This window comes from Megasphaera paucivorans (genome assembly GCF_900103535.1).
GTDB classification, from domain to species: domain Bacteria; phylum Bacillota; class Negativicutes; order Veillonellales; family Megasphaeraceae; genus Megasphaera_A; species Megasphaera_A paucivorans.
Map to the genome: position 1 here is coordinate 1 of NZ_FNHQ01000004.1, position 57,671 is coordinate 57,671.

47 protein-coding genes, 1 pseudogene and 1 riboswitch (1 of these 49 running past the window's edge) are annotated in these 57,671 nt (G+C 40.9%); of the genes and pseudogenes, 4 read left to right on the forward strand and 44 right to left on the reverse strand.

The features are described from left to right. Positions 1-120 (forward strand): annotated as a pseudogene (locus tag BLR11_RS14810) (hypothetical protein); the annotation flags it as partial. Positions 121-340: 220 nt separating this feature from the next. On the opposite strand, the gene BLR11_RS02645 reads toward BLR11_RS14810, so the two are convergent. The 19 genes from BLR11_RS02645 to BLR11_RS02735 all read right to left on the reverse strand — a co-directional run bounded on the left by BLR11_RS02645 (position 341) and on the right by BLR11_RS02735 (position 22,480). Next, positions 341-1,699, reverse strand: coding sequence for a hypothetical protein (locus tag BLR11_RS02645; RefSeq protein ID WP_091647953.1), 1,359 nt, complete (start codon positions 1,697-1,699; stop codon positions 341-343). Between the two features lie 131 nt (positions 1,700-1,830). Beyond that, positions 1,831-2,316: a MarR family winged helix-turn-helix transcriptional regulator gene (locus BLR11_RS02650; protein WP_091647955.1), complete on the reverse strand. Its 486-nt coding sequence runs from the start codon at positions 2,314-2,316 to the stop codon at positions 1,831-1,833. 172 nt (positions 2,317-2,488) lie between these two features. Then, entirely contained in the window at positions 2,489-4,216 is a 1,728-nt protein-coding gene (locus BLR11_RS02655) for a proline--tRNA ligase (protein WP_091647956.1), read from the reverse strand. 5 nt (positions 4,217-4,221) lie between these two features. Then, positions 4,222-5,292 (reverse strand): flavodoxin-dependent (E)-4-hydroxy-3-methylbut-2-enyl-diphosphate synthase, encoded by a 1,071-nt coding sequence (gene ispG, locus BLR11_RS02660; RefSeq protein ID WP_176762848.1) that lies wholly within the window; start codon positions 5,290-5,292, stop codon positions 4,222-4,224. Positions 5,293-5,304: 12 nt separating this feature from the next. Beyond that, positions 5,305-6,327: an RIP metalloprotease RseP gene (gene rseP / locus BLR11_RS02665; RefSeq protein ID WP_091647958.1), complete on the reverse strand. Its 1,023-nt coding sequence runs from the start codon at positions 6,325-6,327 to the stop codon at positions 5,305-5,307. A gap of 14 nt (positions 6,328-6,341) precedes the next feature. Continuing rightward, positions 6,342-7,487: a 1-deoxy-D-xylulose-5-phosphate reductoisomerase gene (locus tag BLR11_RS02670; RefSeq protein WP_091647959.1), complete on the reverse strand. Its 1,146-nt coding sequence runs from the start codon at positions 7,485-7,487 to the stop codon at positions 6,342-6,344. Between the two features lie 29 nt (positions 7,488-7,516). Further along, positions 7,517-8,347, reverse strand: coding sequence for a phosphatidate cytidylyltransferase (locus BLR11_RS02675; RefSeq protein ID WP_091647961.1), 831 nt, complete (start codon positions 8,345-8,347; stop codon positions 7,517-7,519). Positions 8,348-8,362: 15 nt separating this feature from the next. Continuing rightward, positions 8,363-9,130 (reverse strand): undecaprenyl pyrophosphate synthase, encoded by a 768-nt coding sequence (locus tag BLR11_RS02680; protein WP_091647963.1) that lies wholly within the window; start codon positions 9,128-9,130, stop codon positions 8,363-8,365. Continuing rightward, complete coding sequence (locus BLR11_RS02685; protein WP_091647964.1) at positions 9,111-9,374, reverse strand: hypothetical protein; 264 nt, start codon at positions 9,372-9,374, stop codon at positions 9,111-9,113. The genes BLR11_RS02680 and BLR11_RS02685 overlap by 20 nt, the downstream gene beginning before the upstream one ends. Then, positions 9,371-9,931, reverse strand: a complete 561-nt coding sequence (gene frr, locus BLR11_RS02690) for a ribosome recycling factor (protein WP_091647966.1) — start codon at positions 9,929-9,931, stop codon at positions 9,371-9,373. The genes BLR11_RS02685 and frr overlap by 4 nt, the downstream gene beginning before the upstream one ends. Before the next feature lie 58 nt (positions 9,932-9,989). Then, entirely contained in the window at positions 9,990-10,715 is a 726-nt protein-coding gene (pyrH, locus tag BLR11_RS02695) for a UMP kinase (RefSeq protein ID WP_091647968.1), read from the reverse strand. Positions 10,716-10,824: 109 nt separating this feature from the next. Continuing rightward, positions 10,825-11,472, reverse strand: a complete 648-nt coding sequence (tsf, locus tag BLR11_RS02700; protein WP_091647970.1) for a translation elongation factor Ts — start codon at positions 11,470-11,472, stop codon at positions 10,825-10,827. A 112-nt stretch (positions 11,473-11,584) separates the two neighbouring features. After that, on the reverse strand, positions 11,585-12,328 hold the full coding sequence (rpsB, locus tag BLR11_RS02705; RefSeq protein WP_091647971.1) for a 30S ribosomal protein S2: 744 nt from the start codon (positions 12,326-12,328) through the stop codon (positions 11,585-11,587). A gap of 230 nt (positions 12,329-12,558) precedes the next feature. Beyond that, a complete protein-coding gene (locus tag BLR11_RS02710; protein ID WP_091647973.1) occupies positions 12,559-13,536 on the reverse strand; it encodes a resuscitation-promoting factor in 978 nt (325 codons plus the stop codon). Positions 13,537-13,967: 431 nt separating this feature from the next. After that, positions 13,968-15,515 (reverse strand): 4-hydroxyphenylacetate 3-hydroxylase N-terminal domain-containing protein, encoded by a 1,548-nt coding sequence (locus BLR11_RS02715; protein ID WP_091647974.1) that lies wholly within the window; start codon positions 15,513-15,515, stop codon positions 13,968-13,970. 27 nt (positions 15,516-15,542) lie between these two features. Beyond that, positions 15,543-16,844, reverse strand: a complete 1,302-nt coding sequence (locus BLR11_RS02720; RefSeq protein ID WP_091647975.1) for an acetyl-CoA hydrolase/transferase family protein — start codon at positions 16,842-16,844, stop codon at positions 15,543-15,545. Between the two features lie 239 nt (positions 16,845-17,083). Continuing rightward, a complete protein-coding gene (locus BLR11_RS02725; protein ID WP_091647977.1) occupies positions 17,084-18,787 on the reverse strand; it encodes a sigma-54 interaction domain-containing protein in 1,704 nt (567 codons plus the stop codon). Positions 18,788-18,868: 81 nt separating this feature from the next. Continuing rightward, a complete protein-coding gene (gene ppk1, locus BLR11_RS02730; protein ID WP_176762844.1) occupies positions 18,869-20,926 on the reverse strand; it encodes a polyphosphate kinase 1 in 2,058 nt (685 codons plus the stop codon). Positions 20,927-20,935: 9 nt separating this feature from the next. Further along, positions 20,936-22,480 (reverse strand): Ppx/GppA phosphatase family protein, encoded by a 1,545-nt coding sequence (locus BLR11_RS02735; protein WP_091647979.1) that lies wholly within the window; start codon positions 22,478-22,480, stop codon positions 20,936-20,938. A 135-nt stretch (positions 22,481-22,615) separates the two neighbouring features. Here BLR11_RS02735 and ppx point away from each other — a divergent pair, with 135 nt between their 5' ends. Further along, positions 22,616-24,145 carry an exopolyphosphatase gene (ppx, locus tag BLR11_RS02740; protein ID WP_091647981.1) on the forward strand — a complete coding sequence of 510 codons (1,530 nt, stop codon included), beginning with the start codon at positions 22,616-22,618 and terminating at the stop codon, positions 24,143-24,145. 61 nt (positions 24,146-24,206) lie between these two features. Here ppx and thiC read toward each other — a convergent pair whose 3' ends face one another. Continuing rightward, entirely contained in the window at positions 24,207-25,514 is a 1,308-nt protein-coding gene (thiC, locus tag BLR11_RS02745; RefSeq protein WP_091647982.1) for a phosphomethylpyrimidine synthase ThiC, read from the reverse strand. 67 nt (positions 25,515-25,581) lie between these two features. Continuing rightward, positions 25,582-25,684: riboswitch (TPP riboswitch) on the reverse strand. A gap of 107 nt (positions 25,685-25,791) precedes the next feature. Here thiC and BLR11_RS02750 point away from each other — a divergent pair. Beyond that, a complete protein-coding gene (locus tag BLR11_RS02750) occupies positions 25,792-26,517 on the forward strand; it encodes an SIMPL domain-containing protein (protein WP_091647984.1) in 726 nt (241 codons plus the stop codon). Between the two features lie 78 nt (positions 26,518-26,595). Here BLR11_RS02750 and BLR11_RS02755 read toward each other — a convergent pair whose 3' ends face one another. The 12 genes from BLR11_RS02755 to BLR11_RS02810 all read right to left on the reverse strand — a co-directional run bounded on the left by BLR11_RS02755 (position 26,596) and on the right by BLR11_RS02810 (position 41,753). After that, complete coding sequence (locus BLR11_RS02755; RefSeq protein WP_091647985.1) at positions 26,596-27,969, reverse strand: lipase family protein; 1,374 nt, start codon at positions 27,967-27,969, stop codon at positions 26,596-26,598. Positions 27,970-28,020: 51 nt separating this feature from the next. Then, the gene (locus BLR11_RS02760; RefSeq protein ID WP_091647987.1) at positions 28,021-29,460 is read right to left on the reverse strand and encodes an Rne/Rng family ribonuclease; all 1,440 of its coding nucleotides are present in this window, start codon (positions 29,458-29,460) and stop codon (positions 28,021-28,023) included. Between the two features lie 35 nt (positions 29,461-29,495). Continuing rightward, on the reverse strand, positions 29,496-30,209 hold the full coding sequence (locus tag BLR11_RS02765) for a TIGR03936 family radical SAM-associated protein (RefSeq protein WP_091647988.1): 714 nt from the start codon (positions 30,207-30,209) through the stop codon (positions 29,496-29,498). Continuing rightward, positions 30,184-32,073 carry a TIGR03960 family B12-binding radical SAM protein gene (locus tag BLR11_RS02770; RefSeq protein WP_091647991.1) on the reverse strand — a complete coding sequence of 630 codons (1,890 nt, stop codon included), beginning with the start codon at positions 32,071-32,073 and terminating at the stop codon, positions 30,184-30,186. Before BLR11_RS02770 ends, BLR11_RS02765 begins: the two co-directional genes overlap by 26 nt. 13 nt (positions 32,074-32,086) lie before the next feature. Continuing rightward, positions 32,087-33,199 (reverse strand): rod shape-determining protein RodA, encoded by a 1,113-nt coding sequence (gene rodA / locus BLR11_RS02775; protein WP_091647993.1) that lies wholly within the window; start codon positions 33,197-33,199, stop codon positions 32,087-32,089. A gap of 10 nt (positions 33,200-33,209) precedes the next feature. Next, a complete protein-coding gene (locus tag BLR11_RS02780) occupies positions 33,210-34,127 on the reverse strand; it encodes an AAA family ATPase (RefSeq protein ID WP_091647995.1) in 918 nt (305 codons plus the stop codon). Between the two features lie 21 nt (positions 34,128-34,148). Beyond that, positions 34,149-35,984 (reverse strand): penicillin-binding protein 2, encoded by a 1,836-nt coding sequence (mrdA, locus tag BLR11_RS02785; protein WP_091647997.1) that lies wholly within the window; start codon positions 35,982-35,984, stop codon positions 34,149-34,151. 26 nt (positions 35,985-36,010) lie between these two features. Continuing rightward, positions 36,011-36,514 carry a rod shape-determining protein MreD gene (gene mreD, locus BLR11_RS02790; RefSeq protein WP_091647998.1) on the reverse strand — a complete coding sequence of 168 codons (504 nt, stop codon included), beginning with the start codon at positions 36,512-36,514 and terminating at the stop codon, positions 36,011-36,013. Next, on the reverse strand, positions 36,511-37,431 hold the full coding sequence (mreC, locus tag BLR11_RS02795; protein ID WP_091648000.1) for a rod shape-determining protein MreC: 921 nt from the start codon (positions 37,429-37,431) through the stop codon (positions 36,511-36,513). The genes mreD and mreC overlap by 4 nt, the downstream gene beginning before the upstream one ends. Positions 37,432-37,433: 2 nt before the next feature. Next, positions 37,434-38,474, reverse strand: a complete 1,041-nt coding sequence (gene mreB, locus BLR11_RS02800) for a rod shape-determining protein (protein ID WP_091648001.1) — start codon at positions 38,472-38,474, stop codon at positions 37,434-37,436. Between the two features lie 209 nt (positions 38,475-38,683). Beyond that, the gene (locus BLR11_RS02805) at positions 38,684-39,997 is read right to left on the reverse strand and encodes an ABC transporter ATP-binding protein (protein WP_091648003.1); all 1,314 of its coding nucleotides are present in this window, start codon (positions 39,995-39,997) and stop codon (positions 38,684-38,686) included. A gap of 13 nt (positions 39,998-40,010) precedes the next feature. Continuing rightward, positions 40,011-41,753, reverse strand: coding sequence for an ABC transporter permease (locus tag BLR11_RS02810; protein WP_218118703.1), 1,743 nt, complete (start codon positions 41,751-41,753; stop codon positions 40,011-40,013). A 318-nt stretch (positions 41,754-42,071) separates the two neighbouring features. Between BLR11_RS02810 and BLR11_RS02815 the strand changes: the two genes are divergently transcribed. Continuing rightward, positions 42,072-43,928, forward strand: a complete 1,857-nt coding sequence (locus BLR11_RS02815) for an APC family permease (RefSeq protein WP_218118704.1) — start codon at positions 42,072-42,074, stop codon at positions 43,926-43,928. Between the two features lie 172 nt (positions 43,929-44,100). Here BLR11_RS02815 and BLR11_RS02820 read toward each other — a convergent pair whose 3' ends face one another. From BLR11_RS02820 to BLR11_RS02875, 12 genes are all read right to left on the reverse strand, one after another. Next, a complete protein-coding gene (locus BLR11_RS02820) occupies positions 44,101-47,142 on the reverse strand; it encodes an efflux RND transporter permease subunit (RefSeq protein WP_091648005.1) in 3,042 nt (1,013 codons plus the stop codon). Next, positions 47,139-48,230: an efflux RND transporter periplasmic adaptor subunit gene (locus BLR11_RS02825; protein ID WP_091648006.1), complete on the reverse strand. Its 1,092-nt coding sequence runs from the start codon at positions 48,228-48,230 to the stop codon at positions 47,139-47,141. The genes BLR11_RS02820 and BLR11_RS02825 overlap by 4 nt, the downstream gene beginning before the upstream one ends. Next, a complete protein-coding gene (locus BLR11_RS02830) occupies positions 48,227-48,682 on the reverse strand; it encodes a MarR family winged helix-turn-helix transcriptional regulator (protein WP_091648008.1) in 456 nt (151 codons plus the stop codon). Before BLR11_RS02830 ends, BLR11_RS02825 begins: the two co-directional genes overlap by 4 nt. Before the next feature lie 191 nt (positions 48,683-48,873). Beyond that, on the reverse strand, positions 48,874-49,869 hold the full coding sequence (locus BLR11_RS02835; RefSeq protein WP_176762845.1) for a 2-hydroxyacid dehydrogenase: 996 nt from the start codon (positions 49,867-49,869) through the stop codon (positions 48,874-48,876). A gap of 195 nt (positions 49,870-50,064) precedes the next feature. Further along, complete coding sequence (locus tag BLR11_RS02840) at positions 50,065-51,024, reverse strand: TIM barrel protein (RefSeq protein WP_091648012.1); 960 nt, start codon at positions 51,022-51,024, stop codon at positions 50,065-50,067. Continuing rightward, a complete protein-coding gene (locus BLR11_RS02845) occupies positions 51,025-52,914 on the reverse strand; it encodes a TonB-dependent receptor plug domain-containing protein (RefSeq protein WP_091648014.1) in 1,890 nt (629 codons plus the stop codon). Positions 52,915-52,943: 29 nt separating this feature from the next. Beyond that, positions 52,944-53,720 (reverse strand): energy transducer TonB, encoded by a 777-nt coding sequence (locus BLR11_RS02850; RefSeq protein WP_091648015.1) that lies wholly within the window; start codon positions 53,718-53,720, stop codon positions 52,944-52,946. Then, positions 53,717-54,130, reverse strand: coding sequence for an ExbD/TolR family protein (locus BLR11_RS02855; RefSeq protein WP_091648017.1), 414 nt, complete (start codon positions 54,128-54,130; stop codon positions 53,717-53,719). Before BLR11_RS02855 ends, BLR11_RS02850 begins: the two co-directional genes overlap by 4 nt. A 5-nt stretch (positions 54,131-54,135) precedes the next feature. After that, on the reverse strand, positions 54,136-54,753 hold the full coding sequence (locus BLR11_RS02860; RefSeq protein ID WP_091648018.1) for a MotA/TolQ/ExbB proton channel family protein: 618 nt from the start codon (positions 54,751-54,753) through the stop codon (positions 54,136-54,138). Between the two features lie 66 nt (positions 54,754-54,819). Continuing rightward, positions 54,820-55,830: a FecCD family ABC transporter permease gene (locus tag BLR11_RS02865; protein ID WP_091648020.1), complete on the reverse strand. Its 1,011-nt coding sequence runs from the start codon at positions 55,828-55,830 to the stop codon at positions 54,820-54,822. After that, positions 55,823-56,680, reverse strand: a complete 858-nt coding sequence (locus BLR11_RS02870) for an ABC transporter ATP-binding protein (RefSeq protein ID WP_091648021.1) — start codon at positions 56,678-56,680, stop codon at positions 55,823-55,825. The genes BLR11_RS02865 and BLR11_RS02870 overlap by 8 nt, the downstream gene beginning before the upstream one ends. A gap of 11 nt (positions 56,681-56,691) precedes the next feature. Then, positions 56,692-57,671, reverse strand: partial view of an ABC transporter substrate-binding protein gene (locus BLR11_RS02875; RefSeq protein WP_218118705.1) — the 3' portion only. The gene runs 16 nt beyond the window's last position; only the last 980 of its 996 coding nucleotides appear in the window; its start codon lies beyond the right edge, outside the window; its stop codon occupies positions 56,692-56,694.

The following is a 57,671-nucleotide window of genomic DNA, read 5'->3' on the forward strand; positions in this document are numbered from 1 at the left end:
ATGGCAGTGCCGTAAGGAAGGTGATGTATACCACCAATGCGATAGAGAGCGTGAATTCCAGCTTCCGAAAAGTCACCAAGAAGGGCTCGTTCTCCAGCGAGGAATCTGTCTTCAAGGTTCTCTATCTCAGGGTAAAGGAACTCTATGCCAAGTGGGAAGGGCATCATATCCAGAACTGGGCGATGGTCAGAAACCAGTTGGCTATGGATGATAAGCTGCAAGCTCGTATCCTGAAATACGAGAAATTTTAAAGCCAGCAATCACTGGTAACGCATCTTCTTTTATGATACCTAAAAAAACTTACACACTTAACTTGACAAACCCATTTGTTTTAATTATATCATTGCATTTGGAGTAATTCATTGAAATATTTACGCTGATAAGGTTTATATTTTTCTTCTATGTTGCAACTGTTTTTTTCAATCATAATATATACGATATCTAATAATTGATTAATTTTTCTGCTTACATTATTGTTTTTTTCTTTTATCATTTCGCTGCATTGTTCAAGTACGTTTTTGGCTTCTCCATATTCTTTTTTTAAAATTAACCAACGGGCTTGAAATAAAAAACGGTAAGAATCTTCAAAATTGGTAATATAATAATACTTATCCCAGGATTTACAGAAAGCGTCTTCCTGATGGCTTCGCAAGTATAGTTTGAATAATCCAAAATACATGTGCTTAAAACCAGAGATCATTTTTTGATTTTGCCGGCGGATACAATCTATTTCACAGGCAAGTGTATAATATTTTTCAGCTTTTTTATATAAAAGAGCCGGGTCGGAACATCGTGTATATTGTAATGAATAGTCATAAAATTTACCTATCATATAATAAACATCCCAAGATCTAGCAATGATTTGTTCGCGGTTGGCAAGAGTTTGTATATCTATGATATCGCCGGTATCTGCCGGAAGGCCCTCCTCCTGCAAAATGCGTGTTAAGCAATGGTTTATTTCGGAGAATTTTTTCATTTCAAAAGGGGTAATTCCTTGTTCTTTTGGTTGAAAATCAAAAAGCAATATTAATTCATTGAGCAGTGAAGATCGCTTGGCGATTAATCCCAGTCCGCAGCGGCAGACACCATAACAGGATTTGATGTAGATTCGTTGCAAACGCTTCTTTTCTTTTTCCGGCAAATGTTCATATTTTTCTACTGCTTGTAAGTATAAAATATAGGCTTTTTTTCTTTTTTCCATAATTTCACTGAAGGATTGGACAGAATGTATATTATTGGAAGCCATATATAATAGATGAGCATAGCGGTATAAATCCAATACATCGGGCTTATGCAATCTTATTTTTTCATATAAAATATCTGCATTCCGTTCACATTCATCTATACTAAGAGGCCAAGAGGATTTATTAGAGAAAAGCAATGAATTATAGCCGATATATTCACTATAGTATAAATATGCCATTCCTTTAATAGTATTGTGATTTTCTTCGTTTTTTGTTTTTTGAAGAGCTATTGTATAAGTTTGATGTGCTAATTTAATATATTTTGCATGCTGTTCCTCCGCGCGTGCAGCATGCATATAAATAAATGCTAACTTGTTTAATAATACCGGTGAATTTTTGTACTCATTAGGTATACTGTTTTCTGCTTGAAGCTGTTGTAAACAATATTGCCATTCTTTCATTTTCAGACCATGATCCATCATATCTAATATAAATTTTTCTCTGTTTTGTATCATTTCACTACTCCCGTCATTATAAATTTTACTGAGTTCCTTATTCATTATGACGGCAGAAGTTTGTATTTCAATTAAAGTTTGATTATAGGATATTTATAATTTCTCTAATATACATTAAAATTACATTAAAATTAAATGTCTGCAATTTTTGTCAATAAACGAATTAATTCATTTTGTTCCTCCTCTGTTAAGTTCTCCATGACTTTTGAAATTCGCAGATAATGCTCTGGAAGAATGGTATCCATTAATTGCCTTCCTTGCGGTGTCAGTGTAATTTTTTTTGAACGACCATCTGAAATATCATGGATCGAATTGATTAAATGGTCACGAATCATACGGCGGAGCATGACGCTGATAGTTGCCTTTGTTACACCGGCATGCCGGGCCAAAAACGAAGGAGCTGTACCTTCCGGATGTTGATGAAGGATAATCATAATGCGTAATTTTCCTTCTGATAATTGATATTTTTTTTCTAAAACATCCTGAATAGAGGATTTAATTTTTTCATAAGCCTGCATAATACTTAACATAGCTAATATGGAAGCTGGTTTTATTTCCGGTATAATCTCAGCATGCTGTTCCAATTCTTTTTTTGTTGGCATAACTTCTAATTTCATAACAACACCTCGGTATATCGTGAGTCAACGAATACTATAAAATAATGCAAATTGCAGCAAAGGAGAACAAATGTTTTTCGTGACACTGCTGCCTGTCATCGAACATTTGTTTCTTATGCGGAACAAAAAAGGCCGCATGATTACTATATGCGGCCTTTTCAATATTTAATATTTATTTATTGTTTTCCCGTAAGGAATTTATTATATCTCGAACGCGGCCTGCAGCTTGTTTAATAGATACGACTTCCACTTCATCCGTACGACGAAGTTTGATTTCCACGGTTTCTTCAGCAGCGGATTTTTTTCCTATGGTAATGCGAATAGGATATCCGATTAAATCAGCATCATTAAATTTAACACCCGCTCTTTCATTTCGGTCATCAAGAAGCGTTTCAATGCCGGCAGCTTGTAATTCAGCATATAATGTGCCGGCAATATCCATCATTGCGCAATCTTTAGTGCTGACAGGCAGTATAGCAACTTCATAGGGTGCTATATTTACCGGCCAAATAATTCCCTTTTCATCATGATATTGTTCTATGGCAGCTGCCATTGTGCGTGTTACACCTATGCCATAACAGCCCATAACATATGGTTTTGCTTTACCATTCTGATCTAAAAATGTTGCCTGCAAGGAGGTCGAATACTTCGTCCCCAATTCGAAAACCTGTCCGACTTCAATACCGTGAACCATATGAATAGGAGCTCCGCATACCGGACAAACATCGGACTCCATCATCAGACGTATTGTTGCTACTGTAATATTTTTAAAATCGCGGGAAGGCGTTACATTTTTATAGTGATACCCATGTTTATTAGCACCCGTTACGCCATTATATACATTCATTGCGGTGGGGTCTACGATAATAATAAAAGTATCGTCTGGATCTGCTGCATGAATAGGGCTCATATACCCGGCTTCTAACCCATGAGCTGCCAGCAGTTCTGGAGCGGCGGGTTCAATGGTATTGCCGCCTACAAAATTTTGAACAGCGACATCATTAACTTCATGATCTCCTCGAATCATGCAAAGAGCTAATTTCCCATCTACATCAAAAGCGACGGCTTTAATCGTTTTTTCTATAGGAATTTCCAGGAAATTGGTCAAATCATCAATAGTTGAACAGTCAGGAGTTTCAATAATTTCTAACTCTTTTAAAGATTCTTCCGGCATATCAAGTGTACAAGGAACTGCTTTTTCAACATTTGCGGCAAAATCACAAGCCGAGCAGGAAACGACATCAGCTTCACCTGCATCTGCTAATGCCATAAATTCATGTGTGCGGCTTCCGCCTATTTGACCGGAATCGGCTAAGACGGGCTTATAGTTTAAACCGCAGCGATCAAAAATTCTACTGTAGGCATCGTACATGACCTGATAACTCTGGTGCAAGCCTTCTTCATCCATGTCAAAGGAATAAGCATCCTTCATTACAAATTCCCGGCTCCGCATTAAACCAAACCGAGGACGAATTTCATCACGATACTTATTCTGCATTTGATATAAAGTTAAAGGCATTTGTTTATATGAACGAAGTTCATTGCGAACTAAGGTAGTAATAAGTTCTTCATGTGTTGGTCCTAAACAATAATCATTGCCATGTCTATCTTGTAATTTAAACATTTCTGCGCCATAAGCACTCCAGCGGCCGGATTCATGCCAAATTTCAGCAGGCTGCATAATTGGCATCATAATTTCCTGAGCGCCTGTCGCATCCATTTCTTCGCGGACGATGGCTTCAATTTTACGAACAACACGCCGGCCAAGAGGTAAAAAAGTATACACTCCCCCGGCATTTTTCCGAATCATACCTGCTTTTAACATATATTGATGACTTACTACTTCGGCTTCGGCCGGTATTTCCCGTAATGTCGGGCAATATAATTTAGATGCTAACATAAATCTCAAGACCCCTTCTGTATATATTTTCGTATTTCCTCAAGTAAACTTTCCACAAGTTTGTCTTCCGGTACCCGTTTTAAAATTTTCCCATGAGAAAAAATAATGCCGCTGTCTTTGCCGCCTGCGATACCAAAGTCAGCTTCACGTGCTTCACCTGGACCATTTACAACACAACCCATAACGGCAACTTTCAATGGTATTTTTAAAGGGGCAATAGCCTGCTGTACTTTTTCAGCTAACCCAATTAAATTGACCTGTGTACGTCCGCATGTGGGACAAGATATGAGAGTTGTACCAAACTGCCTGAGGCCCAGAGAACTTAATATGGTTTGGCCTGCTTTGATTTCTTCGGCAGGATCACCCGTTAAGGAAACACGAATGGTATCGCCTACTCCATGATATAACAACGTTCCAATTCCAATTGCCGATTTAATACTGCCTTCTCTTATCAAACCGGCTTCCGTTACACCTAGATGGAGTGCGTACGGAATGCGTTCGGCTAAATTCATATAGGCTTGTATCATCAAAAGGACATCGGATGATTTTAATGAAATAACCATATTTCTGTAATCCAAGCGTTCCAAAATCCGGATGTGGCGCAGTGCTCCTTCTACCATTCCATCCGCTGTAGGATGTCCGCCATGTTCGGCTAAGATATCTTCCGGCAAAGAACCTGAGTTAATACCGATACGAATCGGTATATTGGATGATCGGACTTTTTCAACGACACAGGCTACATTTTTATCAGGACCTATATTGCCGGGATTGATGCGTAATGCCGCGACCCCGCTTTCAACAGCTTGCAGGGCCAGCTTATAATCAAAGTGAATATCTGCCACAATAGGAACCGGAGATGCGTTTACCACTTCTCTGAGTCCCATGGCAGCTTTCATATCGGGAACTGCAAAACGAATAATTTCTGCACCATAAGCAGCAAGTCTCCGTGCATCAGCTGACGCTTTTTCGGTATCCGACGGCGTAATAGTTGACATGGTTTGCACTGAAATAGGTGCATTTCCGCCAATCATCAAGTCACCCGCCATAACAGCAATTGATTTTCTGCGTTTTATCATCATACCACCTCTTTAAAACCGGCTGATATCTTGCATCATTGCAAATATAAAAACCGCTGCTAGGATACACATCCCCACCATTTGCATGTAATATAACGCCCTTGCAGGTAAGCGGCGCCGAGTAACTCCTTCTAATATCAAAAGGATAATATATCCCCCATCAAGCATAGGAATAGGCAGTAAATTGATAATCCCTAAATTGATGCTTAAAAACGCCGTAAACATGAGTAAATTAACAAAACCTAAAGAGGCTACCTGTCCGGCTAATTGAGCAACGCCGATTGGGCCTGCAATATCAGCTTTTTCTGTTCCAGCCGCCATATGATATAATCCAACAATCATCATTTTGCAAATTTGACCGGTACGTTCTACCGACAATACGGCAGATTCAAAAAAACCATGATTTTGCGTTATAATAACAGGAACAACGCCAATTATCGGACGTTGTGTTTGAGCTTCCAATTTTGGAATCATCGTTAAATCTATATTTTCATTATTACGCTGTACGGTCACCGTCAGGACTTCCTGACTATGTTGGGCAACAGCTGCAGAAATATCACTCCATTTTTCAATCGAGATACCGCTGATGGCAATAATCCGATCACCTTTTTCAATATGAGCAGCTGAAGCAGCCGAATCAGTCATGACAGAGCCAACGATCGGTTCTGAAGAAATATCCTTGGTACCAATCGTAAACATCAAACCCCAAATAATAAAAATTGCCAGAATAAAGTTCATCGCCGCTCCGGCAGCAATGACAAAAAGACGAGAAGAGACACCTTTTGATAAAAAAGATGTAGCTGTTAATTCTTCTTCTTCCGACATACCGGAAATGCGGTTAAATCCACCTAAAGGAATAGCCCGTAAAGAATATAATGTAGGTCCGTACTGATAACTGTATATTTTAGGACCAAAACCGATAGCAAATTCATCAACTTGCATTCCGGTTGCCTTGGCCGTCATAAAATGACCTAATTCATGAACAAAAACAATAACACTAAAGACGAAAACCGTCGCGGCAATCGTTACCAACATATGCGGCCTCCCTCCTAAATAAGTGAAACAGCGCAACGTCTAGACCAAGAATCGGCACTGCTGATGGAATCCAAAGTGATATCGTGGCATACAGTGTGTTTTTCCATCACGGCACGTACGATTTCAAAAATACGGGTAAAAGAAATTTTCTTATGCAGAAATGCATATACGGCTACTTCATTCGCACCGTTCAGCACACAGGGCATAGTACCGCCAATCATACCAGCTTCATAAGCCAGAGGAATAGCCGGGAATTTTTCATTATCCGGTGCATAGAAATCCAAATGGGCTAATGTATTCCAATTGATTTTCTTTGCATTGCGGACAGGAAATCTGTCAGGATAGGTAAAAGCATATTGAATAGGCAATCTCATATCCGGCATGCCAAATTGTCCGATAACCGAGCCATCAATAAATTGAATCATAGAATGAATAATACTTTGTGGCTGCACAACGACTTCAATTCTATTAAAAGGCATATTAAACAGCCAGTGGGCTTCAATTACTTCCAGCCCTTTATTAAACATAGTGGCGGAGTCAATCGTTATTTTCCCCCCCATGTTCCAGGTGGGATGATTTAAACATTGTTCTACCGTAATATGGGGAAAGTCCTCTGCCGGAAGTCGAAAATGAGGACCGCCTGAGGCGGTTATCAAAAGTTTTTCCACTTCTTCGCTCTTTCGTCCATGGAGACATTGAAAGATAGCACCGTGTTCACTGTCAACCGGTAAAATACGAACTCCTCGGCGGGCAGCTTCCTCCATGACTAATTCACCTGCGGCAACCAATGTCTCTTTGTTGGCCAAGGCAATATCTATGCCGCGTTGAATTGCCGATAAGGTCGGCGCAATACCGGCAGCTCCGACAAGAGAAGTCAGAACCATATCGGCATCTGTTTCTTCAATAAGGTGCAGCAGGCCTTCTTGCCCCTGAAAAATGGTACATATATCCCCTACTTCCGAACGCAAATGTTCAGAAGCCGTCTTATCAATCATACAGGCAAAGGCAGGTTTATATTTCTTTATCTGACAGGCAGCAGTGTGCCAATTGGTATTTGCTGCTACAGCGGTTAAAGAAAATAAATCAGGATGTGCATCGATAACATCGACTGCTTGTGTGCCAATTGATCCTGTACTGCCTAATACTGCAATTTTTTTCATGATTCACTCCTAAGTAATTTTACATAGTACTACCGCCCAATAAGTAATAAATACACGTATACTGCAGGGCCCGCAAACAATAAGCTGTCGAAACGGTCTAATATCCCGCCGTGACCGGGAATAATATTTCCCGAATCTTTAACATCGCATACTCGTTTGAGGATTGACTCTATTAAATCTCCTAATGGAGCCATAATAGCAATAATTATACCTATGACTAAGCCATGAAGAAGAGAAAATTTAAAAATCAATGAAAAGACAACTGCGGTTATAATTGTCCCAAGAATACCGCCAAAAAAACCTTCTACGGTTTTACCCGGACTGACAGCTGGACAAAGCTTGTTTTTTCCTTTTAATTTACCAACGGCAAAAGCAAAAGTATCACTAGCCCAAGTAGAAAATACTAATAAGAAAACAACAAATTTTGAGGGTTCAATCATTGCCGTTTGAAAGTAATGATTAAGAGAATCACCAATCATCCCGTTGCGCAAAACCAACATAGATAAAAAACCGCCGGCAATGTAAATCAAGCCATATAAGGAGTAGGCACTATCCACGGGTTTTACAAATTCATGCCGTATGACGGTACGCAGTAAAATCCAAGACATCATAATCACACTGAGCAGCATGATTACTTTATTATTTGTAAACCAATAAGCAAAAAACAAACATACAATCCAAATATGACCCGTTATCACAGTCAAATTCGCATTCATCTTTTTCATGAGCCGGACATATTCTTGCCAGCCCAGCATAGCGAGAATCGTCATCATGGCAAAAAACAACCAATTTCCTTCATAAATAACAAAAATCGTAAAAGCTGCACCTATAACACCTGTCGTTATTCTTTTAAACAACATAACTACGTTACCACCTTACTTCAATCCGCCAAACCGGCGATCCCGGCTTTGAAAAGATAAAATAGCTTCCATTAATGTTTCTTTAGTAAAATCCGGCCAGCACAATTCTGTAAACCAAAACTCAGCATACGCCATTTGCCATAACAAGAAATTGCTTATTCTTTTATCAGCACCCGGACGAATAAGCAGATCTACATCATTATGGGGTGCCGTATACAAGTATTTTTCGACAAGTGATTCATTGATCTCGTCAATTGTTATTGTATGATCCAGTACGTCGGATGCGATATGCTGCATGGCTTCCGTAATTTCAAGACGCCCGCCGTAGTTAATTGCTAAATTCAATACTAATCCTGTGTTATTTACAGTATCTTTTTCAGCTTCACGAATGATTTGCTGTAATTTGCTATTCAGTCTACCGATATCTCCGATGAAATGCAGCGAAACATTATTTTCTTCAAGAGAACGAAGATTTTTACGTAAATACTCTTCAATTAAATTCATCAGATAAGAAACTTCGTCCTCCGGTCTCTTCCAATTCTCCGTTGAAAAAGCATAAACAGTTAATACTTTTACTCCTAAATCACTGGCATCCCGCACAATTTGTTTGAGCGTATCCGCACCCGCATGATGACCATAACTGCGAGGCATTCCCCGTCGTTTAGCCCAACGGCCATTGCCATCCATTATAATGGCAATATGATGGGGAATGTTATTTCTATCGAGCATATCTTCAGATATATGCGTATTATTTGACTCTTTTTTAAAAAATAAGTTCTTCATAGTCACCATTCCTGTCTCGCAAAATGTTGCGAACATCCTCACTGGCTTCTAAACTATAATTAACCAGCAGATGAATTTGCTCATTTGCATAAGTGGCCCGTATAACATAGATGGCCTGCTCATTACATTTAAAAAAATGACTGCGGGATTTTGTTTCTTCAACAGTAAAAGGAATCGCTTGCTCTTCTAAGACAGATTTGGCATACCGTAAGGGCATGCCAATAAAAATCCGTATATCCATCATACTTCCATTACTTCTTTTTCTTTCTTTGCCTTCATTTCATCAATTTCTTTAATTTTTTTATCTGTCAATTTTTGGATATTAGTCTGTGCTTCCTTGCTGTCATCCTCCGTAATATCCCGTTTCTTTTCTAATTTCTTAATAGATTCATTTGCATCACGTCGTATATTGCGGATGACTACACGAGCTTCTTCCGCATGTTTATTAACCTTTTTTGAGAGATCTTTGCGACGTTCTTCGGTGAGCTGAGGAATTTCCAATCGGATCATCGTTCCGTCATTATTGGGATTTAAACCAAGATCGGATTTTAATATCGCTTTTTCAATGGGGGCCAGCATATTTTTTTCCCAAGGAACAATGGTAATCAGGCGCGGTTCCGGCGCAGAAACATTAGCGACCTGTTTTATAGGCGTAGGTATACCGTAATATTCCACAGAAACACGGTCTAATAAAGTAGTACTTGCTCTGCCTGTACGAATAGATGCTAAATCTAATTTAAAGCTGGAAATGGCTTTGTTCATGCGTTCTTCTTCCTGTGTAAATAAACTCTGAATATCCATTTTAAATCACTTCCCTTTTCTATAATTATAAATATGATATATAACTATAATACAGCTATTACCCTTCTTTGTCGACTAAAGTTCCTATATCTTTTCCGCTTGCAGCAGCTACGATATTTCCCGGGATATCTATACTGAATACTAATATAGGGATATTATTGGTCATGCATAATGTCGTTGCTGTTGCATCCATGACGGCAAGCTGACGTTTAATAACTTCAATATAAGAAAGTTTTTTGAACTTTTTCGCAGCAGGATTTATTTTAGGATCGCTGTCATATACACCGTCCACGCACTTTTTAGCCATAAAGATACCATCTGCTTCGATTTCAGCTGCGCGCAATGCTGCCGTTGTATCTGTCGAAAAATAGGGATTTCCCGTACCAGCACCAAAAATCACGACACGGCCTTTTTCTAAATGGCGGATAGCTCTCCGGCGGATATAAGGTTCAGCAACTTGCTGCATATTGATTGCTGTCTGTACACGTGTTGCAATCCCTTTTTTTTCCAAAGCATCCTGTAATGCCAACGAATTCATTACCGTTGCCAGCATTCCCATATAGTCGGCTGAAACTCGATCCATTCCTTTTGCGCTGCCGGATAAGCCGCGCCATATATTACCGCCGCCTACTACGATAGCAACTTGAATACCCATTTTTGATATAGCGACTACATCATCTGCAATCTTATCTACTGTCTCAGGATCAATTCCATAGCCTACATTTCCGGCTAATGCTTCTCCGCTTAATTTTAAAACGATTCGTTTAAACTTTCTTGTATCCATATGGTGCCTCCTGTTGGGAAAGAAATTTTTCTGAAAAAACTCAGATACATGACAATACGCCACATTAGAAAATAAGAGAACACATGTGACGGTGTTCTCTTATTTGATCTTATTTAGCTTGTGCCATTACTTCCGAAACGAAGTCATCATTGCGCTTTTCCAACCCTTCGCCTAATTCGTAGCGCGTATAACGGCGGATATCAATTTTTTCACCAATCTTCGCAATATTCTCATTAATGACATGAGTAATGTCTTTGTCAGGATCTTTAATGAAAGGCTGTTCCATTAAACAATTTTCTTTATAAAATTTTTCAATTCGGCCAATTGTCATTTTTTCAACAATTTTTTCCGGTTTACCTTCATTCAATGCTTGAATACGAAGAACTTCTCTTTCATGATCAATAACAGATTCAGGAACTTCTTCTCTTTTTAAATATGTCGGTTTAGCTGCAGCAATCTGCATAGCGATGTCTTTACAAAGAGATTTAAAATTATCGGTTTGTGCAACAAAGTCGGTTTCACAATTTACTTCAACAAGGACGCCAATACGTCCATTGCCATGAATATAAGAGTAAACTAAGCCTTCAGCAGCAATACGACTTGCTTTTTTAGCTGCCGCAGCTAACCCTTTTTCACGTAAAAAATCAACAGCTTTGTCCATATCACCATCGGTAGCCGCCAGCGCTTTTTTACAGTCCATCATACCAGCACCGGTTTTTGTTCTTAAATCTTTTACCATGCTTGCAGTAATCATAATATTCCTCCTAAAATTATAATAATTATAATTCAGTTTAATAAAGGTAAGGAATCAAAATAACTCCTTACCTTTATATGATCAAAATCATTTAATTCTCAAAAAACGTCATATATTATTCTGCCGAATCTGTTACTTCGCCTTCCGCTCCAACAGTTTCGGATTCTTCGTTTTGTTCTCCCTGACGACCTTCAAGAATGGCATCTGCAATACGGCCAGTTAATAATTTAACTGCACGGATTGCATCATCGTTAGCCGGAATAGGATAATCAATTACATCGGGATCGCAATTAGTATCAACCGTAGCGATAATAGGAATATGCAGCTTACGTGCTTCAGCAACTGCAATTTCTTCTTTTTTAGGATCAATAATGAACAATGCACTTGGCAATACTTTCATTTCTTTGATACCGCCCAAATACTTCTGCAATTTATCCATTTCGTGTTTCAAACCGATAACTTCTTTTTTCGGTAATACATCAAATGTACCGTCTTCTTCTTGTTTTTCTAATGTTTTTAGACGTTTTACACGTTTTTCAATGGTCTGATAATTTGTCAGCATACCACCGAGCCAACGTTCATTTACATAAAACATGTTGCAGCGTTCTGCTTCACTTTTAATGGATTCCTGTGCTTGTTTTTTGGTGCCGACAAAAAGAACCGTACCACCTTCTGCTGCTAAATCGCGAACAAAATTATACGCTTCGTCCATTTTTTTAACGGTTTTCTGTAAATCAATAATGTAAATACCGTTACGTTCGGTAAAGATAAAACGAGCCATTTTCGGGTTCCAGCGTCTTGTTTGGTGACCAAAATGAACGCCTGCTTCTAACAATTGTTTCATAGATACTACTGCCATAATTATAATTCCTCCTGTTTTGTCCTCCGTCCGGTCATTACCTATTATCACCGAATAAACGGCACAGCAATAAGTTCGACGTGACGTGTGTATTTTTAACCTTTAATATTATATCATACCCCTAACCTGTGCACAAGTATTTTTTTAAAAGGAAACCCAAGGAACAGAAACAGCCGTATAATTAGAAAAAAACGATTGCATTCAATTGAACACAATCGTTTTCGTACTCATTAATTAAGTATATACACTTCAACACTGCGACGTCCAAACTGCATGCAGGAACCATAATCTTCCATGCATAAATCAATTCGATTCCCTACAATAGCACTCCCTGTATCAGCAGCAATTGCTTCACCGTAACCGGGGACAAAAACTCGGGAACCTAAAGGAATGACATGCGGGTCAACGGCAACTACGCCGTAATGTGCAGGTATTCCTGTAGCTGTAATACCATCGCCCGAACCATCAGTGGGAAGATAGGCAGTGGCTTCCATGCTAAATACTGCCCGATATCGTGAAATATTACCACGGGAAACTTCGACAGTTGCTCGTGTTCCAACGTGACGAATCATGGGTTTCATTTCGGCGATGACAGAGGAAGAAATTATTTCTTTGCCAACTATTTCTCCGTCTAAACTTACGATATTTGTTTTTACTGTTCTGCGTCCATTAATGCCTTCTTGAATAAGTTGTTCTTCACCTTGTGCCAGATTATCATCGGGAACGCTCTCCACAGTATAGGGAATAACTTCATCTTCCGTAACCTTTTTTTTAGATAACGTACCCACACGAATCCACATACCTTTTTGGACTTTCATTGAAGGATCACCGTAAACACGATAATTTTTTCGATCATAGCCGTATTGTTCAGCAACTTCCTGCGTTGTCTGCTTGGCTGTTTCTACAACCTGAGACTTATCTTTAAAAATCAGCATGACCGGGACAGCACGGTGTACTTCTAAAGTACTGCCAGATTTAAGCGTCGGTGTGGATAGTGCGGCTTCATCGTTAGGCCCTAAGGAAATATTCTCTTCACGCAAAAGAGCTTCTGTATTCACTGCTCGTGTAAAAACAGTATTTGTCTGACCATCAGCAGTTATCGTTACCGATTTTCCTTTTGTGACAAAACCAGTCAAGGAAACGATAACAAGCAGCGAAATAAGAATCAAATACATTTGCGTAAAGGGACCTCTTTGCAATTTATTCATCAAATCCCTCCTAAGCACTTACATTCTACCAAAGAAGGACAATGACGTCAATTTTTAATGGTTTACAATTAACAGCTAAAACATGATGATATCATATTATTTGCTATTTGTTAACCATGATCATTAACTAAAAACAATAGATACTATCTATAATGAAGGCATTATTGAGATTACATTGCATATTTTCCCACATGAAAGTAAAATTTACCAAAAAACAGTCATTAATTCGCCACTTATCGACCATAATTTTACTTTTACTACCACTTTATAATTATAAATAAACTGTATTATCTGTATTGTTGTTATAATTGTTCTTTAATTGATTTTTTGTGTCTCCTGTAAAAAGACATACAATATATGGTGCATATTATATATCCGGACAATAATTTTTAATCATTACTGTCCGGATATATAAATTAAATTATGAAATATTAATTTTTATCGATTTTTGGCAAGTCGCCATAGTTGCATATGCGTCCTTTTCTTTTCCCAATTGAATCAAGAAATTCTTCTGCCTTAGCTGTATCTTTTTCTATACCGGCAGCAACCTTCACCAATTCTTTTACATAATCCCAGTCAGTATACATACGTGCCATAACAGTTGAAGCTTCTTGATTGCCGCCGCCATGAAGTGCCATCGCAGTCCAGTTAGATCCTCTCACCATATGTTCTATGAAACGAGAGGCTCGAAGTCTGTCAAGTGCTGTGTAATCAGGGTTTCCTGGATTAAAAGCTCGTTGACAAATACTCCCTACCCCGGCACTGCGCATATCCATTTCAGAAGGTGCTGTTTCACCAAACCCAGCCAAAATATCACGGGCATACCGCACGGCATCAAACGGGATTTTTGTGCAAGTATATTTACAAGTATGAGACATCAAGGGGTTAGGAATCCAAAAGCCGCTGGGATGCTGAAATCCTTCGACTCCGGAAGCAAGCGATAACCCATATACGGTCTCTGCCGTCATAGACATTTCTGTTAACTTAGTACGAATATGTCCTGCTTTTTGCACACCGATCATATCGGCAATCAGACTGGCTGCACCGCAAAGAGCAGAACAGCCTCCGGCTTTGCATCCGCCGGCCGTAAGGCGATGAACGGCTGTAAAATAGCTAAGCAGTCTTCCAACATACTTTACTTCTCCACAGAGGAATACGCGGTCATTGGGAACAAAAACTTTATCAAAGTATACTAATGCTTGGTGATCTGCATATTTTTTACCCAAGTCGATACCTTCAATATCATCGTTCACTTCAAAAAATCGTTTATCTTGCGGTGTCCGCCCCAGCACAAAAGTAATTCCCGGTGAATCGGCGGGAACAGCACAAGCAACGGCAAAGTCTTTATCTTCCGGTTTCATATTAGTCGTTGGCACAATCACAATTTCATGAGCAAAAAGTATGCCGGTTTGATTACATTTGAAACCGCTGATAACAATACCATCGTCACGTATTTCATCGACATGTACATACATATCCTTATCTGGCTGTGCATGAGGCGGAAGGGTACGCAGTCCTTTTACATCTGTCACTGTTACTGTACAAGTTAAATCATGTTTTTGCACATAATCGAGAAATGTCATGAATCGTTCAAAATAATGCGTCCCCAAATCATGATCCATATCATAGCAAGCAGGACCTAATCCGGCGAAGGCTTCTGAGCCGGTGCAGCGGTGCGTACAGCAGCCGATTACTTCAGCCAAGGCCCGCGCAGCCCGTGTTTTTCTATTAGCATCTTCGGCAGAACGAAGCGGTGCATTATAAATGCTGACATCTTCACCATTTAAATGGGATTTTACCGTAATCAGATCTTTCCAAGCCGGGCGTTGTGCCAATTCATAAACTTTGGAGATGGCATTAAAACTCGCGGCCAATGGAGGAAATGCTGTCAAATTTTCAATTTTTTTCCCTAGAAACCAGACATTCATTGGGTTACGAGCACGAATACTGTCTTGAAATTGTTTTTTTGTCATTAACATGATAAAACCTCCTTTTATACTGTTCTGTCAAATAATTAAATGCATTTTTTTGGCAGCTGTCGTCAACTCTTCACGAAACGCCGGATGTGCAATACTGATAATCGCTTTTGCCCGCTGTGAACAAGTCATTCCCTTTAGCCGTACCACACCAAACTCTGTTACTAGATAGTCGACATCATTTCGAGTGGTACTGACACAAGAACCTTCCGTAAGAATCGGTTTTATTTTTGACAAGCTGCCTTTTTTCGCAGAAGATTTAAATGCCAGAAAAGATTTTCCACCCTTAGATGCGGCCGCTCCGCGAATAAAATCAACTTGCCCGCCTACTCCGCTGTAATTCATCATCCCCATGGTTTCCGAACATACTTGTCCGAATAAATCTACTTCCATGCAAGAGTTAATAGAAATAACATTATCATTTTGTGCAATAATTCTTGGATCGTTGACATAATCAACGGGTAAAAATTCAACGGCAGGATTGTCATCGATAAAATCATAGGTGCCGCGGGATGCAAAGGTAAAAGTTACAACTGATTTTCCCGGATGTATTTTTTTTCGTTCATTCGTAATGGCACCCGTTCGATATAAATCGACCATACTGTCACAAAACATCTCGCTATGGATACCTAAATCTTTTTTTGAAGATAAAGCTTTCGCTACCGCATTGGGGATACCTCCTATACCTAATTGCAGTGTTGCTCCATCCGGAATCATATCAGCGATCATTCCTCCGATTTTTAAATCATCATCGGTAATAGGCGGCGATGCTACTTCTGTGATAGGCGTATTATTTTCCATAAGCCCATCAATTTCAGTAATATGGATAAAAGATCCAAAAGTACGCGGCATAGTAGGATTGACTTCCAGAAAAATCTTTTTTGCCCGTTTGCGGATATCACTTAAATCCGCCGCTGTACCGCAGCTGAAATATCCATGTTTATCCATAGGGGATACGGTTGCATAAAATATATCAGGAGCACCTAATATTTCCTTCCATACTAAGGGCACCTGACTATAATTAGCAGGCAAATAATCAGCACGTCCCTGCCAAATCGCTTCACGATCAAACGCACTGACAAAATGGGAAACATGGCGTATATATTTCTCCATGCCCGCTGCCATATACGACTGATTGCGAAGAGGTAGTAAGATATAATGATATATATCTGTTATTTTATTGGCTGTAGCGTATGCTGCCAACGCCGATAAAATTCCTACAGGTTCCGTAACTTGTCCATTACTGACACAAATATTCCCTGTTTTAAATTGTGCCGCGATTTCCTGCGGCAGCATTTTTTTCTTTTCATATATCCTATTCCAAGTATCCATTGTCATCGCTCCTCCCTAAAAAAATTACCGGCATGTCATACATTCTTCATTTATTTATGTGAAATACGTATGCCAAATACAGAAAACCTCTATTTTACCGTGCAGACGCACTGTCTAAAAAATAATACGCGCCCCTGTTGATGCAAAAACACATCAACAGGGGCGCGTATTATTTTTAATCTGCTTAGATAACAATATCTAGAATGATGAAGAAATGCATCAAATAATGTAGATATGCATCACCGACAAAGTTTATTCATCTTTCGGGAAACTGTTGCTTGGTCTATTCCCAGTGCATGGGCCATTTCTCTGGTGGTTTTATACTTTTTAGCAGCCTGCATCAGCAATTGCCGCTCCACATCTTGTACCGCTTCCTTCATTGGCTGTATTCCATGGACAACAATTCCAGGATTGCTGTCTTCTGCTACTTTTTGAGGCAAATGTTCAGGCAAAAGCAAATTTCCGGGAACAAGTACTACCATCGTTTCAATAACATTTTCCAATTCCCGTATATTGCCCGGCCAATTTCGTTCTCCTAAAGAATGACATATTTCTAATGATAATTTTTTATTTTTTTTGTATTTTTCATTGTAAATTTGAACGAAATATCTTGCTAACGGAATAATGTCATCCCGTCGTTCCCGCAAAGGCGGGACTTCAATATTGATCACATTTAAGCGATAATATAAATCTTGCCTGAAGGTCCCGGCCTCTACCATTTTCCATAAATTGCGATTTGTGGCAGCTATGATGCGGACATCAATGGGTACCGGCTTGCTTCCGCCAATGCGCAATACTTCTTTTTCCTGAATAACACGCAGTAATTTTACTTGGGAAGCTAAACTTAGTTCGCCAATTTCATCCAGCAATAATGTGCCTGTGTTAGCTAGTTCAAAAAAACCGATTTTACCATTTTTACGGGCACCTGTAAAAGAACCATGTTCATATCCGAATAATTCAGATTCAAACAATGTATCGGGAATAGCTCCGCAGTTGATTTTAATAAGAGGCTTAGTATTTCGGTTACTGTGCTGGTAAATTGCATCAACGACTCTTTCCTTGCCAGTTCCTGATTCACCGGTAATAAGAACCGTAGAATCAACAGAAGAAACTACGTTAATGATTTCCATAATGCGAGTCATTTTTTTGCTGTGGACGATAATAGTATCCTGGACGATATCCTTGCTTTTCATATTGGCGATTTCCCGTACATAATCAGCCATAGCCAGCTCCTGTTTCTCGAGCTTGTGTCTAAGCATATTCATTGCCGATACATCTTGAATGGTTACAATAACACATGTAAGTTTCTTTTCATTAAAACTTGGAATTCCCGTATAAATTAATTTTTTACCGGCATATTCAGAGGCTACGATTACTTTATCCCGCTGCTGCAAGACCTTTTCTACAATACCTTCTCTAAAAACACCTTTTTGTACAATGAGCGTGGAAGACTGTCCGATTAACGTTTTGCGATGTACATTAAAAGTCCGTTCTACGGCTTTGTTGATGCGAATAATAATTCCATTTCCATCTGCTACGATGACCCCGTCTGCAACCGATTCAATAATTGCATCAATTTCTTTCAAGGTATTGGTTAAAATATCCACTTCCTGTGAAGCGCATACAGCATGACCGGATTCATGCAGAACCAAAATGCTCCCATTCCGTTTTTCTTTATTTTCCCAAGGATAAATATTGCAAATAATCCAATTTTCTCCATTATCAACGGAAAAACGTCCCTGTCCGTTTCCTATATCAATTTGCTCCGATAATTTTGCCAACAGTTCATGGTAATTTACATTTGATTCTTTTGCTAGTTTCTGGGCTGCCAAATTATAATAAATGGGATGTCCGTCTCGATTTACAATGAGAATAGAGCAATATATAGCATTGATGACATTTTCATAATCATGGGTAGTTAAATGCAGCAGTGTGTTGTTCATATCGATTTTCTCCTTTTTGAGTCTGAAAATCAAAGATGGCTGGAGAGCGTCTTATATAATACTATTATATATACAGTAAAATCATTCAAGCTGCTTGATTCGTTCTTCAACTTTTTTTAACAGTGTAAGCTGGGCGTATACCTTTTTCCTTGAATCAGAAACTTCCTCTCTGTGGTATGAACCATCGGCTTCCATACAATATGCTTTTACATTATCCTCCAAATACAGGTGCAAAATTTTCTTGATTCTTTGTTTATGCTGTTCGTAATCGACAGGAATCATCAATTCTACTCGTTCATTGAGATTGCGCGGCATCCAGTCTGCTGATGAAATAAACACATCTTCCCTGCCGTTATTGTAAAAATAAAATAAACGGCTGTGTTCCAAAAAACGTCCGACAATACTGCGAACCGTGATATTCTCACTAACATTTTTTATACCCGGACGCAGTACGCAAATTCCCCTTATGATTAATTCAATTTTAACACCGGCACAGGAAGCTTCATACAGTTTAGCAATAACATGTTTATCTAAAAGAGAATTCATTTTGGCTATAATTTTTGCCTTTTGTCCTGTCTTAGCAATAGCTATTTCCTGATCTATTTCAGATATAATACGTTCTCTTAAATTTAAAGGAGCTACTACAAATTTATTCCAAACAGGAGGATCCGAATAACCTGACAGCAGATTGAAAAACGCGGAAGCATCAATGCCAATAAGCGGATCTTTCGTGAAAATACCGATATCCGTATATATTTTAGCCGTTAATCCGTTATAATTTCCGGTCGCCAAGTGTACATACCGTCTAATTCCTTCTTCCTCTCGTCTTACTACCAGCGTAATTTTCGAATGGGTTTTTAATCCTTGTATGCCGTATATGACATGACAGCCCGATTTTTCCAGTTTACGAGCCATTAAAATATTATTTGCTTCATCAAAACGAGCCTTCACTTCCATCAAAACCGTTACTTGTTTGCCGTTTTCTGCGGCATCACTTAAAGCCGCAATAATAGGAGATTCATTACTGACACGGTATAACGTCTGCTTAATAGCCAAAACATTAGGATCAGAGGCTGCTAAACGAATAAAATTTTCTACTATGGTAAATGACTCAAAGGGATGATGAACCATGATATTCTGCGATGAAACGGCTTCCCAGAAGTCTCCTGCAGTACCCGCTAATTCATAAGACGGCTGCGGTGTAAATGGCTTATATCGTAAATAATCATATCCGTGAATACGAGCAAATATCTTACAATCCAGCGGACCCTTTATCATGTAAATATCTTGATCATCTAACTGTAATTCATGAGATAAAAACAAGCGTATGGTACGACTTGCGTTATATGCAAGCTCTAGCCGTACAGCAGCTCCCTTCCGCCTTTTTTTTAAAGATTTTTCTACTTCTGTTAATAAATCCTCTACATCATCATCAATATCCAGATCTGCATCCCGGGTTACACGAAAAGGCGTTACCTCTAAAATAGTGCAGCCATGAAAGAAATGTTTGGCATACGCGCTTAATATATCCTCTAAAAGCAAAAATTTTTCAGGACTTTCCGTACCGGGAACTTTAATAATTCTATTTAAAACAGCCGATGGGACCGGGAGTACTGCCGTACGCACGGCAGGATCTTTTTTCGTACGCAAAAGAACAGCAAGATTCAAACTAAGACTGGAAAGAAAAGGGAACGGATGACTGGAATCGACAGCCATAGGAGTTACAACAGGATATATTTCACTTTCGAAAAAAGTATTCAGCCATATCTTTTGTTCTTCCGTAAGTTGATGAACCGTAACAAATTGCAACCCTTTGGTAAGCAGTTTATTCCTTATGATGCTCAAATATCGATATTGTTCGTTTACTAATATATGAGCCATGGACTCAATGGCATTAAACTGTTCCTGCGGTGTCATGTTGGCAATATCATGGTGATCCACACCGCTTTCTATAAGATGCTTTACTCCTGCAACCCGGATCATAAAAAATTCATCCATATTAGAAGCCGCTATGGCAATAAAATTAAGTTGTTCCAATAGCGGATTAGATTCTACCATGGCTTCATTTAATACTCGTTCATTAAACTTCAGCCAGGTACATTCTCTATTTAAATAATATGCTGTATCATAAAAATTCATTATTTTCACCTAGCCTTTCACCAATATAGGGGTCAATCCAAATACTTCTTCAAAACCAGGAACCGCTTTTTTAAAAGTCCAGCGTTCCAAAGAAATATCAAAATCAGATACATATTTAACCACTACGTTTCGTTCACGGATTTCTGCCGTAATCCGGTTTATTTTTCCATTATGGCCAGCATCCAATGCATCGGCTAATCGAAAAATAGTTACTAGTTTTATAAGAATTATTTTTTGTTTTGGATTTAGGGACCGATAATTTACATCTTCATTGCTGGGAGTGCCTTTATAAGAATAATAGTCTATATTGGCTACGATTTCCTTTTCTTCATCTGTTATGCCGAATATATCAGTTGCCATAATCAGTTCGTATGTATATCGATTATGTCCCCGCATGTTAATAAACTTTCCCGTTTCGTGTAAAATAGCGGCTAATCTCAATAAATAGCCAGTATTATGGGGGAGCCCGATTTGTTTATACAAGCTATGAAACAATATTGCCGCAAATTGTTCTATTCGGGAGGAATGCGTCTGATCCGATACATATTTAGAAGCAATCGTCCGCGTCAAATCCAAAAGCAGCATACGTTGCTTGCGAAGATACAGATCGTTTTCCCGGTCAGCAATATAAAACATGGAATATCCTTGTGTAAATGTAATTCCCATTAAAAGAATAACATCTACGTCAATAACACGAAACAGTTCATAATATAATAAAATAGTCGGCATGATGATGTTGGCTCTGTTTTCAGAAAGATGAAAACGCTGCATCAATTTGAATGGCGTAACTCCGCAAAAAGAATCAACAAATGCGAAAAATTCATGTGGTTTGATCAAACATATGCCATTCCTCATTTTTTCACCCATTAAATTACCGATCAAATTAGCTTCTATACCGGATAAAATGACATATTTAACATGGTGTTTTTTTACGCTTACCCACAGCGGAGACAAGGTACTGTGGATATACTCGCGAACTGCGGTGGGGAATGTTATTTCACACCGCTGCTTTTTATCAAAGTTCTCCAATATCCGAAGGGCACCAATATGTACATTTTGCTGAAATAATAATTTGCCGTTCTGCCAGCCAGTTAATCCCAGTCCGCCGGAAGTAATATCCATCAGCAGCACCGCTTCTCCCGCAAAATCAATATGATGTTTTTGGACCGAATAATATAAGCCAAAAAATTTATAATATATTTCTTTTGTCATATCCAATACATCCACATGAAATCCTGTCCGGATATAAATTTGATCAATTACATTCAACGTATTTTCTGCTTCCCGCACGGAAGTCGTTGCCAGTACTTTTACATCCGCGACGCCGTAATCTTTAAGGAGCTGATGAAAACCGCTAAGTATGCGGCACATTGAATTCAAAGATCGAAAGCTGATGCGGCGGGTCTGAAATACCTCTTCACCATAATCGACTTCGTGCGTGACATTATCTATTACCTCCATATCATCCATAGAAGTCCCTGATATGATCCGTAATGTCATACGCGCTGATCCGATATGAATAATGCCAAATAAATACTTCATTCCACTGCTCATGGAAACACCTCACTTATTTCTTTCGTAATTTCTATATTATATATTATACATGAAATTTATAGATTATCCTTTATCTTTCTGCATATTTTATGTAAAATGTATATCATAGAAATGATTATTGAAGAGAGGAAAAATATGGAAAAATTAGCTATCATTGATATGGGGTCAAATTCAATCCGCTTTGTAGTCATACAAATAGCTGATAATAATTCATACTCTATGTTATATCAGCAAAAAGAAAGTATTCGTCTGGGTGAAGGGCTGTCTGTTTCCGGATGCTTAAGTGCCGATGGAATGGAGCGTGCCATGATTTGTCTTAAGGTGTATGAGCATATGATGCATGTCATGAAAATTCATACCTGCCTGGCCGTGGCAACTGCAGCTGTCCGTAATGCAAAAAATGGAGAAATGTTTTTGAACCGGATAACAAACGAAACCGGAATTCATATAGATATTATCTCGGGAGAACGTGAAGCATATCTTGGATATCTAGGTGTAATCAATACCATTGCCATGAAGGACTTTATTCTTTTTGATTTAGGCGGAGCGAGCGTGGAATTGTCTTTGATTCAAAATAGTATTGTAAAATATGCCGTATCGATACCTATAGGAGCAGTCACGCTTACGGAAAAATTTAAATTGCAAAACAATATAGCGTTAGATAATTTACAAGAATGCACCAAACTAATTCGTCATTATATGGCTGCGATTCCTTGGTTAAAAAATTCACAGCTTCCATTAATTGGTATCGGCGGAACGGTGCGTAATCTCGGTAAGATGGATCAAAAAGCGACAAATTATCCCCTGCCAAAACTGCATAATTATCAGCTGCCGCGTGAGCGATTTGAAAATCTGTATACTACGGTTATAAATAAATCCTATGCCAATAGAAAAAAAATTGCCGGATTATCCAGTGAACGAGCAGATATTATTGTTGCGGGTGCTGCCGTCATTCAATGCCTTTTTGAACTGACCCGCGACAATGAATTGACAATCAGCGGGTATGGCTTGCGTGAAGGACTGTTTTTTGAACATTATAGTGACTATTGCCATCTGAAAAAAGGTTGGAATGCGGATATTTTGGCTTTCAGTTCAAATAATTTTTTACGAACTTTGGATAATATAGATTTTCAGCATGTAGACAAAGTATGTCAAATTACAGAGCGCCTTTTTGATTTATTAAAAGATATTCATGGATATGGTGAAACAGAAAGACGATTGTTAATTACAGCCGCACGTCTTCATGATATAGGAAAAGTTATCAATTATTATGATCATGCCCGTAATTCGGCATTTATGATCGGACATGCTTCTCTGTATGGACTAACGCAAAAAGAACAAATTATTACTGCCTGCATCGCCGGATTTCATCACGGTATCAGTAATAAAACCGTACGTGCTTATCGCTATTCCAATGTTCCAACAGCAGAAGACTGGACCATGATCCGAAAATTATCTACGCTGCTGGCTCTGGCAGAAGCAGCAGATGTCACGTATGAACACATCGTCTTGGATGTATCATTAACAATAGCAGATAATGTTATTGTATTAGTATTAACGACCACACCGGGAGCCGTCACTAGTGCTGCCGATTACGAGATGAACCAGCTTTTAAAACAATTTAAAAAAGAATTTCAAATGACGTTGTTGCTTATTTGGAAATAACCTCATTGAAAAAGCGCGGCTCCCCTATTGTTGCAAGGGAGCCGCGCTTTTTATTTAACAATTAATCCTCATTCAATGTAATATCTTCTCCGGCTAGAATACGTTTCATATTACGAGCTGGACACATTTTGCCGCACATAGTGCAAGTACCTTCACATTCCGGTTTACTGGATTCATAATATGTTCTGGCTTTTACAGGATCTATTGCAAGCTTTATCATCGTGTCAAAGTCGACATCGACACGGGCTTTGCTCATTGTATCATCCCACGCCTGGGCTCCAGGAATGCCTTTGGCCAAATCAGCCGCATGCGCTGCAATTTTCACAGCAATAATACCTTCTTTTACATCATTTACATCGGGAAGACGCAAATGTTCTGCCGGGGTGACATAGCAAAGGAAATCAGCTCCGCAGGAAGCAGCAATAGCACCGCCTATAGCACTGGTAATATGATCGTAACCAGGCGCTATATCAGTGACCAAAGGTCCTAATACATAAAACGGTGCATTGTGACACAACCGTTTTTCCAATTTCATATTGGCTGCAATTTCAGTTAATACCATATGTCCCGGGCCTTCGATCATTACCTGGACGTTTTTTTCCCAAGCCCGCTTAGTCAATTCCCCTAAGGTAATTAGTTCTTCAATTTGTGCGGCATCTGTCGCATCATGCGTACAGCCGGGTCGGCAGGCATCACCAAGACTGATGGTCACATCATATTTTGCACAAATATCAAGAAGCCGATCATAATATTCATAGAAAGGATTTTCTTTTTTGTTCATTTCCATCCAGGCAAATAACAGTGATCCACCGCGGGATACAACATTTGTTAAACGTGGATTGCGTTTTATGCGTTCTGCCGTTTTTTGATTCATGCCGCAATGGACAGTTATAAAATCAACGCCATCTTCTGCATGCTGCTGAACGACAGAGAAAAATTCATCTACTGTAATTTCCTTTAAATCTTTATCAAGCATTCCAACCGCATCATACATCGGAACCGTACCAATCATGGCAGTAGACATATCAATAAGTTTACGGCGAAAATCACGTGTTTTGCCAAAACAACTTAAATCCATGATAGCTTCCGCCTTCATATCAATGGCATTTTGTACTTTCTTCAATTCTTCATCATAGTCATTATGATCTTTGGAGACGCCCAAATTTACATTGATTTTTGTACGGCATCTTTTTCCTACGGCCTCCGGATCGAGATGGGGATGATTTTTATTAGCCGGAATAACTACCTCTCCTGCAGCAATTAACTCCCGCAATGTTTCTACGGACATTTGTTCTTTTTCTGCGACAATACGCATCTGATTCGTTATAATTCCCTTGCGTGCAGCATCCATCTGTGTTGTGTAATTCATATATGTATTTTCCTCCTAAAAAAATTCTAAAAAAAAGCTCACCTTCGCAGGTGAGCTTCTAATACTATCAAATACTTAAATGCTTTCCTACGGTAGGATTACCTACATCAGGTTGTAAGGGACAAACAAATATGTTATCTCAGCCAATAATGGCACCCCTAGCTCTTATTCTATTTGATTATATTATATTATATACGGATAGTATATGCAAATTATTTTCGAAAATAGTCAAATTTAATAGACCATGATATAATAACGATACTAGGAGGTAACTATTATGAAATATAATCTTTTGAAAAAATTTATGGTCTCTGCTCTGCTTATCTCTGCAGCAGTTAGCTGTTTGCCAACCCAGGCAGAAGCACAACAGCCTGCGCAAGAATCCATCGTTCATGTAACCGGTTATGCACAGCAGCAAGTAGCTCCGGATACGGCGATGATTACGGTAGGCGCAGAAACCACCGAATCGGATGCATCAGAAGCTCGTCAGAAAAATAATATTATTATGCAGCAAGTTACAAATTCCTTGACAAATATGGGAATAAATAAAATGGATATGCGCACAAACGGGTTTACTGTATCACCTAATTACGACAATGGAAAAAATAGAAAAATCATATCGTATACGGTAAGTAATTCTTTGCGGATAAAAATCAATGATTTCGATCTTATATCAAAAGTGATCAATACGTCTGAAGCCGCAGGTGCTAACCAAATTTACGGTGTGCAATTCCTGACTGAACATAGTGATGTGATAAAAGACAGCTTAATTAAAGAAGCTGTCCAAAACGGACGACGTGCCGCAGAAGCCGCTGCTTTGGCAGCCGGCGTAACCTTGGGGAAGGTGAAAGAAATCAACGTTTCTGGAAATTCACCATCCTACGGTTCTAATTTTACCATGAGGTCATCACTGGTATCTATGAAACAAGCTGACTATACACCGATTGAAAGCGGTTCCAATACAGTCAGTGAATCCGTGGACATTACTTTCTATTTACAATAAATAAATTAGTATGAAAAAAACGGAATGCAGCGTACGGTCAGAGTTTTCCCACTCTGTCGTACGCTGCATTCCGTTTTTTTAGGCTGTTTTTTCTATATGCGTTATATGCTGTAACGATGTTTGCGCTTTTGCTTGAAGATATAATACAGATTCAATAGGCGTCATCTCCGCTGTATCTGTAATAGATTCGCTTGTTGTTATTAAATTCCCTGCAGTATCAAAAACTTCCTCTAAAAATGATAGCTTAAATCGATACGGCAGATTTTTCATTCGTACACCTTGGATGAAATCCAATACAATATAAGAATAACCAGCAAGAGCCGCTTCTGCACACACACTTTCTAAACTACGAACTTTGCCGGCGGAAAAAATAATATGACCGGAAAATCTTCTGCGCAGTTCCTCTTGCACCGCTTGCCGCATATATTTTTCATCATTTTGAATGCATTCATCCAGTTGAAACGAAATAGGACCGGCATATACAATCGGCGGTTCTGCGGAACTATTACCAAGTGTATTCCGCTCAGCCGAAAATCTATTTTTTATATCATAATAGTTTCGTAATGCGGCATCCGCATAAAGAGCAACAGCATGAAAAAATTGGTCGGAATTTGGATTTCTGTACCATTCCGTTTTTTTACCAAATTGTTTATATTCACCGGATGTAATCGTTTGCAATACGCCCTTCACTGGATCATTTTTTATTACGACACGATCAAGTAATAGCTCTTTCCCGTATATATCGGAAAATGCTTGGTTTCCTACTGCGGGAGCGCCAAATGAGATAACTTCAATCTGTTTTGCCGGTACTCCGATATCAATAAGCCTCGCTGCCATTAAGGTAGCTACCGCCCCCCCTAAACTATGTCCAGTCAGCAATATATGCGCTTTCGGATTACTTTTAAGTCCGGCTGCAAGGCTTTCTCCAAGCGTATCTCCTTTACTGCCCACGGGGGTAAAAAACACAGTATTTGTATATTCGTTAAACCCTTGATGAACCATAGGCGTCTGTGAAGTGATATGCCCGTTATCAGCAATCGATTTAAATGCGGCAGGTACCGTTCCGCCAAAAGGGACTTTGCGGAATTTCATATCTGACGCAATGTCTTTATCATTTTCAGTTCCGGCTATTGCTAAAATATCCATCGTATCGCCGGTTTGATCCGCTGTACGTTCAACAAGATAAAATTTTGCATCCGCTTTAGCCGTATCGCGATGAAATCCGATAACCTTCCAGCCATGCTGTGACAATTCGGAACGAGCCACTTCTTGTACACGTCCGTCATATGCGGCCAACGCTGCCCAAGCGCAGATATATTGCTTATATGCCGTATCCAGTTTGCTGCTTATGCGTGGATCCGCAGTCTGGACAGTCGGGACTGCCGCCGAAGTAAGCAGTGCTGTCTGGAAAAAACAAATAAAGCTGATGAGGAAAACCAAAAAATATCGCATACTAGTCCCCTCCTGTATTTGTTTTACAATAACGATTCACTTACAAGCATATTATTCATGAGATAAAATTGTAAAAACTTCACGATTTGCATGAGTGCTTTCTTCAAAAAACAACGAACGTGCCAACTCCCGTTCCATAGCAGCTTTGCGCTTCTTATCTTGTAAAATGGATAACACATCACGATGTGCTTGAATTAATAAATCTCCCTTGATATGACGAACATGCACCATATCACGCAAACGACGAATTATTTGAATGGCAACAGATTCCGGCGAATATAAATATCCTGTTCCTCCGCATACGTCGCAAGGACTGAACTGGACTTGATGAAGTCCCTGGCGTGATTTTTTTCGGGTAATTTCTACCAAATTCAATGCAGTCATACCTAAAACACGTGTTTTCATCCTGTCCAAAGCGGTTTCTCGTTCCAAAATCCGCAGTATTTCCTCACGCTGTGAAGGAAGTGCCATATCAATAAAATCAATAATAATAATACCGCCAATATCGCGAAGCCGTAATTGTCTAGAAATTTCTGCAGCGGCTTCTTTATTGACATGAAAAATAGTATCTTGAACGGTACTATTGCCTGTATATTTTCCTGAGTTCACATCAATAACAGTCAAGGCTTCTGTCCGGTCAAAAACTAACGTCGCTCCTGAAGGAAGTGTTACTTTACGATATTTTAGCCGCCGTACGTCTTCTTCGATTTGATATGCTTCAAACACAGGCTGCTGTCCTTCATAATATTCTATACGTCCCCGCCAGGACTCTTTTGTGCCTGTAAAAAGCTGACATATCCGTTCATAGGAATCTTTATCATCAACAATTACTTTTTTTATATCAAATGTAAAGTAATCACGAATCATACGCATTACTAAATCAGCTTCACGATATAATAACGTTGGCTTTTTTGCCAGTTTATACCGACGCTGTATACCTGCCCAGGTGCCAAGAAGGTAATGTATATCATGCAGCAGTTCTTCTTCCTCTACCCCTTTAGCTACGGTTCTGATGATCAGTCCCATTCCTTTAGGTTTTACTGATTCTACGATGGCACGCAGGCGGTTTCGTTCCGCCTCATCGCGGATTTTTTTCGATACGCCAATATAATCTACTGTCGGCATAAGTACACCGTAACGTCCGGCAAGACTAATATTAGCAGTAACTTTTGGCCCTTTCGTGTCCGTTTCTTCTTTGATTACTTGGACAAGAATATTTTGGCCTACAGAAATATGTGTTTGCTGTATTTCTTCCTTTGTGGCCGCACGGGGAAATATATCGCCTAAATACAGAAACGCATTTTTTTTACGTCCCAGATCTACAAAGGCAGCCTGCATTGCCGGCAATATGTTTTTGATAACACCTTTATATATATGGTTTACTATATGGGTTTCATCATCTCGTTCAATAGCAAAATCACGCAGCACACCGTCTTCTACAACAGCCATACGTGTCTCTTCTGCCATAACGTTGCCTATAAGCATTTTCATGAATTACACACCTTTGCAAAAATAATAAAATAGATTTATGAGTCAGATACCTCAAATAAAGAATAACAAATACCTTCTGCACGATGAAAAATACCAATGCGTCTGGCCAGCATCATGTCGGCTGCTGCTGCCATAGCAAACTGTTCGCACAATACTTCCCATACCTGGCCTGGCTTGATCGCACCATTTTCATTTTGAAGTATGCCGATGCGGATCGAAATGGTATCTCCGGCAATCGATCCTGTTACAGGCTCTACAATATGTTCTTTTACATCGATCATACGTTTTCGATGCGTTTTAGGAGAAAATCGTTCATATATAATAGTGTCACTTTGATTAAATTTTTCCAGCAATGTATTTAATTCCCCTTGATCCATGATTCCTACTAACGGACCCGATAATTCGTAGACGGCATAATTAGCCATAGCCATTAATTTAGGAGCTTTTTCGTCCACATAGGCTCCTTTTAAAACGGCAAATCCTTGGGAAGATTTTTCATTCATGCTGCGAATTACTTCTGCTACGGGTATCTCTTCGATAAGTTCCATATCCATATATTCGATATCAGCCGCCACACCTACACCTAAAGCAGAGGCAAAACTGATTTTCATATGAGGGTTAAATCCCTCTGAATAACAAACAGGAATACCGGCACGAATAATAATGTATCGTACGGTTCTGGCAAAATCCAGATGAGAAAGAAAGCGGAGTGCCTTTTCTTTTTTAACAGCTAAACGAAGTCTTTTCATAATCTCGGCCCTCCTTGTTATCGATAATATGAACACCTAAAGAAGGACAAACGCCGCATCCGGTACACGATAAATGTCGGCAGTCCGGAGTTAATTCACCGGCAGCAGCTCGCTGCCACTCACGTTGTAAAAAGGGTTTAACTGCGCCGTTTGATAAATGATCCCAGGGCAGTGCTTCGTTTACATTTCGTGAACGTGCCGCATAATAATCGGGATCAACACCCGCATTGGCAAAAGCTTGGAGCCAGCGGTCATAATTGAAAAATTCAGACCAGCCGTCAAATTTAGCCCCTAATTTCCAAGCCTCCATGAGTACGCTTCCTAACCGGCGGTCACCTCGTGCAAAAGCGGCTTCTATATGTCCGGTTTTGGCGTCATGGTAATGATAGCTAATATGTTTATCTCGAATCAAGGTCTTGATGTATTCTTGTTTACGCCGAATTTCTTCGATAGGCATCTGACCGAACCACTGGAAAGCGGTGTGGGATTTTGGCACAAAACTGGAAACGCTTACGGTAACGCGGCCATTATTTTTCCCTGTTATCTTACGATATAAATTCAGCACTTTATATGCCAAATCAGCAATACCGGCTAAATCTTCATCTGTTTCAGTAGGAAGCCCCATCATAAAATATAATTTGACGGTAGACCATCCGTTTTTAAACGCGTTTTCACAAGCCGCCAGCATATTTTCTTCCGTTACCCCTTTATTGATAACATCACGCAATCGCTGCGTACCTGCCTCTGGAGCAAAAGTCAGCCCGCTTTTTCGTACCTGCTGTACTTTTTTTGCAATATCGACCGAAAAGCTGTCGACACGCAATGAAGGTAGACTTACACTGACCTTTTTCCCTTCAAATTCCTGCAGCAGCATGTCCACTAATTCGCCTAAACAAGAATAGTCAGCAGAACTGAGACTCATAAGAGATATTTCATTATATCCAGAATTAGCAATTATTTCTTTTGCTAATTGGAGCAGATGTTCCGGAGTTTTTTCCCGGACAGGACGATACAGCATGCCTGCCTGGCAAAAACGACAGCCGCGGCTGCAGCCGCGGAATAGTTCAAGGACTGCACGATTATGTACAATATCAATGTTGGGAACAATCGGTTTAGTTGGGAAAAAAACATGTTCTTCATCAGCCACAATACATTTTTCAATACATGTCTTTGCCTCCGGTTCGGAGGGTGTCAAAGATACAAAATTCCCATTCTCATCATAGCTGACATTGTAAAAAGCCGGAATATAATTTCCCTGCTGACCGGCAAGAATCTTCAATACTCCTTTTTTGCCGCCCGGTTTTCCATTTTCCTTCCAATCAATAATGGTATCTGCCAGCAACTGTACGGATTCTTCCGATTCTCCCAAGCAGAACACATCAATATAATCAGCCAAAGGTTCTGCATTAAACGCACAAGGCCCTCCTGCTATAATGAGCGGCATATCTTCTCCCCGGTCTTTCGAAAGCATGGGGATGCCGGCTAAGTAAAGCATATTTAATATATTAGAAAAACTCAGTTCATATTGAAGAGTAAATCCGACTACATCAAAATCGCAAACCCTTGTTTTTGTTTCCAATGAAAATAATGGATATCCTTTATCCAACATAAGTTCTTCCATATCCGGCCAAGGAGTATATACTCTCTCCGCAGCAACATCGATTCGTTCATTTAATAATGCATATAAAATTCGTAATCCTAAATGACTCATGCTGACTTCATACACATCAGGAAATGCATAAGCTACTGTTAATTTTACTGTCTGGTGGTCCTTAACCACACTATTCCATTCTCCGCCGATATATCTGGCGGGTTTGCTGACTTTTCCCAAAAGAATGGGATCTATATGTACCGTATGAGACACGGTGCGACCTCCTTTAAAAAATCATGGTTTGTTGTCTTCGATATATGCTGAGAAGTAATCCCAAGGACATCATGTTTGTGGTTAAAGCACTTACCCCATAGCTCATAAAGGGCAGCGGAATTCCCGTAACCGGCATAATGCCGCAGGTCATTCCTACATTAATCAAAATCTGAAAAGCCCACATGGACAAAATACCCACAGCAATCAGCATACCGAAACTATCTTTACAATCTTTTGCAGTTATAAGCGCTCGATATACCAAAATAAAATATAGAGCTAAAATAAAAATACATCCTAAAAAACCTAACTCTTCGCCAATGACCGAAAATATAAAATCTGTATGATTTTCAGGTAAAAAATTCAACTGGCTCTGTGTACCCTGGAATAAGCCCTTTCCAAAAAACATTCCGGATCCAATCGCAATTTTTGACTGGATAATATGATAGCCTGCACCGAAAGGATCGCTGTTGGGATCCAAAAATACCAAAATACGCGACTTTTGATAATCCTTCATAAAAAACCAGCTAATCGGTGCCAATACGATGCAAGCAGCAAAAATATTACGCAAGAGCTTTATATTGATATTCGCAATAAACAACATGCCTAAGGTAATTGCCAAAAAGACTAAACTGGTACCTAAATCAGGCTGTTTCAAGACAAGTAAAAAGGGAATACCTACAAACAGGGCAATCGGAAAAAGTTTTTTATAGGAACGCAAATCATCAACATGGTCGGAAAGCAGTGCGGCCAAGCATATGATCATAATCAGTTTTGAAAATTCTGATGGCTGGACGGTAATCGGTCCCAACTGAATCCAACGCTGGGCACCCAGTGCGGATTTTCCTAAAAACATTACCGCTACCAGCATCAATAAATTAATAATATATAAAGGGATGGCAAATCGTTTCAACTTTTTATAGTCAAATCGGCAAATGCCCAATATAAGGAGAAAATTTACAATGAAAAATCCTCCCTGACGTATAACAAAGTCATAATTAATAGATCCTTTATTGATATGGGTAGCACTGCCGATAATGCATAAACTCACACATACAAGCAGTATACAGGCACCTAACATTACTTTATCCAAACTTTTCCATTCTCGCTTATTAAAAAAACTAAACATAGTTACACTCCTAACGACGGTACCGGCGCCATGACAAAGACTCTTGGCGCCGCTGCCGCAAAGAAAGTCCGGCAGGCTTTTTTTCTGCATTTTGCTTTGTTAATTCGAGTTCTTCTTCAACCATAGTTACCTCTTCTGGTGTATCTCTTCCTTCCTGCGGAAGTAGTGCATCAGGAGCCTTCGGCAATAACGCTTCCAACTCAGAAATTGGCAGTTCTGTCCCTTTTTTAATGTAATCCAACGTATAATGTAAAGAGGTAAAGAAAGGTTCGCTTTCAGGAACAGATAATAATGCACCTTGCTGGGCAGCCCCCTGTATTACATCACTATGAGGCAATATGCCGGCTAAATGTTCTGGATCAAGCATATTCAACATAGTACGCACAGAAACAAAGGTATCAGAAGGCTGATAAAAATTATTGAGCAATATAGCATAATTAAATTTTTTGTGTTTATCACAGAATTGCATTACGCGTGATGTATCCCGCATAGAAGTCCAAGTCGGTTCTACAACGAAAAATATATAATCAGCGATAGCCACGGCTTTTTTATATGCCTGGCCTCTTCCAGGCGGGCAATCCAGCAAAACGTAATCATACTGTTCTGCCAAATCTTCCAGTACATATTGATAGGAGGAAGCATCAATTTTTTCCCATGTATGTTTTTGACTAGCCGCCAAAAAATCCAAGCCGGGGGAAATTGCAAGAATCGCGTTATTAGGCATACAGCGCTGCTTTATTATATCCACAGCATCATATAAAATTTCATCTTGCACACCAAACATCAAATCCAGATTCCGTAATCCCATATCAGCATCAACCGCCAATACGGAATAGCCATGCCGCTGCAGGGAAATGGCTAAAGTTGAGGTTACTAACGTCTTGCCTACACCGCCCTTGCCGGAGGCAATAGAAATGATTGTTGACATGGGAAATCTCCTCTCTTGCAATTAATGTTTTTTATCAGTCGAATTCGCGGCAGCTGTGCCGGGATTCGCATAGGTACCTATATGGAAGAATGCTTCCAGCATAGCTTTTACAATAGGTCCGGACGAGGAAACACCATACCCGCCCTGTTCCGTCAGAACGGCGATAACTATACGCGGATGATCATACGGTGCATAGGCAACAAACCAACCATGATCAGCACCGCTGAAATTTTCAGCGGTCCCCGTTTTACCAGCGACCTGAATCGGAAAATCAGCAAATAAACTACCGCCCGTGCCTGATTCTTCAGCCACATTGCGCATGCCTTCACGTATATAATCTAACGTAGATTTTGAAACCGATAAGGTTCCTACTTGTTCAGGTGCAAAAATCTTATACGGTGTTCCATCCAGATTATCAATACGGCTGACTAAAAATGGCCTATATTGAATGCCGCCATTTGCAATTTCACTAACGATCATGGCCGCCTGTAACGGCGTTACCAGTTGGAACCCCTGTCCGATAGCGGCATTAAGCGTATCGCCCAGATACCAATCTTGATGAAATACCTTTTCCTTGTATTCTTCGCTGGCTATCAATCCGGAAGCTTCTCCGCGCAGTGCGATTCCTGTTTTTTTACCCATGCCGAACATACTGGCATATTCAGCCAACTTATCAATTCCAACACGCCGTCCCATTTCATAAAAGTAAACATTATCGGATTTAGCCAGCGCTTCCTCAAAATTAATCCAGCCCAACGCTTCGCCGCCGGCATTTCTCATATTAACCTGCCAATCACGGCCACTGTCGAAAATCAACTCATCGGGACGTACTTTTTTTAATTCCAATGCCGCGGTTCCGGTAATAATTTTAAAAGTTGAACCAGGCGGATATTCTCCGGCAATGACTCGATTTTCCATAGGATGAGCTGGATTATCATTAATCTGTTTCCATTCTTTTTCAGTAATCCCCCGGGTAAACCAGTTTGGATTATATGCCGGCCGGCTGGCCATTGCCAGAACAGCACCTGTATTAGGATCTATGGCAACAGCGGCGATTCCTGCCGTTCCTATCCCATTGGCTATTTGCGAATTCATCGCTTGTTCTGTTGCTTTCTGCAAATTTAAGTCAATGGTCAAGTGAATATTATGGCCGGATATAGACTTTTTACGATCCATTTCCTTTACAGGACTGCCGGCAGCATCGACTTCTACCTGACGGCCGCCATCTTTGCCTCGCAGCAAATCATCATAATATGCTTCCAGTCCTGCCCTGCCGATACTGGTAACACTGGAAACGCCTTCCTGTCCTTTTATGCGTTCCATATCCGTTTCATCGATCTGTCCGACATATCCAAATATTTGAGCCGCCATAGAATTATACGGATAATAGCGAATAGGCTGTACATCAATAGCAATTCCGGGAAGTTCATTCCGGCGTTCCTCTATTTTTGTAACTACATCCTGCGTAAGATCTTGTGCAAGAACCGTAGGTTCATACGAACTGTTGATCTTTTTCATTTTTTTCTGCAGCGTATCGGGAGTAATGTTCAACAGCTGGGATAATTCTGTTACTTCACTATCCGGCATGTTCTTTTTTGTAGGAACATACGTCAGTATAAAGCTTGGCCGTGAACCGACGAGAATTTGACCGTTGCGGTCATACATGATTCCCCGCATCGCTGCAATAGGAATTGTACGCAAGCGGTTTCCTTCGGCCAGCGAATGATAATAATTCCCGGCAAATATTTGCAAATAAATCAGACGACTGATCAACAAGAAAAAAATAAAAATCAATATCCAATACAGATATTTGAATCGGCCATCTTGATGTTTCTTTTTCATTAACGCTTCAAGCATGAATTACACTCCTTGTACTCGATTGCCTACCAACGATATCCAAAACCATAGGCATCTTCCCGTCTTAATTTCCAAACAAAATGGTCTAAAGGAAGTGCAAGAATACCATGGTAAACAAGCATTGGTACACTATATTCAAACAAATATGCCATAACTTTTACAAACTGGCCGGACATCAATAAAACACCGCAAGTAAGCAAGAGACAACATTCTGTTGCCACTAAAACGATAACTAAAGATAACAGCCATTGTTCACGTTCTACATTGCGTCCCATCGCACTGCAAATAAACGCAATGACTAAGTATGGCAGCAAATGCAGTCCGAAGAAATTACCAATAATAACATCTTGGCAGAATCCGCCTAAAAGAGCGGCAGTAATACCTGCACGCTGTCCGTGATGAAGCGCAATCAGGACAACAAGGACAAAAATAATATTAGGCTGATATATGCCGTTAAATATAAAGGGGAAAATTGAACTTTGCAATATAAATGCTGCAAGCGCCATCATAAAACATGCCGTCTTTTTCATAATGCTGCAGCTCCTTTTATGCCTTCGACTTTATCACGCTGCGTTTGTGGAACCAGTTTAGGATCCACCGTCGGTTTTTCATAAGATCCCGTATCGGAAAATTTCAAAATTACAAAGACTTCTTCCAGTTTTGAAAAATCAACACTGGGACGAATAACGGCATACTTGACAAAATCATTGTCACTTTGATGAATAGAGATAATGGTACCGACATACAAACCTTTCGGATAAATGGAACCATAGCCGGACGTAACCAGCGTGTCGCCTTCGAGGATATCCGAATCCTTGGCAATATTGACAAATTGCGGTTCCGTTGGTGTATTGCCGTTGCCGCGAACAACGGAAGACACCCGGGATTCGGGACGCTGCACAATGGCACCGATACTAGTCCGCGGATCAAGCATCAATTGTACCCGGGCAGAATGAGGATATACATCACTGATAAATCCAACTACCCCTTTAGGCGTAATTACCGGCATATCCTTAGCAACCCCTTCGGCGCTGCCTTGATCAATAATCAAAGTATTGCTCCATGTTCCATAATCACGGGATATGACGGATCCCGCTAATAATTTATATTGGTGGTTATTAGAACGGAAATCAAGCAACGCGCGGAGTCTCTTGTTTTCTGCCCGCAGTTCGTCATAATTAATGCTCCGTTCTTTTAATTCTTCGTTTTGCTTTTCCAACGCTTCCCATTCAATCCGGTTTTTAAGACTAATATCAACGATGTGAATACCCGTGGAAAATCCGTTCATAATACGGCTGAAGCTGTATTCAAAAGGTTCTGCTGCAAGTGCCAGCGGTCTGGTAATATAGGGAAATGCTTCGCGTCGGTTCCAAATCCAGCCAACGGCGGCTATTAATATAAATAGTATCAGCATAATAATGATGCTTTTTTTACCGAATGAAAACAATTTTAAAATCTCCTCCTGTAGATATGCTGTGCGCCCTCAACTAAAGCCGGCAACTTTTCTCTACTCATTAATGCTTTTCCTATGCCGGTTACTACGGCTAATTCCGGATTAGCTCCTATCATAACAGGTACGCGCAGCTCCTGACTGAAAAGTTTATCCAGCCCATGAAGCAGTGCCCCGCCGCCAGTCAATACAATACCATGTTCCATCACATCTGCCGATAATTCAGGCGGTGTTTCCCGCAGTACGTTTCTGACTAACTCAAGAATACGATACAAAGGTTTGGCGATTACCTGATAAATCTCACTGGATTTAACGGCGACCTCCTTAAGCAAGCCATCGTCCAGTCCGCGGCCGGTAAAATAATACGGCTGATCCTCCAGCGGCAGTACGGCAGAACCGATACGGACCTTAATCTCTTCTACGGTAGAATCACCTGTCACTACATCATATTTCTCACGCAGATACTCTTTTATTGCAGCATCTAAATCCAATCCGCCTAAATGAACTGATTTTGCTACAGCAATGCCGCCTAATGATAAAGTGGCAATACTTGTCGTACCACCGCCCATATCAATAACCATATTTCCTAACGGTTCAAATATGGGGAGATTCGAACCAATGGCAGCAGCCGCAGCCGTTTCCATCAAATAGGCTTCTTTCGCCCCGGCCTGAAAAACGGCTTCTAACACGGCTCGTTTCTCCACATTGGACGCAGCTGAAGGAACCCCTACGATAATGCGCAGACGCTGTACACTGCGCACGGATTTACTGAGCAAATAGCCGAGCATGGTTCTCGTAACATTATAATCGGCAATTACTCCATTCAGCAACGGCTTATGTACCTTCACTGTTTCCGGTGATTTAGCCAGAAGTCCGGCAGCAGCATTGCCTACGGCAATTACTTTCTTATTACGTTCATCTGTCGCTATCAAAGAAGGCTCAGAAAGAACGACGCCTCGTCCTTCTACATAGACTTGCGTAGTACAAGTTCCTAAATCTATACCTACATTTTTTGTTAACGGCGAAAAAATAGAGCTCATTACAAAATCCCTTTCCATACTTTTCTAATACTTTTTTGTCATTATTATATTTTACCACAAACGACACATTCCGTCAGTATAATTCCCATTAAAATATCCCCGAATCATACACAGCATATCAGCTATGATTTCGGGGATGCAAATAGTTTTAGTACGTGTATTTTTGAATACAGTCAATGACCTATCTGCCTTGTGCATGATGCAAGCAGTTATTTGTCGATTTCTTCTTCCTCTTCGTCTTCCAAATATACTTTTTCCGTTGCATCATCATATTCGATAAGTTCTGCATACCGCATCCAGCCTATAATCAAATCCATTTGCTGCGCTGCCTTTTTTTCGCCAAAAGCTTCCGCCAATTGTTCTTCAAAAAAGTCAATATCCATTTTGTTATCCGTATCTTTTTCCAAACTATCTACCATTTTCCCTACAAAGGGAACATTATTCAGCAAATGTTCTCTGAATAATTCTTTGCGTTCCAGAACACTGGCTCTGGCAAATGCGATCCCTGCCTGTGTTAATTCTATATCTCCTTCAGATACAATTGTAAACCGCAATAAATTAGACATTTCAACCAATGGGAAAAAATCTTCTATGTCCATCACAAAGCGATCGGCTAATTTATATAAATCTGTTTTTTCGTTTAAATCCTCCAGCAATTCCAAAAAACCGGTAAGTGCACCTGCCGTGACATTGGGAAGTAAGGTATATTGAGATGGCGATGTTTTGATTCTGGCAGCCGCTGTTACTGATTCACGCACAGTCGGCCGCTTGGTCATGAAAGAATAGATCTGATCCACATAAGACAAAAATTCAGGTGATTTCTTATCTCGCCACCGCGGTAACGGAATCAGCATGTTTTCCATTACCGTTGCCGGGCGTGTAGAAAGTATAATGGCTCGATCAGCCATATATACCGCTTCTTCGATTCCATGCGTAACGAGTATAATTGCTTTCGTAGGAATTTGCTTTTCCAGCCAGAGTTCCAATAAATCACGGCGCAGATTTTCTGCCGTCAACACATCCAAAGCAGAAAAAGCTTCATCCATCAGCAATATATCCGGTTCACTTACCAAAGCCCGTCCGATACCTACACGCTGTCTCATGCCGCCTGAAAGTTCTTTGGGAAACGCGCTTTCAAACCCATCGAGTCCGACTATATCTAATATTTTTAATGATTTTTTTTCTTTTTCTTCTTTTGTTACATCTTTTCCTTCAAGTCCCAGCATTACATTTTGCAATACCGTAAGCCAAGGAAATAAGGCAAAGGATTGAAAAACCATAGCGACTCCTGGATTTACGCCGGTAATCGGTTTTCCCAAATACGCGACGGTACCTGAAGAGGCCGGTATTAATCCGGCTATGATGCGTAATAATGTAGATTTCCCTGAACCGGACGGGCCTAAAATAGCCAAAAACTCTCCTTCTTTAACAGCAAAATTTACATTTTCCAATACCGCTGTATTGGCGGAACCTTTTATATTAAATGTGCGGCCTATACCTGTTAATGTAAGTAATTCACTCATTCTGCCCACGCTCCTAATCTAAATGAAATTTTGATTCTGCCAAGCTATACAGCCGGCGCCAAACAAGGCGGTTGGCGCAAACTACAAAAACACAGGTAGTCATAACCCCAATCACAATATGCGGCCAATCTCCTGCCGTAGTTGCCTGACTGACATAAGCTCCCAGCCCGGTAGCTGTCAGTGTAACATCTTTCCATGCAACTAATTCCGAAACAATACTTGCGTTCCATGCTCCACCGGAGGCAGTAATCAAACCGGTAACCAGGCTCGGGAAAATACTGGGAAGAATGAGAGATTTCCATTTTTTCCAACCGGTAATTTTAAATACAGCCGCAGCTTCCAACAAATCATTGGGAATACTCATGGCCCCGGCAATGACATTAAACAGAATATACCATTGTGTTCCTAATATCATTAAAAAAACGGATCCGGTTTCAAAATTCAATTGATATTTTAAAAAGATAATTGTCACAAAAGGAAAAATCATATTGGCAGGGAAAGATGCTACAATTTGGATGATCGGCTGCAGTTTAGCCGATAATTTAGGGTGAAGACCAATTTTTACACCCACAGGAATAGTCCACAAGGCTCCGATAGCCAGCGCGGCAATCACTCTGCAAAACGTATATACTCCCAAGGAAAATACAGTAAAGATTTCGTGCAGTCCCATGTCATATACCATGACAGCAGAATTTTTTGCCGGCCCGTATAATGCATATATAACAAGAATAAAAATAAATAATCGGAGTACTCTATGTACGCTCTTTTGATTTTTATTACCATTAATGGTCCCTGTGATTTTAGTTGTCATATTAGCCAGCATATTACCGCAGGAATTCAAAAAACAAAGAATCGGTGCAAAAAGTAAATGCTGCAGAAAATCCATCAGCCAGGATGCATGCAAAATATCATATACAAAAGAAGACGGCTGTACATCACTTTCAGAAAATTCAACTTTAAATTTCTGGCTCCAAACTACCAATGGACGCCAAAACAGCTGGTCTACTAAAAAAATCATTATCAACATGGTAAGCATGGCATAAATCATCGCAGATACATTGCCGGCATCAATGGCCGCAGCCAGATAAGACCCAACTCCGGGAAGTTGAATATCTTGTCCCAATACACTGATAGCTTCGCTGGCAGCTAAAAAAAACCAAGCGCCGCCAAAAGACATCATGCTGTTCCAAATAAGGCCGATAATAGAAACGGGAAGTTCCAAACGGGTAAATTGCTGCCACCAATTTAAATGCAGCAATTCCGCCGCTTCACGCAGATCTTTGGGAGCCGTCATAATAGACTGATACACACTAAACGTCATATTCCACGCCATGCTGGTAAAAATAGCAAAAATAGATGCAATTTCTACGCCTAATAAACTGTTTGGAAAAAAATTAATAAACATAAGAATCGTTGCCGATAAAAAGCCCAGCACGGGAATGGATTGTAAAATGTCCAGAAGCGGAATCAGTATCTTTCTGGCAAATTCATTTTTAGCTGCGATATAGCCATATACAATAGAAAAAATAAGGGAAGCGCCAAAGGCAATAAACATCCTAAGCAGCGATCTGCCGCCATAATAAGGCAGCAAGGATAGCTGCAGATCGACTTTGGGCTCATGTTCCACAGAAAAAGGAATAATCATACCTGCACTTAGATGAACTACGCCATATAAAATAAAAAATATACAAGCTAAAAGTATGATATCTATCATTCGAATACGTTGATTTTCAGGGTTCCCCGTAAATATAGACACACGATTACCTCCTCATAAGCGAAACTAAAAAAACGATATATATGCCGTGTCTCTTGACTACCTCCGTCGTCCATATTTACTCCCCCCTTTATTTTAAAAAGTCAATCGATGCTCTTGTAGGTAACTAATGAAAGAAATACCATATACATTATAGTATGACTGAAAGGTATTGTACATAAAAATTCTGCGGTTTTGACATTATATTTACAAATAAAATACCGATGTTGACAAAAAGATAAATGTACATATAATGAATAGGATAGCAATACTATTTATAGTAACAAATATATATGCTGTATTTCAGCAGGAGGAACATATATGATGTTCAAGACACTCAGCCGATATCTCATCGGCAAACCGCTAGAAAATAAGCAGCTGGAAAATGAACGCATTCCCAAATGGAAAGCGCTGCCGATTTTTTCCTCTGATGCCCTATCTTCTGTCGGATACGGGCCGGAACAGATTGCCCTTGTATTGGCTTCCGTACCGGCACTGGAATTGTATTCTTATTTTGGCCCCATAATTATCGCTATTATTATTTTACTGGCCGTTGTAGCATTATCGTATGCGCAAGTGGTAAAAGTGAATCCCGGCGGCGGCGGATCCTACGGAATTGCCATGAAATATTTAGGCGTATATCCTGCATTGATTGCCGGTGCCGCCTTATTTGCTGATTATTTACTTACTGTCGCTGTTTCTATTTCTTCCGGAACCGAAGCATTAACAAGTGCGTTCCCTTTTTTGATGCCCTATCATCTGCATATGGATATTGCTGTTTTATTGGTCATGATGTTGGTTAACTTACGGGGAACACGGGAAGCTTCCACATTTTTTGTATGGCCGACATATATTTTTATCATTTCCATGTTCATGACGATTTTAGGTGGATTTTATCAGATTTTCGTATTGCAGGTTCCTGCCGGCACAGTAGCATCAGCAAGTACTGCGATGCCGATGAACGCTTTTACCATGCTGATTATTCTGCGTGCCTTTGCTAACGGTTGTAGTTCTATGACCGGGGTAGAAGCCATCGCTAATGGGGTAACGATGTTTAAAGAACCGCAGGAAAGCAACGCTATCAAAACAACCGCCATTATGGCCGCCATTTTGGCAAGCATGCTGGGCGGACTGGGGTATTTAATTATTTACTTCCATATTTTGCCGACAGAAGGATATACCTTGTTGTCTTTGCTCATCGAAGAGATTTTCAGCAGAGGTTTGATTTTTTATTTCATTCAAATCATGATGATGTTGATTTTGTACTTGGCGGCCAACACAGCCTATAACGGATTACCTCCGCTATTATCGTTTATGGCTGTTGATGGCTATGTTCCCCGTTACTTTGCAAACCGCGGTGAACGCCTTAATTATTCTAACGGGATTGAATTGCTTACGTTAGCTACTGCTATATTGATTATCGCGTTTGATGGAAATGTAGAACACCTGATTTCCTTATACGCCATCGGCGTATTCTTATCTTTTACCATTGCTCAATCCGCAATGGTCGTACATTGGCATAAGAGCAAACCACGCAATTGGCAGCTCTATGCCGGGATAAACGGTTTGGGAGCTGTAGTTACTGCCTGTGTCGTAATAATCGTTTTACTGACGAAATTCATTTATGGTGCATGGATTATTGTTTTGCTTATCCCCATTCTGGTAAAAATTTTCTTTAAAATTCACCATCATTACAACGATGTGCGGGAACAGTTAGTATTAACTCCCAATGAATACAAAACGTTCATGCATGCAAGTTTAGGCCGCAGCATTATTGTCATTCCCATAGCGTCGCCTACACAAGCCGTAGCAAGGGCAATCCGTTATGCTAAAACGATCAGCGGCGATGAGGATAAAATTTATGCTGTTCACGTGTACAGTGATGACGCACGCGGATTGAAAATCCAAAAATTGTGGCAGGAACTAGAGCCGGATATTGAAATGATCATGATTCAATCTCCTTACCGGCAATTAACAGACCCGTTGATCGACTTTATTACAAATCTTCGCAAAACAATACATGCGAATGATATTATCACTGTGCTCGTTCCCGAATTTGAAACAAAGAAACTATGGCACCGGCTGCTCCACAATCAAAGCGGCTGGATACTGCGCATTCGCATGCTGCAGTTCTTGGATGTTGTTGTCTCTACAGTTCCTTTGAAATTTACCCGCTGACAGTAACATACCGCAAAAAAACAACCACTGAAAATTCTGTAATGACCCCATAAGTTAGATTTCTAGGTCTAACTTTATGGAGGCACTACATTCTCAGTGGTTGTTTTTTTAGCTGCGGTACCAGATACAGTCCGATCGTATATGAAATTTTACCATACCGATTCCCCTGTCATCATGAATCTTTTTTTACTTTAAACCAAGCCGCATATAATGTTGGCAGAACAAGCAAGGTCAAAACAGTTGCTATAAAAAGTCCGCTGGCAATGGCGACTGCCATAGGCCCCCAGAAAATACTCCGCATAAGCGGCACCATACCCAGTATTGCCGCAGCTGCCGTCAGCATGATAGGACGGAAACGCATTACAGCCGAATCAATAATGGCATTCCAGGGACTCTCCCCTTCCTTCATATGCTTATCGATCTGATCGATTAATATGACGGAATTACGAATGATCATACCACTAAGGGCCAGAATTCCCAAATCGGCGACAAAACCTAATGGTTTACCGAAAATGAGCATTCCAAAAGCGACACCGATAATTCCCATGGGAGCTGTAATCAACGTTAAGAACATAAGAGACGGACGACGCAGCTGGAGCATAAGTAATGTCATGATAATCAGAATCATGATAGGAACAGGAACCAGCAGATAATTTAATGACTTTTCACTGTTTTCCAATGTGCCGTCAACAGCCACGGAATACCCAAAGGGAAGGCTGTCACGAATATCTTTGATAGAATCATAGGCTTTTTGTGTCGCGTCATTACTCGTGCCTGATTTAATATTGCCCTGAACGGTGATAGTTGGCTTCAAATTCCTGCGCCAAATAAGGCCATCTTCTGCTGCATAACTGATTTTAGCTACCTGTTCCAGCGGTACATAACCAGCAGAACCTAAATAAATGGGTATGTTTTTGATACGGGCCAAATCATCCCGATCACTATCTTTTAAACGAACTTGAATATCAATCGTCTTATCGGCAGCATAATATTCTGCCACCGTAGCTCCCGATAATTCCGTATATAGAGTCTGCGCCACGTCCTGTCCCGCAAGTCCCATAGCCCGCAGTTTATCTTGATCCAGTTCAAGATGCATCACTTTATTTTTTTGGTTCCAATTCAAATGCAAGCTCTCTAAATTGGGATCTTTAGACAGGCGATTCAAAATTTGCTGTGCATATTCTTTCACTTTAGCCGTGTCATACCCGGATACGCGGAGCATCATAGGATAATCTGACGGCGGACCCGTCTGTATATATTGTATATTACTGCGCACATTCGGTTGTTTTTCCGCTATTTCTTTACGGATACCCTCCGTCAAATCTTCCCGTGATTTGACATCTTTGGCAACGACAACGAATTGCGCATAATTATCTGCCGGCAGTACCGGATCTGTGGTCAATACAAAACGCGGAGCTCCTTCTCCGACATAGTAGGAATAATTATCTATTTCATCCATATGAGATGACAGATACTTAGAAAGTGTATCACTTTCCTGCTGGGTTGCCTTCATAGAAGAACCTTCCGGAAGCGTCATTCCTACTATAATCTCCGGACGCAGAGAGGGGGGGAAAAATTCCTGAGGTACCAATTTCAATACAAAAAGAGAAACGACAAATATAATGCCTGTTCCTGCCAGAACCGGTAATTTATGAGTTAAACACCAACATAATACGCCGCGGAAGTAGTGATAAAATTTATTTTGATATAAGGGTTTTTCCATACCCTCCGGCTTGACCTTAATCAGATAATATCCGAAAAGAGGTGCGACCATAACAGAAACAATCCAAGAAATCAACAATGAGGAAGAAATAACCGGGAATAAAGCTTTGCAGAATTCGGAAGCGGCCCCTTGGGCAAACGCGACGGGAATGAATCCGGCACAGGTAACGAGCGTCCCTGTCAGCATTGGTTTGGCAGTAGCATTAAACGCATAACAAGCCGCATCAAGACGATTCTTTCCTTTCTCCAATTGAACACTCATCATTTCTACGGCAATAATAGCATCATCCACCATAAGGCCCAAAGCGATAATCAAAGAGCCCAGTGATACTTTATGCAAATCGATGCCGGCAATTCCCATCACACAAAACACTCCGGCCAGTACCAGCGGAATACATCCGGCCACAACAAGACCCGTACGGAAACCAAGACTGAGGAAACTAACAATCATAACAATGATGATGGCTTCTCGCAAGGTATTGACAAAATCACTGATAGAATCCTTAACTACTTGCGGCTGATCAGAAACCTGATGAATTTCCATGCCTGCCGGCAAGTCATTCGCATTCACACTGTGGACTAAGCCATGAAGCTGATCCCCCAGCGTCAGAATATTACCGCCGGGGGTCATCGATACGGCAATACCTACCGCCGGTTTTCCATTATAAAACATCTTGGGATCAGACGGTTCCGTATACTTGCGTTCTACCTTGGCAATATCACCCAAACGGAAAATCCTGCCATTTGCATTAATTGGCAGTGCTTTGATTGCATCAATGTTCTTAAACGTTCCGGTTACCCGCAGATAGACATTATCTGATTTTGTATCGACCATGCCGGCAGGAGTCATTTCATTCTGACCTTTGACAGCATTTGCGATCGCCGTCGGCGAAATACCCAATTCTGCCAATTTGGAATTTTCAACTTCAATGTACACCTTTTCCGATTGTTCTCCGAGAATTTCCGCTTTGCTGACATTTTTGACATCCAGCATCATACGACGTATTTTTTCTGCCTTGACACGCAGCTGTTCATAGGAATATCCGTCGCCGGTTACCGCATAAATAGAACCATATACATCATCAAACCGATCATTAAAATACGGTCCGTAAACCCCTTGCGGCAAATCCTGCTTCATATCTTCCGTCAGATTCCGGACTTCCTTCCACGTGTCGCGAATCTTACTGGAATCAACTTCATCATTTAACGTAACATAAATAACAGATTGTCCCGGTCTGGCATAACTTTTTATATAGTCCAGATGAGGTGTATCCTGCAGTTTCTTTTCAATTTTATCATTGATTTGTTCATCCATTTGCTGTGCGGATGCACCGGGCCAGGCAACCGTAACTACCATTTGCCGTACGGTAAATGCCGGATCTTCCATGCGCCCCAGTTTTATATAAGAAAATATACCGGCAATGGCAACAACTATAATAAAATACCAGACAAGAGTTTTATTCTTCAAAGCCACTTCTGAAAGATTTCTCATTGATCCTCACTCTCCGTCCGGACCGTCTGCCCTTCGTTTAATCTATGTACGCCGGCAGTAACTACACGATCACCGTTTTTCAGTCCCGTTACTTTGACTTTATTATCACCAAAATTTTCTACGTTCACATTTTTCAGCGTAACGGTTTTATCACTGCCGACGACCCATACTTGTGCCTGAGTTCCTGTTTGATAAATCGCCGATAACGGCAAGATTATCGTTTGACCGGACGCACCCGCTTCTTGTGAAAGATTGGTCACTGTCGCCGTCATTCCCAGCTGCATGCCTTCCGGTGGATTCGGCAGAGATATGCTGACTTTATACGTTCGTGAGGTGGGATTGGCCATCGGGGATACCTCTCTGATAGTACCGCTTACATGTTGTCCCTGCAGCGCCCAAAAAGACACACTCACTTCTTTGCCTATCACAAAATTCTGTACTTTATTTTCAGGAACATTAATTTGCACTTCTAAATCTCCCGTGTGCACCAATGTCAAAACCGTCTGTCCCGCAGCCACTACTTGACCAACTTCTCCGGATAAGGCAGATATAACGCCATCTGCATCAGCGGTCAAATTGGTATAGGACAAAAGGTTTGTTTCCTGTGCCGCAGTAGCTTGTGACTGATTATACGCTGCTACGGCTTGATTATACGCCGTACTGTATTGATCCAGTACGGCTGCCGAGACAGCATCCTGCTGATACAGTGCCTGATAACGGGATAGATTAGAAGCGGCCAGATCCATCTGCGCTTTTGCCGATTCTACGGCTGCCTGAGATCGATTTACCGATTGAGCCGCATCCTTAGGATCTACGGTCATAAGGACATCGCCGGCTTTTACCCGGCTGCCCAGCTGTACATTGCGTGCCGATATTCTGCCCCCCGCTTGAAATGCTAAATTACTTTCATAGCGGCCGCGAACTTCACCGGCGTATTGTGCCTCACTGGCATTTTGTCCTGTACCCACGGTTGTTACCTTGACCAGCTGCGGTAATTCTTTATCAGCCGGCTGCTGACCGCACCCGGATAATGTGATCATAGCAGCGAAAATAACAACTAGGCTTGCTGCTGTATAGGAACGGCTCATTTTGCCTCACTCCCCCTGTTTGATTTAATAACGATAGTAGCTGCATTTTCCGTAATTTTTCGCAATCCCTGTATGGTATGTTCAACAACAATCGGTTCTAATCCTGCGGTAATATGGGTAACCCACGTTTCTAATACGGCATATAATTTATCTTTGATGCATAATGCCTGTTCCGTAGAATAAATATGTTTCTGCCGTTTATCGTGCATATCTTGTTCACGCCGTATATACCCTTTGTCTTCCAGATTTTTTACAGTCCTGGCCATCAGCCCTTTATCCGTTATTAAGAGATAGGCTAGTTCATCCAAGGTGGCACCTTCATTTTCATATAACTTAGTAAGAAGAACAAATTCAGAAAAACCAATATTCCATGGTATACAGGCACTGACAATAAATGCCTGGGAGCGTCTGTATAATACGCCGAAATGATGTGCTGCGTCACGATAATCCATATGCCGTCCCTTCCCTTCATAAACAAGTTGACCATATCAACTACTTTATAGTATAGCAAATTGAAAATAAATATTCAACCCATTATCAAAGAAGATCTTGAAATTTATTTTAAATAAAAAAAGACAGAACATCCCTAGCCGATGTTCTGTCTGCTATATAACTCCAGCATATCGCTAGGTGCTGCAGCACGTTATTTCTTTTGCAATACTTCCGGATTGATACAGTCATGCAAGGGATTGCCCGCAAAATAATCAAGTATATTCTGAGCGGCTGCATATCCTTTTTCTTTCCAAGCCTTGTTCGTTGATCCACCAATATGCGGTGTGATAATCACATTATCCATTGTCAGCAGCGGATGATTGTCAGGCAGCGGCTCCGGATCGACCACATCAAAAGCGGCTTGATTGATTTCGCCCTGCTGCAGTGCCGTTACCAAGTCCTCTGTTTTCACTGTATCACCACGTCCGACATTGACAAAAAGTGCAGTTTTCTTCATCTGACGAAATACGGATATGTCAATACTGTGTTTGGTGGCTGCTGTCGAGGGAAGAACATTTACCACAACATCTGATTGGGCATACAGTTCTCTATCAGACGTAAACATCATGCCGCTGTTATCGGCATCCCTGCGAGGATGACGGTTATGATATAAAATTTTCATTCCGCAACCTTGGGCCATTTTAGCAATGGAAAATCCAATATGCCCCATTCCGAGTATCCCCAATACTGCCCCATGCAGATCCCAGCCAAACAGGAACGGCGCCTTTTCCCCGGCACTCCAGGCCCCGCTGTGGGCATATTGATTATTGCGCGTGATGTTGCGCGCGGAAGCAAAAATCAATGCCATCGCCATTTCAGCAACCGTATCTGTTGATTGACTGCCTGTATTGCAAAAGGGAATGCCGAATTCTGTACATGCTGCTACATCTACATCTTCATAACCAACAAAAGGCTGCACGATAATCTTAAGATTTTTTCCGGCAGCTATGACCTCACGCGAAATAATCGACCGATATGACACAATAAGCGCATCGGCATCGGCAATTGCTTCTTTTGTTTGCTCTTCACTCATGACGGTAGATTTTTTCCAATCTCTGATTTCAAATGCTCCGCTTTGTTCCAATAACGGCAAAACTTGTCGATTAATTCTCCCATTAATTAAAATAATAGGTTTTTTTTGTCCCATTCCCATCACTCCCATGACAATGTAACTCGTATATTTTTATTACCTAACAGGGCAGCTCAAAAAAATGCCGCAAAATAGACAGACGCTTCCTCAAAAAATGAGAAAACGTCTTTGTTTACTTGCTATTACCTATAATTTTAACTGCAGTCCCTCTGAATGTCAAGATTATACAGCTTGTTCGACATAAAATTCATCTTATTCCCAGCCTAGCGCCTGGCGCTGGATATGTATCTTATGATCCAGTTCCTGTATATCAGAAGGGATAAATTCATGAACAAGAAACTGCGGCTCCAACGTGCGGATGATTTTCTGCACCGCTTGATTCGTAAAGGGTTCATGAGAATCTATGTCCAATGTATAGGATAAGGATTCCCGCAATGTCTTCAACGGTTTTTTTTGCATGCATTGCAATGCATATTGACCGGATAAAGCACAATGAAGATGAACACCATATATTTTTTTTCTTGTTTTTTTAAGAGATTGCAGTGCATGAAGTATATAATCAATACTTTCTTGTTCCGTGCGGATCTGGGGCCTGCTGCAAAGAAAATGCCCCGTATCAAACATAAATCCGCTATGTTTATGATGCACTTCCTGCAGGAGATATGCGGCAGCTTCATCATTTTGCAAGGTAAGACCGGACCACCAGAGATTTTCAAAAAGAAGCAGCCGGTCCTCCGGTATATCCTCAGTAACTGCATTAATATAGTCTGCCGCTGCTTTGATCACCTCTCGGTCAGAAGAAGCAAACTGTCGGCTATGAAGCTCCCAAGGCCGCATGTTAGTTACGTGAAAAACAAAATACGGTGCGCCGCTGGCAGCGGCAACGCGTAGATTTTTTCGAAACAATTCCAGCCATTGCCGGCAATCATCTGTACCAAACTCCGATATAAGTGCGTCTCTGTTGGGAAATATACGCTGTAAATTATATGAATTATGCTGCCAGAAATCCAGCCAGCTTGGCCAAAAACGAAGATGGACCCCTTGAATGTATTGACGCCCCGGAAATATTCCGTCCCAAGGCGCAGCAAACATCATTTCTACCCCATCCAGATTATGACGGGAAAGCAGATCTTTTAACACATTCGGCTGTCCTTTTAATAAGACCTGTAAATCATAATCAGTATTAGATAAATTAATTAATTCTTTCATCATTTAAAATGTATACTTCACGCCAAGCTGAAAATACCGTCCAGGCATAGGATAATCTCCGATACCATAACCGGAAGCATAAGTTTCATATTGCCTATTTGTAATATTATTCATTTTAAAATATATTGTTGTATTTTTAGCAGCATCATAGCTTACACTGCCATCCCAAATAACATATGAGCTATGGCTGTACACCGTCGTATTCCGTCCGGTACCGGCAGTCATAAGCAAATTGGCCTTCCATGCGTTTTTAGCATAATGTAGGCCGGCATGGTATCCGTTAGGCTGGCTGTTCTTAATATCTGCGGTTAATCCGGTGCCATTCCCCGTATCTGTTTCCGTGTTAATATAGGAATATCCTAAATCATAGTTCCACACTGTATTCATTTTTTTCTTGAAGGTGATATCAATGCCGCTTTTCTTTTCATTATTTAAATTGCCGGCATACCAATTATAATAGGCATCTGCATACCAGCGGATAGCATCATGGATTTCACTTTTGAAAAGACTGACAGAAAGGCTTGTTTTATCGTCAAAATTATGATTCATGCCAATCGTTTCCGAATACCCTGTTTCCGGTTTCAAATTAGGATTTCCATACATGCCGTATCCATAGGCACTATAGTATACATTATAGAACATATCTTCTACCTGCGGTGCTGAAAAGACACGTCCCCATGAAGCAAAGAAATTAGTTGCAGCTCCGGCCGCATAGTTTAATGCAATTTTAGGCGTCTTATGGAAACCGAAGCGGCTGTTATTATCCAAACGAATACCAGGGGTTACGGTTAATTTTTTATTCAACTTGATAATATCTTCGGCATACGCTCCTTGATTCATAATAACCACATCGGAATATCCCCGGGAAAGATTGGAAGAATTGCTTTCCCGCCATTCTAATCCTCCTGTTACTTTCTGATTGGAAGAGATATTCCAAGTATTTTGAACATCTACTCCCTTGGTACGGGAAGTAAACCGTGATTCATTAAAGGTTGTCATATAGTTGTCATAATATCGTATGTAAGCGGGAGTATCGCTGTTTTCCTTGAAATTGTAGGTAACTGCCCAATTATTCGTCAATCGCTGGAGGGCGGTTGGTGACGGATAGCTGATAGTTCCCGGCAATTTTCCATCAAAGGTTTTATGATCATAATCAAAACGCAGTGAGCTGTTATTGCTCAATTGCTGATCGACGCGCATAGTAAGTGTATTGTCTTTAAAATCCGTATTGTCCAATTTCGCGTTGCCATCGGCACCGTTATATTTTAAATAATTGCGCTTATCATATCCGGCACTGACAAACCAGCTGGTCTTATCGTGAACGCCTTCATTCGTCAGTGTGTAACTTGGCGTTCCCCATGATCCCGTATTGACATCAAGGGTCGATTGATTTTTCTTTCCTTTTTTGGTAATAATATTGACAACGCCGCCTACGGCGTCACTGCCGTATAATGCCGAACCATTTCCTCGAACTACTTCGATACGATCAATATTTTGTATCGAAGGAAATGTCGCAAGATTGATATTAGAACGGCCGTACCCAGTTCCCATATCACTGTTCATACGCCGGCCATCTACGAGGACTACAACACGGTCATCTCCATTGATACGGAGCAAATCCAGTGTTCCCGGCGTAGATTCCGATACGACAACGCCGTTTACCTGCTGCAGTACTTCTCCGATACTCGTATAATGATTATCTTCAATTTGCTGACTTGTAATTACCGAAACAGCTGCCGCTGTTTCAATTTTTTTTGTTGGAATGCGATTTGCCGTAACCACGACGGTATCGACATCGTCGGTATCAGAACTATGTAAAGCAGATGCATTGACTGCCATTCCGCCTGTAATAGATAAAAAAACAAGAAATGATGTTATTTTTCTATAGGTCATTCAAAATCCTCCTTAAATACTTTCTCTAATCATTGTAAGTCAAAAGGTATATGTAATAATTTTGTACTGCTGACATCCTGCCCATTGCTATTTACAGCAGGTCTATATCGACATAAATAGGCAATTTGTATTGCTGCCGCATCCATATCGGCATATCCGGAGGAATCAGATACAGCTGCCTGAGATACGTCTCCATCAGAAGAAATAATAACTGATAGTGTCACGGTTCCGGTAATTCCTTTCTGCCGAAGTTCCTGCGGATAATACCGGGTGACTTCAGGTTTTGAAATCAAGACAGCACGATGTGCTGGGCTCTTGCCGGACTCCTGTCCTACCCCAGCCGTTCCGCTGCCGATTCCGGGTATGCCGTTTTCTGCGCCGCTGTTCGTACTCTCTCCCTTATGCGTCATATTGCCAGAATTCCCTGCCTCCGCATCAGTTTGATAATTTCCTGTCGTAATATGTTGGGCCGTGTCGTTACTTATCTGTTGTTCCTCTGTCATTTTATCGGCTTTTCGTTCTTCTGCTATAGCCTGCGTATATTTTTCATTAATTGCAGGAAGTGCTGTATGCGATGCTATTTCCATCATATCGCCCGCTGCATCCGCTTGTCCATTCCCGACAAATTCGGCGTTTCCATTAGAAACGGTATGCTGCTGTGCTTCTTCCTGATAGAGCGTCACATCTATGGGAACCGTCTCATGATGCTGCAAGAAAGCAAAAAGCCCGCCAGCCGCTAACAACATAAATAGTAGTATATGTACTGCAGCGGAAAATAAAACCGCTATCCGTTTATGGGTATTCATTTTTCATTGCTGCCTTCAGCCGCTAGTCCAAAGTGCGTAATACCGGCACCTTTCAGTTCATCGAGCAAAGCAATTACCTGACCGTAATCCAGTCCTTGATCAGCTCGTATAACAACAGCAAACTGAGGATGTATTCTGCGTTCTTCAGCAGCTCTTTTCAGTAACTCCGATGTATCTATCTGACGGTCATCCAGCCAAAGTGTGCCATCTTTTTTTAACGTTACCAAATAATTCACTTTAGCTTGTGTATCTGAGTGGGCAGCTTGCGGCAAATGGACGGCAATCGTCTTGACATCTACCATATACAAGGTGCTGATCATGAAAAACACCAATAAGAAAAACATGACATCAATCATAGGAATAATCATGACTTCCGGTTTAGTAAACGATCGTCTATCCCGCAGCCGCATATATCTCACCTTCCTTGTATATCCGCACTATGCAGTTCCAGTGCAGAAAAACACATTTCCATATCGGTAATGATATGATCCAGCCGCTGTATAAAATAAGCATGGATCACTAATGACAATATGGCGACACAAAGTCCAAATGCTGTAGCTATGAGTGCTTCTCCCACTCCTCCGGTAATAGCTGCCGCCTGTCCGGACTCAATATTAAAAATACTGAAAGACGTAATCATGCCGCTGATAGTACCTAATAATCCCAGCAAAGGCGCCATGGTAACGATACTATTCAAATAATACAGCCGACTGCGCAAGTTAGCTAGAAGAATACCTGATTGAATTTCCACAAACCCGTTAATCGGCATGGTGTCCTCCCGACTCATGGCTTCCTCGAGAATGTCAGCCAATCCGCCTTTGCTATGTTGTGAAAATTCTTTAGCTTTTTCATATTGTTTGGTTTTGATTAATGTATAAAATCGAGCAGCAAAAGAACGCCCCGAGTCTGCCGTTTGATAATACAGCCATCGTTCTGCCCCGATATACACAACAAACAAAGAACACGCAAGGAGCACATACATGACAAAACCGCCCTTGTGAAATAATTGAAACCCTTGCCATATCCAATCCATACATTCCTCCGTTTTCCTGTACCTGCCTAAAAATATGCCGATCGTTTCTGTACATTTCATGTTTGTTTATTTTAACCGTTTATGCAATATGTATAAAAAGTAAGGAGTTCCCAATAATGCAGTCATAATACCTGCCCTGATTTCTGTTTGCGGTACAATGACACGTCCCAGCGTATCGCAAAAAACAAGAAAAACTCCTCCGGCAAAGGCTGCTGCCGGAATGAGCCGCCGATGATCAGACCCGACGATAAATCGCATCATATGCGGCATGACAAGACCTACAAAACCAATATTTCCGCTGACACAGACACTGATAGCTGTCAATAAGGAGGCTAAAGTCAATACACATAGCCGGAAAGGAATAACACGCATTCCCAACGCTTGTGCTTCCATATCTCCCAGAACCAGGACATTAAGATGCCGCGCCAACATACTGGTTATACAAATACATCCAATAATTGGTCCTGCCGCAATATATACATGATCCCAGCTGCGATAGTCCAATCCTCCTATGGTCCAAAATAAATATTGATGAAGCTGTTGATTCGTTCCCATGGTGAGCAACCCGGATGTAAGTGCGTTAAACAACATACCGACCACAATGCCGGCTAACAGCAGGGGCATAATTTTAACTCTGCCATGCCGTACAGCCAGCAGTACCGTCAAACTGACGGCCAGCATAGCTCCCACGATAGCAAAAAGCGGCATATATACAGTTCCCAGAACGACGCTTCCCGAAAAAATAGCAAGAACAGCACCTAAAGAAGCCCCGCTGGAAACTCCTAAAATTGCGGGATCGGCCAAGGGATTCAGGAAAACAGCCTGCATGATAGTCCCTGAAACAGCCAATCCTCCCCCTACCAAAAATCCTACGGCCGTGCGCGGCATGCGGATATTCCAAAGTACGGCCTGTTCCTCTGCTGCAGAAGTCCCGCCATCCTGCAAAAATATACCTTGTAAAATATGCGAAACAGAAATAGGAAATTGCCCTAACGATAAAGACAAAAGCACTACAAACAGACAGACGATTCCCATGCCGAGCCAAATCAGCCAAACAGGCTTTTTTGCATTACTCATGATCTGCTCCTCCTGTCTTGCCGATGATCACATCCAGTAACGCATCGCGTCCGGAAGCAGATGACGGGGCACTGTAAATATCGAGATGTCCCGTTGTACTATTTTGCCGCACGGCGATAGGCATCCCATATACAGCACTGAGATTTTCTTCGGTCAATACCTCGGCCGGTTTTCCTATGGCTGCCGTCATCCCTGCTCCCAGCAATATCAGTTTTGTACAGAAACGGGCGGCCAGTGCCAATTCATGAACAACAAGAATTACCGTCTTGCCGCGAGTACAGAGGACACGGCAAAGACGCAGTATCTCCTCCTGATAGAAGACATCTAATCCGGCCGTCGGTTCATCCAAAAACAAGAGCGGTGTTTGCTGTGCCAAAATCTTTGCCAGTAACACCCGCTGCTGCTGTCCTCCGGAAAGTGTGAGCATATCCCTATCTGCAACCTGCATCACTCCGGTGTACTGCATACAGGCATCGACGATACGACGATCATTTTCACCTTCCTGCTGCCACCAATGCAGATGCGGATATCGCCCTGTCGCGACCACATCTCGTACCGTATACCCCGGCAGCAGGCCATCGTGCTGCTTCAAATACGCTGCCTGTTGTGCAAACGTTCCGGCACGTAATTTTCCGATAGGAGTACCGCACAGTTCTACGACTCCCTGCCGGATAGGCAAAAAACCTCGTATTGTCTTAAGCAGTGTACTCTTTCCTGCACCATTAGGACCAATAATGCCGATCATGTCCCCACGGTGTACCGTTAAATCGATGTTTTGCAAAACTGTCAGTGTACCATAGCCGGCAGAAAGCCTATGTATATGTAAAACTATATCAGTAGATTCAATCATGATGATCCCTCTTATAGAACAGCTGAAATGTGTTGTCCGTCAGCCTGTGCAAAAGACTGTCCATATACAGAAAAAGCAATTTCACGAATACCGAAAACAATATCCTGTGACCCGTTATACAGGTAGCTCTCACGTGGTTTCACCAAGTGATTTTCCTTCACTGCTGTCAAGGTTTGTAGAGCCGGATCTTCCAAATATTGCTGCACAAAGCGGTCGGAATCATAATTGCCGTGATTTGTATAGGAAGGCAGAAACAAGTAATCCGGATTTATTTTAACCAGCATTTCTTTGCTCATTGCCTGTCCATTGCGGATACCTGCCGTGGCCATTCCGTTAGTTACACCGGCATACCGGCAGGCATCATCAAACAAGCAGCCTATGCCGCCATAGGTGTTCATAAGAGAAATAAGAACAACGGATTTTCGCTGTTCCTGCGGAATCGCATCTACCTGCCGTTTAATATCCGCAAGCTGCACATCCATCTGCCGGATTATCTCGCTGCCGCGTTCTTCTTCTCCGATAACCTGGGACAGGAGACGTATGGTATCTTTAACCTCTGCCATTGTCACGGCTCCTTTACACACTACAACAGGGATTCCCAAGTCACGCAGCGGAACAACCTTCTCCAAACTTCCCCAATCCGGAATAATAACGACATCCGGTTTCATGGCAGCGATGGCTTCTACAGAAGGATCTGTTATTTTCACCGGAATCTGTTGTGCCTGCGGCACAACCGTAGAGTTTAACGGATCGTCGAGCAGCGCATTGACAGCCACCATGTTACTGGGGGATACTAAGCCCAGCATCATCTCATCCGTTTCCATGGAAAGGGTCAAAATACGCTGTGGTTTACTGTTAAAATGAACAACAGTCCCCTGCACGTCAGTCACATCATATCCACCAGCGGAAACAGCAGAAGCCGTCGTTGCTGCAGGAGCATGACAACCTGATAAAATAAGCAGCATGGATAATAAAAGAATACAAAGAGCTC

Excerpts from the sequence above, each read along its gene's own strand:
- BLR11_RS02850 (WP_091648015.1), bottom strand. The coding sequence starts at position 53,720 with ATGAATACCCATAAACGGATAGCGGTTTTATTTTCCGCTGCAGTACAT.
- BLR11_RS02710 (WP_091647973.1), bottom strand. The coding sequence starts at position 13,536 with ATGAATAAATTGCAAAGAGGTCCCTTTACGCAAATGTATTTGATTCTT.
- BLR11_RS02735 (WP_091647979.1), bottom strand. The coding sequence starts at position 22,480 with ATGAGCAGTGGAATGAAGTATTTATTTGGCATTATTCATATCGGATCA.
- ppx (WP_091647981.1), top strand. The coding sequence starts at position 22,616 with ATGGAAAAATTAGCTATCATTGATATGGGGTCAAATTCAATCCGCTTT.
- thiC (WP_091647982.1), bottom strand. The coding sequence starts at position 25,514 with ATGAATTACACAACACAGATGGATGCTGCACGCAAGGGAATTATAACG.
- BLR11_RS02845 (WP_091648014.1), bottom strand. The coding sequence starts at position 52,914 with ATGACCTATAGAAAAATAACATCATTTCTTGTTTTTTTATCTATTACA.
- BLR11_RS02780 (WP_091647995.1), bottom strand. The coding sequence starts at position 34,127 with ATGTCAACAATCATTTCTATTGCCTCCGGCAAGGGCGGTGTAGGCAAG.
- ppk1 (WP_176762844.1), bottom strand. The coding sequence starts at position 20,926 with ATGAATTTTTATGATACAGCATATTATTTAAATAGAGAATGTACCTGG.
- rodA (WP_091647993.1), bottom strand. The coding sequence starts at position 33,199 with ATGTTTAGTTTTTTTAATAAGCGAGAATGGAAAAGTTTGGATAAAGTA.
- BLR11_RS02765 (WP_091647988.1), bottom strand. The coding sequence starts at position 30,209 with ATGAAAAGACTTCGTTTAGCTGTTAAAAAAGAAAAGGCACTCCGCTTT.
- BLR11_RS02755 (WP_091647985.1), bottom strand. The coding sequence starts at position 27,969 with ATGCGATATTTTTTGGTTTTCCTCATCAGCTTTATTTGTTTTTTCCAG.
- ispG (WP_176762848.1), bottom strand. The coding sequence starts at position 5,292 with ATGATAAAACGCAGAAAATCAATTGCTGTTATGGCGGGTGACTTGATG.
- BLR11_RS02680 (WP_091647963.1), bottom strand. The coding sequence starts at position 9,130 with ATGAAGAACTTATTTTTTAAAAAAGAGTCAAATAATACGCATATATCT.
- BLR11_RS02670 (WP_091647959.1), bottom strand. The coding sequence starts at position 7,487 with ATGAAAAAAATTGCAGTATTAGGCAGTACAGGATCAATTGGCACACAA.
- BLR11_RS02830 (WP_091648008.1), bottom strand. The coding sequence starts at position 48,682 with ATGGATTATCGTGACGCAGCACATCATTTCGGCGTATTATACAGACGC.
- BLR11_RS02685 (WP_091647964.1), bottom strand. The coding sequence starts at position 9,374 with ATGATGGATATACGGATTTTTATTGGCATGCCCTTACGGTATGCCAAA.
- BLR11_RS02865 (WP_091648020.1), bottom strand. The coding sequence starts at position 55,830 with ATGAGTAATGCAAAAAAGCCTGTTTGGCTGATTTGGCTCGGCATGGGA.
- BLR11_RS02840 (WP_091648012.1), bottom strand. The coding sequence starts at position 51,024 with ATGATGAAAGAATTAATTAATTTATCTAATACTGATTATGATTTACAG.
- BLR11_RS02805 (WP_091648003.1), bottom strand. The coding sequence starts at position 39,997 with ATGAGTGAATTACTTACATTAACAGGTATAGGCCGCACATTTAATATA.
- BLR11_RS02725 (WP_091647977.1), bottom strand. The coding sequence starts at position 18,787 with ATGAACAACACACTGCTGCATTTAACTACCCATGATTATGAAAATGTC.
- mreD (WP_091647998.1), bottom strand. The coding sequence starts at position 36,514 with ATGAAAAAGACGGCATGTTTTATGATGGCGCTTGCAGCATTTATATTG.
- BLR11_RS02750 (WP_091647984.1), top strand. The coding sequence starts at position 25,792 with ATGAAATATAATCTTTTGAAAAAATTTATGGTCTCTGCTCTGCTTATC.
- rseP (WP_091647958.1), bottom strand. The coding sequence starts at position 6,327 with ATGTTGGTAACGATTGCCGCGACGGTTTTCGTCTTTAGTGTTATTGTT.
- BLR11_RS02855 (WP_091648017.1), bottom strand. The coding sequence starts at position 54,130 with ATGCGGCTGCGGGATAGACGATCGTTTACTAAACCGGAAGTCATGATT.
- BLR11_RS02815 (WP_218118704.1), top strand. The coding sequence starts at position 42,072 with ATGATGTTCAAGACACTCAGCCGATATCTCATCGGCAAACCGCTAGAA.
- pyrH (WP_091647968.1), bottom strand. The coding sequence starts at position 10,715 with ATGGATACAAGAAAGTTTAAACGAATCGTTTTAAAATTAAGCGGAGAA.
- mreB (WP_091648001.1), bottom strand. The coding sequence starts at position 38,474 with ATGAGCTCTATTTTTTCGCCGTTAACAAAAAATGTAGGTATAGATTTA.
- BLR11_RS02715 (WP_091647974.1), bottom strand. The coding sequence starts at position 15,515 with ATGTTAATGACAAAAAAACAATTTCAAGACAGTATTCGTGCTCGTAAC.
- BLR11_RS02820 (WP_091648005.1), bottom strand. The coding sequence starts at position 47,142 with ATGAGAAATCTTTCAGAAGTGGCTTTGAAGAATAAAACTCTTGTCTGG.
- rpsB (WP_091647971.1), bottom strand. The coding sequence starts at position 12,328 with ATGGCAGTAGTATCTATGAAACAATTGTTAGAAGCAGGCGTTCATTTT.
- BLR11_RS02760 (WP_091647987.1), bottom strand. The coding sequence starts at position 29,460 with ATGAAAATGCTTATAGGCAACGTTATGGCAGAAGAGACACGTATGGCT.
- BLR11_RS02675 (WP_091647961.1), bottom strand. The coding sequence starts at position 8,347 with ATGTTGTTTAAAAGAATAACGACAGGTGTTATAGGTGCAGCTTTTACG.
- BLR11_RS02645 (WP_091647953.1), bottom strand. The coding sequence starts at position 1,699 with ATGATACAAAACAGAGAAAAATTTATATTAGATATGATGGATCATGGT.
- BLR11_RS02860 (WP_091648018.1), bottom strand. The coding sequence starts at position 54,753 with ATGGATTGGATATGGCAAGGGTTTCAATTATTTCACAAGGGCGGTTTT.
- BLR11_RS02720 (WP_091647975.1), bottom strand. The coding sequence starts at position 16,844 with ATGGATACTTGGAATAGGATATATGAAAAGAAAAAAATGCTGCCGCAG.
- BLR11_RS02835 (WP_176762845.1), bottom strand. The coding sequence starts at position 49,869 with ATGGGACAAAAAAAACCTATTATTTTAATTAATGGGAGAATTAATCGA.
- BLR11_RS02650 (WP_091647955.1), bottom strand. The coding sequence starts at position 2,316 with ATGAAATTAGAAGTTATGCCAACAAAAAAAGAATTGGAACAGCATGCT.
- BLR11_RS02870 (WP_091648021.1), bottom strand. The coding sequence starts at position 56,680 with ATGATTGAATCTACTGATATAGTTTTACATATACATAGGCTTTCTGCC.
- frr (WP_091647966.1), bottom strand. The coding sequence starts at position 9,931 with ATGGATATTCAGAGTTTATTTACACAGGAAGAAGAACGCATGAACAAA.
- BLR11_RS02655 (WP_091647956.1), bottom strand. The coding sequence starts at position 4,216 with ATGTTAGCATCTAAATTATATTGCCCGACATTACGGGAAATACCGGCC.
- BLR11_RS02825 (WP_091648006.1), bottom strand. The coding sequence starts at position 48,230 with ATGAGCCGTTCCTATACAGCAGCAAGCCTAGTTGTTATTTTCGCTGCT.
- mrdA (WP_091647997.1), bottom strand. The coding sequence starts at position 35,984 with ATGCTTGAAGCGTTAATGAAAAAGAAACATCAAGATGGCCGATTCAAA.